This window comes from Streptomyces sp. CNQ085, assembly GCF_022614595.1.
GTDB lineage: Bacteria > Actinomycetota > Actinomycetes > Streptomycetales > Streptomycetaceae > Streptomyces.
Window position 1 is genome coordinate 5,728 of record NZ_JAJFAU010000011.1, and the last position, 50,494, is coordinate 56,221.

At 73.1% G+C, this 50,494-nt stretch carries 44 protein-coding genes and 2 tRNA genes; 34 read left to right on the plus strand and 12 right to left on the minus strand.

Annotation, left to right across the window (positions count from 1 at the left end):
- Nucleotides 1–94: 94 nt before the first annotated feature.
- Both LJ221_RS03935 and LJ221_RS03940 read right to left on the minus strand, forming a co-directional pair.
- On the minus strand, nucleotides 95–2,167 hold the full coding sequence (locus LJ221_RS03935) for a hypothetical protein (protein ID WP_241713734.1): 2,073 nt from the start codon (nucleotides 2,165–2,167) through the stop codon (nucleotides 95–97).
- A 703-nt stretch (nucleotides 2,168–2,870) separates the two neighbouring features.
- Entirely contained in the window at nucleotides 2,871–3,110 is a 240-nt protein-coding gene (locus LJ221_RS03940) for a hypothetical protein (RefSeq protein ID WP_241713808.1), read from the minus strand.
- Between the two features lie 548 nt (nucleotides 3,111–3,658).
- Between LJ221_RS03940 and LJ221_RS03945 the strand changes: the two genes are divergently transcribed.
- The 6 genes from LJ221_RS03945 to LJ221_RS03970 all read left to right on the plus strand — a co-directional run bounded on the left by LJ221_RS03945 (nucleotide 3,659) and on the right by LJ221_RS03970 (nucleotide 9,159).
- Nucleotides 3,659–3,916 (plus strand): hypothetical protein, encoded by a 258-nt coding sequence (locus tag LJ221_RS03945; RefSeq protein ID WP_241713735.1) that lies wholly within the window; start codon nucleotides 3,659–3,661, stop codon nucleotides 3,914–3,916.
- 111 nt (nucleotides 3,917–4,027) lie between these two features.
- The gene (gene proB, locus LJ221_RS03950) at nucleotides 4,028–5,179 is read left to right on the plus strand and encodes a glutamate 5-kinase (protein WP_241713736.1); all 1,152 of its coding nucleotides are present in this window, start codon (nucleotides 4,028–4,030) and stop codon (nucleotides 5,177–5,179) included.
- 293 nt (nucleotides 5,180–5,472) lie between these two features.
- A complete protein-coding gene (locus LJ221_RS03955; protein ID WP_308314714.1) occupies nucleotides 5,473–5,805 on the plus strand; it encodes a hypothetical protein in 333 nt (110 codons plus the stop codon).
- Nucleotides 5,806–5,900: 95 nt separating this feature from the next.
- Entirely contained in the window at nucleotides 5,901–7,178 is a 1,278-nt protein-coding gene (locus LJ221_RS03960; protein ID WP_241713738.1) for a glutamate-5-semialdehyde dehydrogenase, read from the plus strand.
- 109 nt (nucleotides 7,179–7,287) lie between these two features.
- A complete protein-coding gene (locus LJ221_RS03965; protein ID WP_241713739.1) occupies nucleotides 7,288–7,980 on the plus strand; it encodes a hypothetical protein in 693 nt (230 codons plus the stop codon).
- A 99-nt stretch (nucleotides 7,981–8,079) separates the two neighbouring features.
- On the plus strand, nucleotides 8,080–9,159 hold the full coding sequence (locus LJ221_RS03970; RefSeq protein ID WP_241713740.1) for a hypothetical protein: 1,080 nt from the start codon (nucleotides 8,080–8,082) through the stop codon (nucleotides 9,157–9,159).
- On the opposite strand, the gene LJ221_RS03975 is transcribed toward LJ221_RS03970, so the two are convergent.
- Nucleotides 9,137–10,243: a M48 family metallopeptidase gene (locus tag LJ221_RS03975; protein ID WP_241713742.1), complete on the minus strand. Its 1,107-nt coding sequence runs from the start codon at nucleotides 10,241–10,243 to the stop codon at nucleotides 9,137–9,139. The genes LJ221_RS03970 and LJ221_RS03975 overlap by 23 nt on opposite strands.
- Nucleotides 10,244–10,383: 140 nt before the next feature.
- Here LJ221_RS03975 and LJ221_RS03980 point away from each other — a divergent pair, with 140 nt between their 5' ends.
- The 7 genes from LJ221_RS03980 to LJ221_RS04010 all read left to right on the plus strand — a co-directional run bounded on the left by LJ221_RS03980 (nucleotide 10,384) and on the right by LJ221_RS04010 (nucleotide 15,117).
- Nucleotides 10,384–10,548, plus strand: coding sequence for a hypothetical protein (locus tag LJ221_RS03980; protein ID WP_241713743.1), 165 nt, complete (start codon nucleotides 10,384–10,386; stop codon nucleotides 10,546–10,548).
- Nucleotides 10,549–10,603: 55 nt separating this feature from the next.
- Complete coding sequence (nadD, locus tag LJ221_RS03985; RefSeq protein ID WP_241713744.1) at nucleotides 10,604–11,233, plus strand: nicotinate-nucleotide adenylyltransferase; 630 nt, start codon at nucleotides 10,604–10,606, stop codon at nucleotides 11,231–11,233.
- A 13-nt stretch (nucleotides 11,234–11,246) separates the two neighbouring features.
- The gene (locus LJ221_RS03990) at nucleotides 11,247–13,214 is read left to right on the plus strand and encodes an LCP family protein (RefSeq protein WP_247719617.1); all 1,968 of its coding nucleotides are present in this window, start codon (nucleotides 11,247–11,249) and stop codon (nucleotides 13,212–13,214) included.
- Between the two features lie 118 nt (nucleotides 13,215–13,332).
- Nucleotides 13,333–13,752: a ribosome silencing factor gene (rsfS, locus tag LJ221_RS03995; protein ID WP_241713745.1), complete on the plus strand. Its 420-nt coding sequence runs from the start codon at nucleotides 13,333–13,335 to the stop codon at nucleotides 13,750–13,752.
- Between the two features lie 8 nt (nucleotides 13,753–13,760).
- Nucleotides 13,761–14,402: a histidine phosphatase family protein gene (locus LJ221_RS04000; RefSeq protein ID WP_241713746.1), complete on the plus strand. Its 642-nt coding sequence runs from the start codon at nucleotides 13,761–13,763 to the stop codon at nucleotides 14,400–14,402.
- 126 nt (nucleotides 14,403–14,528) lie between these two features.
- A tRNA-Ala gene (locus LJ221_RS04005) sits at nucleotides 14,529–14,601 on the plus strand.
- Nucleotides 14,602–14,883: 282 nt separating this feature from the next.
- The gene (locus tag LJ221_RS04010) at nucleotides 14,884–15,117 is read left to right on the plus strand and encodes a hypothetical protein (RefSeq protein WP_241713747.1); all 234 of its coding nucleotides are present in this window, start codon (nucleotides 14,884–14,886) and stop codon (nucleotides 15,115–15,117) included.
- Here the strand turns inward: LJ221_RS04010 and LJ221_RS04015 are convergent.
- The gene (locus LJ221_RS04015) at nucleotides 15,096–16,532 is read right to left on the minus strand and encodes a glycosyltransferase 87 family protein (RefSeq protein WP_308314713.1); all 1,437 of its coding nucleotides are present in this window, start codon (nucleotides 16,530–16,532) and stop codon (nucleotides 15,096–15,098) included. The two genes, LJ221_RS04010 and LJ221_RS04015, sit on opposite strands and share 22 nt — an antisense overlap.
- Nucleotides 16,533–16,784: 252 nt before the next feature.
- Here LJ221_RS04015 and LJ221_RS04020 point away from each other — a divergent pair.
- Together LJ221_RS04020 and leuS are read left to right on the plus strand one after the other, a co-directional pair.
- A tRNA-Ala gene (locus LJ221_RS04020) sits at nucleotides 16,785–16,857 on the plus strand.
- 271 nt (nucleotides 16,858–17,128) lie between these two features.
- A complete protein-coding gene (leuS, locus tag LJ221_RS04025) occupies nucleotides 17,129–20,017 on the plus strand; it encodes a leucine--tRNA ligase (RefSeq protein ID WP_241713748.1) in 2,889 nt (962 codons plus the stop codon).
- Nucleotides 20,018–20,045: 28 nt separating this feature from the next.
- On the opposite strand, the gene LJ221_RS04030 is transcribed toward leuS, so the two are convergent.
- A complete protein-coding gene (locus tag LJ221_RS04030) occupies nucleotides 20,046–21,254 on the minus strand; it encodes a (Fe-S)-binding protein (RefSeq protein WP_241713749.1) in 1,209 nt (402 codons plus the stop codon).
- A gap of 45 nt (nucleotides 21,255–21,299) precedes the next feature.
- Nucleotides 21,300–22,724, minus strand: a complete 1,425-nt coding sequence (locus LJ221_RS04035) for an FAD-binding oxidoreductase (protein WP_241713751.1) — start codon at nucleotides 22,722–22,724, stop codon at nucleotides 21,300–21,302.
- Nucleotides 22,725–22,972: 248 nt separating this feature from the next.
- Between LJ221_RS04035 and LJ221_RS04040 the strand changes: the two genes are divergently transcribed.
- The 5 genes from LJ221_RS04040 to LJ221_RS04060 all read left to right on the plus strand — a co-directional run bounded on the left by LJ221_RS04040 (nucleotide 22,973) and on the right by LJ221_RS04060 (nucleotide 29,289).
- On the plus strand, nucleotides 22,973–23,722 hold the full coding sequence (locus LJ221_RS04040; protein ID WP_241713753.1) for a hypothetical protein: 750 nt from the start codon (nucleotides 22,973–22,975) through the stop codon (nucleotides 23,720–23,722).
- A gap of 159 nt (nucleotides 23,723–23,881) precedes the next feature.
- Nucleotides 23,882–24,760, plus strand: coding sequence for a DegV family protein (locus LJ221_RS04045; RefSeq protein ID WP_241713755.1), 879 nt, complete (start codon nucleotides 23,882–23,884; stop codon nucleotides 24,758–24,760).
- A 466-nt stretch (nucleotides 24,761–25,226) separates the two neighbouring features.
- Nucleotides 25,227–26,063: a ComEA family DNA-binding protein gene (locus LJ221_RS04050; protein WP_241713757.1), complete on the plus strand. Its 837-nt coding sequence runs from the start codon at nucleotides 25,227–25,229 to the stop codon at nucleotides 26,061–26,063.
- A 338-nt stretch (nucleotides 26,064–26,401) separates the two neighbouring features.
- Complete coding sequence (locus LJ221_RS04055; RefSeq protein WP_302851946.1) at nucleotides 26,402–28,642, plus strand: ComEC/Rec2 family competence protein; 2,241 nt, start codon at nucleotides 26,402–26,404, stop codon at nucleotides 28,640–28,642.
- Between the two features lie 116 nt (nucleotides 28,643–28,758).
- On the plus strand, nucleotides 28,759–29,289 hold the full coding sequence (locus LJ221_RS04060) for a DinB family protein (RefSeq protein WP_241713761.1): 531 nt from the start codon (nucleotides 28,759–28,761) through the stop codon (nucleotides 29,287–29,289).
- 49 nt (nucleotides 29,290–29,338) lie between these two features.
- Here the strand turns inward: LJ221_RS04060 and LJ221_RS04065 are convergent, their stop codons facing one another.
- Nucleotides 29,339–29,584, minus strand: a complete 246-nt coding sequence (locus tag LJ221_RS04065) for a hypothetical protein (RefSeq protein WP_241713763.1) — start codon at nucleotides 29,582–29,584, stop codon at nucleotides 29,339–29,341.
- 121 nt (nucleotides 29,585–29,705) lie between these two features.
- Here LJ221_RS04065 and holA point away from each other — a divergent pair, with 121 nt between their 5' ends.
- Nucleotides 29,706–30,698 (plus strand): DNA polymerase III subunit delta, encoded by a 993-nt coding sequence (gene holA, locus LJ221_RS04070; RefSeq protein ID WP_241713765.1) that lies wholly within the window; start codon nucleotides 29,706–29,708, stop codon nucleotides 30,696–30,698.
- A gap of 235 nt (nucleotides 30,699–30,933) precedes the next feature.
- On the opposite strand, the gene rpsT is transcribed toward holA, so the two are convergent.
- Nucleotides 30,934–31,200, minus strand: a complete 267-nt coding sequence (rpsT, locus tag LJ221_RS04075; RefSeq protein ID WP_241713767.1) for a 30S ribosomal protein S20 — start codon at nucleotides 31,198–31,200, stop codon at nucleotides 30,934–30,936.
- A gap of 224 nt (nucleotides 31,201–31,424) precedes the next feature.
- Here rpsT and lepA point away from each other — a divergent pair, with 224 nt between their 5' ends.
- Nucleotides 31,425–33,302 (plus strand): translation elongation factor 4, encoded by a 1,878-nt coding sequence (gene lepA, locus LJ221_RS04080; RefSeq protein WP_241713769.1) that lies wholly within the window; start codon nucleotides 31,425–31,427, stop codon nucleotides 33,300–33,302.
- Between the two features lie 384 nt (nucleotides 33,303–33,686).
- Nucleotides 33,687–35,576: a long-chain fatty acid--CoA ligase gene (locus LJ221_RS04085; RefSeq protein ID WP_241713771.1), complete on the plus strand. Its 1,890-nt coding sequence runs from the start codon at nucleotides 33,687–33,689 to the stop codon at nucleotides 35,574–35,576.
- Nucleotides 35,577–35,657: 81 nt separating this feature from the next.
- On the opposite strand, the gene LJ221_RS04090 is transcribed toward LJ221_RS04085, so the two are convergent.
- The 4 genes from LJ221_RS04090 to LJ221_RS04105 form a co-directional block, all read right to left on the minus strand.
- Entirely contained in the window at nucleotides 35,658–36,491 is an 834-nt protein-coding gene (locus LJ221_RS04090) for an SAM-dependent methyltransferase (protein WP_241713773.1), read from the minus strand.
- Between the two features lie 334 nt (nucleotides 36,492–36,825).
- On the minus strand, nucleotides 36,826–38,058 hold the full coding sequence (hemW, locus tag LJ221_RS04095; RefSeq protein ID WP_241713775.1) for a radical SAM family heme chaperone HemW: 1,233 nt from the start codon (nucleotides 38,056–38,058) through the stop codon (nucleotides 36,826–36,828).
- Nucleotides 38,059–38,107: 49 nt separating this feature from the next.
- Nucleotides 38,108–38,977: a DUF3097 domain-containing protein gene (locus LJ221_RS04100; protein ID WP_241713777.1), complete on the minus strand. Its 870-nt coding sequence runs from the start codon at nucleotides 38,975–38,977 to the stop codon at nucleotides 38,108–38,110.
- 74 nt (nucleotides 38,978–39,051) lie between these two features.
- Nucleotides 39,052–39,717 carry an MBL fold metallo-hydrolase gene (locus LJ221_RS04105; protein WP_241713806.1) on the minus strand — a complete coding sequence of 222 codons (666 nt, stop codon included), beginning with the start codon at nucleotides 39,715–39,717 and terminating at the stop codon, nucleotides 39,052–39,054.
- A gap of 239 nt (nucleotides 39,718–39,956) precedes the next feature.
- Here LJ221_RS04105 and hrcA point away from each other — a divergent pair, with 239 nt between their 5' ends.
- The 11 genes from hrcA to era all read left to right on the plus strand — a co-directional run bounded on the left by hrcA (nucleotide 39,957) and on the right by era (nucleotide 50,134).
- Entirely contained in the window at nucleotides 39,957–40,973 is a 1,017-nt protein-coding gene (hrcA, locus tag LJ221_RS04110; RefSeq protein WP_241713779.1) for a heat-inducible transcriptional repressor HrcA, read from the plus strand.
- Nucleotides 40,974–42,101: a molecular chaperone DnaJ gene (dnaJ, locus tag LJ221_RS04115; RefSeq protein ID WP_241713781.1), complete on the plus strand. Its 1,128-nt coding sequence runs from the start codon at nucleotides 40,974–40,976 to the stop codon at nucleotides 42,099–42,101. It begins immediately after the preceding gene.
- A gap of 112 nt (nucleotides 42,102–42,213) precedes the next feature.
- On the plus strand, nucleotides 42,214–42,963 hold the full coding sequence (locus LJ221_RS04120; RefSeq protein WP_241713783.1) for a 16S rRNA (uracil(1498)-N(3))-methyltransferase: 750 nt from the start codon (nucleotides 42,214–42,216) through the stop codon (nucleotides 42,961–42,963).
- A 77-nt stretch (nucleotides 42,964–43,040) separates the two neighbouring features.
- Nucleotides 43,041–43,415 (plus strand): histidine triad nucleotide-binding protein, encoded by a 375-nt coding sequence (locus LJ221_RS04125; RefSeq protein WP_241713785.1) that lies wholly within the window; start codon nucleotides 43,041–43,043, stop codon nucleotides 43,413–43,415.
- 5 nt (nucleotides 43,416–43,420) lie between these two features.
- Complete coding sequence (locus LJ221_RS04130; RefSeq protein ID WP_241713787.1) at nucleotides 43,421–44,326, plus strand: ribonuclease Z; 906 nt, start codon at nucleotides 43,421–43,423, stop codon at nucleotides 44,324–44,326.
- A 134-nt stretch (nucleotides 44,327–44,460) separates the two neighbouring features.
- Complete coding sequence (locus LJ221_RS04135; protein ID WP_241713789.1) at nucleotides 44,461–45,531, plus strand: PfkB family carbohydrate kinase; 1,071 nt, start codon at nucleotides 44,461–44,463, stop codon at nucleotides 45,529–45,531.
- Between the two features lie 195 nt (nucleotides 45,532–45,726).
- Nucleotides 45,727–46,755: a PhoH family protein gene (locus LJ221_RS04140; RefSeq protein ID WP_241713791.1), complete on the plus strand. Its 1,029-nt coding sequence runs from the start codon at nucleotides 45,727–45,729 to the stop codon at nucleotides 46,753–46,755.
- Nucleotides 46,756–46,776: 21 nt separating this feature from the next.
- The gene (gene ybeY / locus LJ221_RS04145) at nucleotides 46,777–47,274 is read left to right on the plus strand and encodes an rRNA maturation RNase YbeY (protein ID WP_241713793.1); all 498 of its coding nucleotides are present in this window, start codon (nucleotides 46,777–46,779) and stop codon (nucleotides 47,272–47,274) included.
- Complete coding sequence (locus LJ221_RS04150) at nucleotides 47,271–48,638, plus strand: hemolysin family protein (RefSeq protein ID WP_241713795.1); 1,368 nt, start codon at nucleotides 47,271–47,273, stop codon at nucleotides 48,636–48,638. Before ybeY ends, LJ221_RS04150 begins: the two co-directional genes overlap by 4 nt.
- Before the next feature lie 95 nt (nucleotides 48,639–48,733).
- A complete protein-coding gene (locus LJ221_RS04155) occupies nucleotides 48,734–49,099 on the plus strand; it encodes a cytidine deaminase (protein WP_241713797.1) in 366 nt (121 codons plus the stop codon).
- Between the two features lie 63 nt (nucleotides 49,100–49,162).
- Nucleotides 49,163–50,134, plus strand: coding sequence for a GTPase Era (gene era, locus LJ221_RS04160; protein ID WP_241713799.1), 972 nt, complete (start codon nucleotides 49,163–49,165; stop codon nucleotides 50,132–50,134).
- Nucleotides 50,135–50,494: the final 360 nt, after the last annotated feature.

Consider the following 50,494-nt stretch of genomic DNA (forward strand, 5'->3'; position numbering starts at 1 on the left):
CCCCCCCCCCCCCCCCCCCCCCCCCCCCCCCCCCCCCCCCCCCCCCCCCCCCCCCCCCCCCCCCCCCCGCTTCGCGGCTCGCGAGCCGGGTGTCTCAGGTGGTCAGGGAGTTCTCCGAGCCACTGGGGCCGCTCTCCTGCCCGTTCTCCGCCGCGTCGGCCGCTTCCGCCGCCTCGGCGGCCACCCGCGGCGCCGGGGCGTCGTCGGTGCGCAGGGCCATCAGCTCGCGGCGCCTGTCCGCCTTGGCGCACAGCGCCGCGACCGCCCGGTCGAAGCGGACGATCGACGGCGGGTCGGCCGGCCCCAGCAGATGCGTCTTCAGCTCGGAACGTGCCCGCGCCATGGTGTCCCTGGACGGGTCCCGGACGGAGTCCAGCAGGGCGGGCACACCGGCGGCGTCGGGCGTGAGGACCGTGGCCGCCCGCACGGTCGGCAGACCGGCCCTGAACTCCTCCTCCGCCAGACCGCTGGTGTTGGCGACCGCGTACGGCTTCTCACCGGCCAGCCAGTCCGAGACCACGCTGGAGACGTCGCTGATCAGCAGGTCGGAGCGGTTGAAGCAGGCGTACAGGGCGGGCCGCGGCCCGGTGACGACCAGGTGCTCCCACTCGGGGAAGGACGCCCAGTAGGCCTCCTCCCAGGCGGCTGTCGCGGCCGTCACCGCCGCCTCCCGGTCCCCCTCGGGGGTGGACTGGAGCAGCATCCGCTCCATCTCGTCCGCGCTCGGCCGGAACGCCGTGCTGGTCAGCTCGTCCAGCTCGGAGGTGCGGCGGGCCAGCTCGGCAGCGGCCTCCGGGCCGGGGCGCGGGCCGGAGCGCCGGGCGTTGGCCTCGGCGATCATGTGCTGGATGCGCACGTCGGCGCGGGCCGCGCGCGGGTCCACCGAACCGGTCATCGGGTGGGGCTTGTACAGCAGCCGCACCTTCGGGTCCGCCAGCAGGGCGCGGACGATGTTCTCGCCGGCCAGGATGACCGAGGTGTTGCCGGGGTCGTCGGTCCAGCCCTCCCAGGTGGGCGCGTACAGCACCGTGACGGGACCGTTCGCGGCCGGGGGCCCGGCGTACGGGCGGATCGGCGCGAGCTGCGGGCGGCCGACCTCCACCACGTCGCGGTCGTCGACGCCGATGTCGGCGAGCCGGTAGCGGTCCCGGGCGGCCCGGCCCGCGACCCACACCTCGTCGTAGGCCTTGGCGTAGGGGTTGCAGCTGGAGAGCTTGTCGCTCTCGCCGTGGTTGATGAAGGCGTGCTTGATCGAGGGGATGCGCAGTACCTGCGAGGTCTTACCGGAGTTCGCCGGGTGCAGCATCATCTTGAGCGAGGAGTGCTCCAGCCGCATGAGGTGGGCGACCTTGGGGATGCACACGACGGGCACGTCGGTCGCGTCGATCTTCTGGACCATGAACCGCTCGCGCAGCACGATCAGCGGCCTGGCCTCCAGTGCGGAGAGCGTGCCCAGCCACATGTTCGCCTGGTAGGCGGAGGCCGCGCCGCCGGAGAAGTACATCGCCACCGTCGGCCGGTACTCGGCCAGCCAGCGGTCCAGCCACTCCAGCGCCTGCCGCTCGTTCGCGGGCTGCGCGCCCGGCCGCAGCCAGGCGGCGAGCCGCAGTATGCCGCCCAGGTGGAATGCCAGGGTGACGCCCACTCCCAGCAGGCCCCACAGGGCGTCGGTGGTCACGGCCGAGGCCATCAGACCGGCCGTGGCGGGCAGGGCGAAGTACAGCAGCCGGCGGCTGGGCTGGCGGGCCAGCAGCCGCGGCGGCGCGGAGGACAGCCGCAGGGCGGAGGCGTCGATGTTGCGGGTGACGATGGGGAGGGTGCGCCGGCGCCTGATCAGCAGCGCGATCGCCTGGCAGCAGAAGTGCAGGAAGTACCCGGCCAGCAGGGCCAGGGCGAGGGGCTGCTCCTCCAGCGGGTCGATGCCCGGCAGCCGGACCAGGCCGACGACGATCAGCGCGTCGCGCAGCAGCTGACGGGTGGTGACGTCGAAGCGCAGCCTGCCCAGCGCGGCGACCAGCCAGGGCTGCCGGTGCACCAGGTACAGGTCGAGCAGGAGGCCGGCCGAGGATCCCGAGACGAACAGGGCGGTGTCGGCCAGCAGGGCGCCCAGTGCCTGTGCCAGGAAGGCCGCGCCCAGCAGGACGGAGAGGGCCAGAGCGTGTTTCACCGAGAAGCTCGGTGGAGCGGGCCGGGGGGAACCCCTTTCGGCCCGTCTCTTGCTGTGGAAGAGCCTCAGGACTGGGAACGAGGCGGACATCAGGCAGGTCACGCTCCAGGAAGGGACGTCATACGTGTCGTCTCGCCTACCGCCCGCCCCTGCCTTCCGGAGGCTTTCCGGCGCCCTTCCCCAACGGCGATCGGCATGCGGCGGAGTGTTCGACGACCACTCGATGATGCGTTTGCGGCGCTCATCCTACGGTCACCGCGGCGCTGTCCTCGCGCGGTGCCCTCGCGCAACGCCGGGCGGGGCGGTGAACGGAAGTCCCCTTCTGTTCACCGCCCCGCCCGGTGGCGTACGCGTCCGCGTCGCCATCGGCCCCGGCGTCCGGGGCGTCCTGCCGGGAGTCGCCGCCGAGGTCGGCGGTGGGGGGGGGGTCTCGCGGAGGAGGTCCTCCATGAAGGTGATCCCCTGCTCCTCGTCGGCCTCGCTCTCCTGGTTCTCCCGGTCCTGTTCACGCTTGCGCTGCTCCAGTTCCTCGGCGGTCATCAGGGCTGTCGAGCCCCGGGTTTTGTGGAGAGTCGGTTAGCTGGTTTTCTGCGGCGATGCTGGGGATTCGACCGTCAGGTGGTGAGTGGCTTCGTGTTCGGTGGGGGTGACGTGCCCGAGCTCGCCGTGGAGGCGTCGCCGGTTGAACCTGAGTTGCTCAGGTTCAACCAGTCGTCGCAACACCGGCTTGTTGGATCGACTGTAGCTGCTCGTTGAGGGCTTCGGCCGGGGTCTTCCAGCCGAGGGTCTTGCGTGGTCGGCCGTTCAGGGTGGCGCCGGTTCGACGACGTCTCCAGACGGCCATGTCCAAGGCGTCCAGGGCGAGGCCGGTGAGCTGGCCGGGGCCTACACCACCGGGCTGCACTACGACGCGGCCGACGCAGAACACTGGTGTCTCTTCCATAGTCGGCGGGTTCGCCAAGGATGAAATCGGGAAAGTTTGGGACACTTTTTGGGCAAATGACGCAGGCAGAATGTGCCTCAGTGGTTCCATCGGCTTCGGGACTGGAGTGGCAGGAGAGGCCTGTATCGTGAAGACAATTACACCTGACGGGAAAGTCGAGTACGGTCACACCGTCTCCAAGGGAATGGAATCCCCGTCCCTGGGGACAGGTATCCAGCTCGGGGCGATGGGCAGCAACGCTGATGGCATAGCGCAGCTTAAAGGTGACGGGTGGGGCGGGACGGTCTCTGCCGGGTACGGAGCCGCTGCTTCGGTGACCCATGAAAGGGCTATAGGTACGGCTAACACCCGGGGAGAGAGTGTGGGTGTAACTACGGTCAGCGTGGGGGAGGTGTCGGTGCTGAGTTCGGTATCACTACGAGCGTCAACACTGAGGTTGGGAAGTGGTTCACTCTCGACGAATGGTGATACCTGATTCGTCCACGGTACAGCGAGGCGGGAGTCTGTGTGCTTGAGGCTCCCGCTTCCTTTTTCGGTGGTGTTTCTTGATGATGGCGAATTTCCTTCCCCTTTCCATGGGGCAAACCCCTTCGTCCGGTGTGGACGTGTCTGCGGTGGTATTTTTTGCACTTTTCTCGATTTACGGATGGGTCACCTTTCTGAACCACGGAGATGCCGCCCGTCGGGTATTTGGATTTTTTTCCGGGTTCACGTTTACCGGGCCTGCGGCGCCGGGGACCTTTCGATTCATTGGTGCAGGTGTCGCCTTCATCGGGACGGTTGGCCTGATTGCGGAAATCGCTTAGGCCTTCCGAGGGTAAGAGGTCGCCCCTGACCAGCGGGCGGGCGGGCCGAGCGGGGGCTCGCGTAGATTGCACAGCGACCGGACGAGGGATCACACGCAGGGGACGGCGCAGGTGGCAGCGGCAGAGCAGGGCCTTCGGCGGGACGTACGGGACGCCCGCAGGATCGTGGTGAAGATCGGGTCGTCCTCGCTGACCACGGCCGCCGGCGGGCTGGACGCCGACCGGGTGGACGCGCTGGTGGACGTGGTGGCCAGGTGTCTCGGCGCCCCGGAGGACGAGGACAGCAAGGAGGTCGTGCTGGTCTCCTCCGGCGCCATCGCCGCCGGACTGGCACCGCTGGGCCTGGACAAGCGCCCCCGCGACCTCGCCCGCCAGCAGGCCGCCGCCAGCGTCGGCCAGGGTCTGCTGGTGGCCCGCTACACCGCCTCCTTCGCCCGCTACGGCCGGCGCGTGGGCCAGGTGCTGCTGACCTCGGACGACACCAGCCGCCGCGCGCACTACCGCAACGCCTACCGCACCCTGGACCAGCTCCTGGCCATGGGCACGGTGCCGGTCGTCAACGAGAACGACACCGTCGCCACCGACGAGATCCGCTTCGGCGACAACGACCGGCTGGCCGCGCTGGTCGCCCATCTCGTCCGCGCCGAGCTGCTGGTCCTGCTCTCCGACGTCGACGGCCTCTACGACGGCAATCCGGCCTCCCCCGGCACCTCCCTCATCGAGGAGGTGCGCGGCCCGCACGACCTGGACGGGGTGGAGATCGGCAGCGCCGGGAAGGCCGGGGTCGGCACCGGAGGCATGGTCACCAAGGTCGAGGCGGCCCGGATCGCCGCCGGGGCCGGCGTCCCCGTGGTGCTCACCTCCGCCACCCGCGCCGCCGACGCCCTCGCCGGCCGGTCCGTGGGCACCTACTTCCACCGCACCGGCCGCCGCTCCGCCGGCCGGCTGCTGTGGCTGGCCCACGCCTCCGCCCCGCGCGGCGCGCTGGTGCTGGACGACGGCGCGGTGCGGGCCGTCGTCGAGCGGCGCACCTCGCTGCTGCCGGCCGGGCTGGCCGGGGTGGAGGGCGAGTTCTCCGCCGGCGACCCGGTCGAGCTGCGGGACACCGCCGGGCGGGCCGTCGCCCGCGGGCTGGTCAACTTCGACGCGCGCGAGATCCCCCGGCTGATCGGCCGCTCCACCCGCGACCTGGCCCGCGAACTCGGCCCCGCGTACGAGAGGGAGGTCGTCCACCGCGACGATCTGGTCCTGCTGCACCCCTGACGGCACCCCTGACGGCGCAGCCGGGTCAGCCTTTCCACGGAAAGCTTCCCGAAAACCGCCACACGGGGACTCGAGTGCTGGTCCACTTCTGTGGGAGGACCGCGCTCGCGCGGTCGCACAGGCGCAGCCACACGAGATCGGCACCACACGGGAGGCCGCCGGTGAGACGACTGACCAGCGTCGACTTGGGGGACCCCCAGCGAGGCGACGGGGCGGGGAGCCCCCCGCCCCCTCCGGCGGGGCCGGACGCCCGCCGCGGCGGGGAGGAGGGCCGCGCCGGAGGCGCCTCCCGGCTGTGGCACGTCACCCTCAGCGTCTCCGGGGCCGAGGCGCCGCTGCGGGATGTCAGACGGGCGCTGGAGCGGCTCGCCCACGATCACCCCTTCCTGCTGGCCGGGCGGTACGCCAACGACCACGCCGAGATCCGCTACTGGGAGGAGGCCCGCGACCTCCACGACGCCGCGGCCGTGGCGCTGCGGCTGTGGGGCGAGCACCGGGCGTCGTCGAAGCTGCCGCCCTGGGAGATCGTCGGGCTGGAGGTCATCGGCCGCGAGACGTACCGCCGGCGGGTGGCGGAGGGCTACGGCCCGCACCCCGCCATCCCGGCCGGCGTCCACCCGTTCTGACCCCGGGCCGCCGGGAGGCGGCGGGCCGGGCACACCACCCGTCTCGCACCGCGGACCCGGGGATGGACGCCGCCCGCCCTGGCTACGCTGGGAGCATGAGCAGCGCATCGCAGACCTCGCCCGTGACCGACACCGCCCGACGCGCCAAGGAGGCGGCCGCCGCGCTCGCCCCGCTGCCGCGCACCGCGCGCGACGGCGCGCTGCTCGCGATCGCCGACGCCCTGGTGGCCCGCACCGGCGAGATCGTCGAGGCCAACGCCGCCGACGTGGACAGGGCCCGCGCCGCCGGGACGGCCGAGTCCGTCGTCGACCGGCTCACCCTCACCCCCGAGCGGATCGCCGCCATCGCCTCCGACGTGCGCGACGTGGTGGCCCTGCCCGACCCGGTGGGCGAGGTGGTGCGCGGCTCCACGCTCCCGGGCGGCCTGGAGCTGCGCCAGGTGCGGGTGCCGCTCGGCGTGGTCGGCATCGTCTACGAGGCCAGGCCCAACGTCACCGTGGACGCCGCCGTGCTCTGTCTGAAGGCCGGCAACGCGGTGCTGCTGCGCGGCTCCTCCTCCGCGTACTCCTCCAACACCGCCCTGGTCGCCGTGCTCCGCGACGCCGTGGTCTCCGCGGGGCTCCCGGCCGACGCCGTCCAGCTCGTGCCCGGCGAGAGCCGCGACAGTGTCAGGGAGCTGATGCGCGCCCGCGGCCTGGTGGACGTGCTGATCCCGCGCGGCGGCGCCTCCCTGATCAGGACGGTCGTGGAGGAGTCCACCGTCCCGGTCATCGAGACCGGTACCGGCAACTGCCACGTCTACGTCGACGAGCACGCCGACCTCGACATGGCCGTGGAGATCCTGGTCAACTCCAAGGCGCAGCGTCCCAGCGTCTGCAACGCCGCCGAGACCGTGCTGGTGCACTCCGGTATCGCCGACGCCTTCCTGCCACGCGCCCTGGCCGCGCTGGAGAAGGCCGGGGTGACCGTCCACGGCGACGGGGCCTGGGCCAAGGCGGGCGAGGCGGGCGGCGTGGACGTGGTGCCCGCCACGGAGGAGGACTGGGCCACCGAGTACCTCTCGTACGACATCGCCGCCGCCGTGGTGCCCTCCCTGGACGCCGCGGTGGAGCACATCCGCCGCTGGAGCTCCGGCCACACCGAGGCGATCGTCACCTCCGACACCTCGGCGGCCCGCCGTTTCGTGTCGCTGGTGGACTCCACCGCGGTCATGGTCAACGCCTCCACCCGCTTCACCGACGGCGGCCAGTTCGGTTTCGGCGCCGAGATCGGCATCTCGACGCAGAAGCTGCACGCCCGCGGGCCCATGGGCCTGCCGGAGCTGACCTCGACGAAGTACGTGGTCACGGGCGACGGGCACGTGCGCGACTGATCCGGCGGCTCTCCCGCGGGGCTCCGAGGGCGGCGCCCCGCCCCGCGTGAAACCAGACGAATCGCCGTTCTCCCTGCCCAAAGTCCTCCGGCCGGTCTACGCTGGTCCCGTGCCGGAGGATGTGGGGGGCCAGCCGCACCACGGTGGCGAGGAGCCCGACGACCGCGACCGCGCGGCGGCGGACGACGTGTTCGCCTCCGTGGTGCTCGACGAGTCCTTCGTACGCGCCGCCCTGATTCACGAGCCCACCGCCGCCGAGCGCGCTCCGGCCGCCGCCCAGTCCCCCTCCGAGACCGAGGCGGCGCTCGCGCATGACGACCAGTACGGCTACGGAATCCGGCCGGACGGCCCCGAGGGTGTGGAAGAGGGCCGCGACGCCGGGGTGGACGAGGATGACGACCATCACGGCCGGTACCGCTACGGTCGGCTGGAGTTCGCCGACCGCCTCGACCACCTGGAGTACGTGGAGGACGCCGAGTATCCGGAGGACGCCGGATACGCCGCCTACACCGAGGAGAACGACGGCCGGGCCGGACCCCACGGGTACCCCCCGCGTCCCTACCGCGGCCATGTCCGCTGGCAGCGGCCGGTCGCCTGGGTGCTCGCTGTGGTGATGAGCGTCGGCATCGTCGCGATGGCCTTCGCCGCCGTCCACCGGGGCGCCTCCGGCCAGCGGCAGCAGCCCCCGCCGGAGCCGCCGCCCGCGACCAGCGGGGTCGACGCCCCGCCGGCCGGCCGGTCCGGCGCGCTCCCCTCCCTGTCCGGCCACTACAGCACGTCCTGGCTCGGCGGCCGGCCGTAGCGGGCGCCGGGTAGGCCGCCCGGCGGACACTGTCCGACTTTTCCCCGAATCGGCCTCGTGGGCGGGTTCGGCGTCTTTCGCCGGGCCTACTCTGGGGATATGGCCGGGTCTGGAGACCCACCGCCCCGGGGTTCCTCCGGAGGCGGTGACGACGAGTACCGCTCCACCGTCTTCGACGAGTCGTTCGTCCGGGCTGCCCGCCTCCAGGAGTTCTCCGCGCGGGAGCGGATCGCCGACCGAGAGCACCCCGTCCGGCCTCTTCAGTCCCGCCCGCCGCGCGGCACGCCGTGGCGGGGCATGGTCCTGGCGGTGCTGATCGTGCTCGCCTTCGGCGCCGTGGTCTACGCCGGGGTGAGCGGCCCGCGGCAGCCCGTGGAGCAGCCGGGCCCGCGGGTGATGAGCAGCACGGTCGTCCCGCTCTCGCCGGGCGGGGGCAGCCGGGTGCCCGGCGGGCGGCCGTCACGCCTGTTCGAACGCAGCCCGGCCGCGGAGTTCCGCACCGGGGCCGCCGGAGTGACGCTGCCTCCGGCCCGCTCCACCGCCCACTTCGCCGACAGCCAGGTGCTCGCCGCGCTGTCCGTCGCCAAGGAGTACGTGGTCGAGAGCTCCCTCAACCCCGAGGTGCTGAGCGGCGGGACCGCGCGGCCGGTGCGGATACTGGTCGATCCGGGCCAGCACGCGCAGTTCGACCGCAGCATCGAGCGGCCCGCGGCCGACGGCCACCACGCGGCGACCGGCTGGCTGGTGCGCTTCGACCCCGGGCGCACGGAGTTCGCCGGCGAGGGGGTGCGCGTCCGCGGCACGATGCAGGTCCGCGAGGCGGAGGCCGACGCGCTGGAGATCGTCACCGACCACGTCTTCGTCTACGCCGTCCGCCCCGCCCGGGCCGGCGGCGACCGGGCGGACGGGGCGGACGCCTCGCTGTTCACCGTCCGGCGCGAACTGCGGCTGCGCTTCGACCGCGAGGATCTGCGCGACCACCATCTGACGGTGGAGCGCAGCGAGGTGCGGGCCGGGCCGATGTCCTGCGCGGCCCGTGCCCACGACGCCCTGCGCCCGCTGACGGCCGGGCAGGAAGCAGGTGCCGACCACCCGGCCGGCACCGACCCCTACCTGCGCGACGGAGGCGACAGCCCGGTGTGCGGGATGCTGGACCCTAGCTCCCTGCCGAGCCCGTAGCGCCTTCCGCGCCGCCGCTCCCGCCGTCGCCCCTGGCGCTCGCACCGCCGCCCGCTCCGCGCCCGGCGAAGCGGTCGCGCAGCTTCCCGCCCAGGTCCCCGGCGCCGTCGCCCAGGTCCCGCAGCAGGCCCATGAGCGGGTCCTTGCTGGTGCGCACGGTGTCGGAGTAGTGACTCGCGGACTGCCGGAACGACTCGTACACCGAGGTGTCCTTGTCGTCCTCACGCCGGTCGTAGTGGCCCTCCATGATCCGCTGGTAATCGCGGCTCGCGGCCCACTCGCGCAGCTCCGCGGCGCGCACGGTGGTGAAGGGGTGACTGCGCGGCAGCACGTTGAGGATCTTCAGCACCGAGTCGCGCAGATCGCCGGAGGACTCGTACTCGTCGGCCTGCTTCAGGAAGGCGTCGACGTTCATCTCGTGCAGGTGGTCGCCGCCCGCGATCTTCATCAGACCGCGCATCGACGCCCGGAGGTCCTGGCCGACCAGCAGTCCGGCCCGGTCCGCCGACAGCTCCGACTTGCGGAACCACTCGCGCAGCGCCGCCACGAGCGCCATGATCGCCACATTGCCCAGCGGGATCCACGCCACCTTGACGGCCAGACCGGTCAGGAACAGCAGGATCGTCCGGTACACCGCGTGCCCGGACAGGGCGTGGCCGACCTCGTGGCCGATCACCGCCCGCATCTCCTCCTCGTCCAGCAGCTCCACCAGCCCGGTGGTCACCACGATGACCGGCTCGTCCAGGCCGACGCACATGGCGTTGGGCCTCGGGTCCTGCGTGACGTACATCGGCGGGACCTTCTCCAGGTCCAGGATGTAGCAGGCGTCGCGCAGCATGGCGTACAGGTGGGTGAACTGCGCGTCGTCCACCCGGACCGAGTCCGACAGGAACAGCAGGCGCAGGCTGCGCTCGGGCAGCAGCCCGCTCAGCGCCTTGAAGACCGTGTCGAAACCGCTCAGCCTGCGCAGCGCCACCAGCGCGGACCGGTCCGCGGGGTGCTCGTACGCCCGCGAGGAGATCCCCGGGAAGCGCCGCCTGTCGCGGCAGGGAAGGTCTTCGGTGGTGCCGTCGCCGTCTGTCATCGTCCGCCCCCTGCGGGTCTGGTCGGGCCCATCCCCCGTGTCGGAGCCCACCCTAGGTGGTGGGTGCCACACGCCACAGCATCCCGCCCCGCTTACGATGTGGCTCAAGTTTCCGCCCCTACCCGATAGGTCTGCCGACGATGACCCTCCCCGACACGGTGCACACCCTGAACCTCCTGGCCTCCAGTGCCGAGAACGGCGAGCACGGCGGCACGTCCGTCAACCCGTTCGCCGCCGGTCTGGGCGCTCTGGGAGTGCTGCTCCTGCTGCTGTGGATCACCACCCGCTTCAACCGGGACCGCTGAGGCACCGGGCCCGGACGGCGGCGCGATCGGCGCCGGACGGCTAAGGTCGGCACGCATGGGAGAGCACATAGTGTCCGGCGCCGGCAAACGGCGGCTGGGCGTGATGGGCGGGACGTTCGACCCCATCCACCACGGACACCTGGTCGCGGCCAGCGAGGTGGCGGCCAGGTTCCACCTGGACGAGGTGGTCTTCGTGCCGACCGGGCAGCCGTGGCAGAAGAGCCACAGGGCGGTGTCGCCGGCCGAGGACCGCTATCTGATGACGGTCATCGCCACGGCTTCCAACCCGCAGTTCTCGGTCAGCCGCACCGACATCGACCGCGGCGGCCGGACGTACACCATCGACACCCTGCGGGACCTCAGGGCACTGCACACCGACGCCGACCTGTTCTTCATCACCGGCGCCGACGCGCTCGCCCAGATCCTGACCTGGCGCGACGTGGACGAGCTGTTCTCGCTCGCCCACTTCATCGGGGTCACCCGCCCCGGGCACGCCCTCGCCGACCCGGGCCTGCCGGCCGGCGGGGTGTCCCTGATCGAGGTCCCGGCGCTGGCCATCTCCTCGACGGACTGCCGCGCGCGTGTGGCGCAGGGGGACCCCGTCTGGTATCTGGTGCCGGACGGTGTGGTGCGCTACATCAACAAACGCCGGCTGTACCGGGACGGCCGGGCGCCGAAGGGCTAGAGGGGCGGCAGTCTTGAACGACCGACAGGACCCGCACGGGCCGGGGGACCCGTCACAGGAGAGCGGTCACGTCTACGGTTACGACGAGTACGGCCGGCCGGTCTACGGGGGGCAGGGCCCCGGCGCGCCGTACGGGGACGCCCCGTACGACCCCTCGTACGGTTCCGCGTACGGACAGGGCTCCCGAACCGGGCAGCAGCCCGCCTACGACCCCTACGGCGCCGGAGCTTACGGCACGGAGCCCTATGGCGTGGGGTCCTACGACTCGGGCACGCACACCCCCGGCTCCTACGACTCCGGCTCCGGCTCCGGCTCCTACGACTTTGACTCCCACGCCGCGGACCCCCACGCCGGGGACCCCCACGCCGGGGGGACCCGGACCGGATACGCGCCGGAGGCGTACGCCCAGGAGCCGTACGCCCAGAGCCCCTACACTTCCGAGCCGCACGCCGTCGGATACGACGGGTACGGCGGATACGACGGGTACGGCGGGTACGGCGGACAGGACGACCGGTACGGCGACCCGGACGCCTCCGCCGCCGGGCGGCAGGAGCCGGCGGCGCAGACGTGGATCCCGCAGCAGGCCCAGCAGACCTGGTACGGGGAACGCTCCGCCGGGCCCGGTGACGCGCCGGAAGCCGGGTCCGGCGAGGGCGGGCGCACCGGTGACGGCGCCTCTCCCGACCTCGAAGCCAGTGCCGACGCCGACGCCGACGAGTACCGCACCGAGGAGTTCTCCTTCGTCGAGGAGCAGGACGAGGAGTCCGAGGACGTCATCGACTGGCTGAAGTTCTCCGAGAGCCGCACCGAGCGGCGCGAGGAGGCCAAGCGCCGGGGTCGCAACCGCACGGTGGCACTGGTCGCCGCGCTCGCCGTGGTGCTGGCCGGCGGCGTCGGCTGGCTCTGGTGGGCGGGCATGCTGCCCGGCACCTCCGGGGACGGCGGGACCGGCGAGGCGGCGTCGGCCGCACAGAAACGCAAGGTGATCGTCGTCCACCTGCGCGAGATCGACGACGGGGAGACGTCCACCGCGCTGCTGGTCAACAACGAGACGGCGGGCAGGGGCACCACCGTCCTGCTGCCCAACTCCCTGGTCGTCTCCTCCGGCGGCACGGGCGGGGGAACGACGCTGGGCAGGTCCCTCGAGGCCGAGGGTGCGGCGGCCACCCGCGACGCGCTGGGCCTGCTGCTGGGCACCGACATCAGGGGCACCTGGCGGCTGGACACCCCCTACCTGGAGAACTGGGTCGATCTGGTCGGCGGCATCTCCCTGGACGCCGACGCCACCGTGTCCGGCGGGGAGAAGGACGACGAACCGCTGGTGAGGCGGGGCGAGGGGCGCGACCTGGACGGCAGTGCCGCCGTCGCCTACGCCACGCACCGGGCCGAGGGTGAGCCGCAGACGAAACAGCTCGCCCGGTTCGGGCAGGTCCTGCGGGCCACGCTGGAGAAGATGTCCGACGACCCGAGGACCGCCACCGGCACGGTCCGTGCGCTGACGCAGATCCTCGACCCCTCACTGACCGACGGACAGCTCGGAGCCAGCCTCGCCTCGCTGGCCGGATACGCCAGGAAGGACGCCCACGGCACCGAATTGCTGCCCGTGGAGGCGGACGGCACGCTCAGCGACGCCACCAGCGAGGGCCTGGTGAAGGACGTGCTGGGCGGCACGGTGAAGAACACCGATCCGAACGCCGCGCCGCGTGTGAGCCTGAAGAACGCCACCGGCGACGAGAAGGCGGTGAACAACGCCAGGGTGGCGCTGGTCAACGGCGGCTACACCGTGGTCGGCGGCGGCAGCGCGCAGTCCGCGCAGGCCACCACCCGGGTGACCTACTCCGACGCCGGGGACAGGGCCGGGGCCGAGGAGGTCGCCAGGACGCTCGGCCTGCCGGAGAAGGCCGTGGTCGAGGGCAAGGGCGCGGCGAACGCCGACATCACTGTGGTGCTGGGCCAGGACTACGAGTCCGGAGGGTCGTGAGGCGGCGGGGTCCGGCGGGGTCCGGCGGGGTGAGGCTCCGCCGGGCCCGACGGAGCCGGTCCGCGGCGGGGCGTGAGACCCTGGAAGGGTTGTGGACCACCGACCGAAAGCGCTGCCTGTGACCGCCACGGACCGCTCCATCGAGCTGATCAACGCAGCAGCCCAGGCTGCAGCCGACAAGCTCGCCCACGATGTCGTCGCGTACGACGTCAGCGATGTGCTCTCCATCACCGACGCCTTCCTGCTGGCCTCCGCGCCCAACGACCGCCAGGTCAAGTCGATCGTCGACGAGGTCGAGGAACGGCTCCAGAAGGAGAAGGGCGTCAAGCCGGTGCGCCGCGAGGGCGAGCGCGACGGCCGCTGGGTCCTGCTGGACTTCGTCGACATCGTGGTGCACGTCCAGCACAGCGAGGAGCGGGTCTTCTACGCGCTGGAGCGCCTGTGGAAGGACTGCCCGGAGATCGACCTGCCCGAGGACGCCAAGGCCACCCGGGGCAAGGGTGAGGCCGCCGCACGCGAGGGCGGTGAGCTGAACTGAACGGACGCGTGGCGGGACGCGGCCGCCGCATCGTGCTGTGGCGGCACGGGCAGACCGCGTGGAACCTCGAACGGCGCTTCCAGGGCACCACGGACATCGAGCTGACCGCGGCCGGCCTTGAGCAGGCCCGCCGCGCCGCGCGGCTGCTCGCGGCGCTCAAACCGGACGCGATCATCGCCTCCGACCTGAGGAGGGCCGTGGACACCGCCGCCGAGCTGGCCGCGGTCACCGGCCTGGAGGTCACTCGCTACGAGAGCCTGCGCGAGACGTACGCGGGCGTGTGGCAGGGGCTGACGCACGAGGAGATCGTCGAGCGCCACGGCGAGGAGTACGCCGCCTGGAAGCGCGGCGAGCCCGTGCGGCGCGGCGGCGGCGAGCTGGAGACCGAGGTGGCCGACCGCGCGGCGCCGGTGGTCGAGCGCAGTGCCGAGAAGCTGCCCGACGACGGAGTCCTGGTCGTGGTCAGCCACGGCGGCACGATCCGCACCACCATCGGCCGCCTGCTGGGTCTGGAACCGGGCTCCTGGGAGTCGCTGGGCGGACTGACCAACTGCTGCTGGTCCGTCCTGGGCGAGGGGGCGCGCGGCTGGCGGCTGCTGGAGCACAACGCCGGGACGCTTCCCCAGCCCGTCCTCGGCGACGACGTCTGACACGGCCCGTCCGGCGGGCCCGCCGCCTCAGGGCCCGCCGGAGGCGGATTTCGCATTCGGGCAGGTCACCGGTTAAGCTTCTTCCCGTTCACGGCACCGCGGTGAGAGCGGCGGGTCCGGAGCACTGGGGCTATAGCTCAGTTGGTAGAGCGCTTGCATGGCATGCAAGAGGTCAGGAGTTCGATTCTCCTTAGCTCCACATGGGTGAGACAGATCCCGCCCCCCCTCGGGGGCGGGATCTCCGTCTTTCCGGAGGGAGCGTCCGGCAGCGGTGCGCGCGAAGCGGAACCCCGGGACCTCAGCGCATCCGTTCTCGCCCTCCTGCCCGCGGGCGGGGCATGGCAGAATCGGAACGCCGGACGAACCGTTGAGCGTGGCGGGAGCCCGCCGGGACGTTCGGAGACATCGAGGACGGCAGAGACAGCGGAGGGGCCACCCACGTGCGCACGCCTGCGGTCACGGCTGGAGTTGACTGACGGACATGGGTGCACACAGCAGGAAGTGCGACTGGTGCGGCAGCGGGACCCCGATCGTCCGCGACATGGAGCCGGTCAACGCGGCGTACCAGTACTGGTGCGCCGAGTGCGCGAGGGCGCTGATCATCAAGGGCGATCCGATCGAGACCTACCGCGAGCTGGAGGGCGAGCCGATCTACGGCCGGCTCCTGGAGGAGCACTGCACCCTCAAGCGCTTCTACTCCTTCGTGGCGGCCTGAGCGCCGCCCGCCGGCGCGGAGAGCGGCGAGTCCGCCCGGACCGGTGCGAGTGAGGCCGCACGGGCCCTGGGCGCCGGGAGGGTTCCGAAGGAGCCGGGCGGACCGGGGTACGGCGCGGGCCGCCGCAGCGCGCGTACGGTCAGGACGGCGGCGAGGACGAGCAGCGCCGCGCCGGCTGCCGGATAGACCGCCGACAGGGCCGTCTGCACACCGCTCTGGCGCAGCTCGAAACGCTCCGCCGGGGAACCGTGCGGCACCCACCACAGGGCGTACGAGCAGAACAGCAGCGCCGTCACGGCCGTGCCCGTCCACCACGGCGCACTGCCGCGGCGCAGCGCCTCCGAGCCCAGCAGCAGCACGGCCGGCACGCACCACACCCAGTGGTGCGACCACGAGACGGGGCTGACCAGGAGCGCGGCACAGGCGACGCAGACGGCGGCCCAGGCGTGCGCGGAGGGCAGCCGGCGCGGGCCGGCGAGGGCCGCGGCCACCGCGACGGCGAGCCCCGCCAGGGCCGCCGCGACGGCGAGGAGCGCCCAGCCGGTACCGGGTTCGGCCGTGTGCAGCAACCGCGCCAGGACACCGCGCAGCGACTGGTTGGCGGTGTCCTCGACCCGGCCGACGCGCTCGGGCGAGAAGACCGCCTCGGTCCAGAAGTTCCGGGAGTCCCGAGGCAGCACCAGCACCGCCAGCACGACCGTTCCGGTGAACGCGCCCGAGGCGACGGCGGCCCGGCGCAGCCAGTGGTTCCACAGCCGTGCCGGGCCGCCGGCGAGCCGCCTCCGCCGCCAGGCCAGCGTCAGCCCGCACAGGGCCAGGAACACCGCGAACAGGGCAGGGGTCAGTTTGATCCCGGCGGCGACCCCGATGCCGACACCGGCCCATCGGTGCCCCGCGCGCCGGGACAGGTCCCACAGCACCAGCACCGCCAGCAGCAGGTTGATCTGGCCGTACCGCAGCGTCGTCCACACCGGTTCGCACCAGACGGTGACCGCCGACAGGGCCAGGGCGGCGGCCGGGCGCGGCAGGTTCAGCGGACGTCCGGTCAGCCGCAGCGACAGGTGGACCAGGGTGACCAGCAGGACGAGATTCGCCCCGGTCGCCATCAGCCGCATGGTGGGCACGTCGACGAGGGTCAGGGGTATGAACAGCAGCGCGGCGAACGGCGGGTAGGTCATGGGCAGTTCGGCGTGCGTGGCACGCATCGCGTAGAGGTCGCCGCCGGTGCGGGCCGTCCAGCCCTCGGCCCGGTAGACCATCAGGTCGATCATGGAGACGTTCGCCGCGCTCTGCGCCGCCAGGAAGGCGGTGAAGGAGACCAGGCAGCACACGGCCGCGAGCAGTGTGGACCGCTTCAGCAGGTACGCCCGAGCCACGGGGAACCGGCGGTCGGCGGTCAACTGCGGCGTACTCACGGGCGGCTCCGGGTCCTGGCTGTGACGGTCGTCGGGACGGGCGGGATCCTCCACGGGCCGGTCGGCCGGCCGTGTGCGTGGACGTGCGCGCGGGCGCGGCCGGTTGCCCGGACGCGGCGGGGAAGCGTGTACGGGCGTGGAGGTTACGACAGTACCCGGGCGGCCGTGACCTACCCGTTATGGGATTTGGCGAAGGGTGCTCCGTGGCGTGTACAGTAGGCACCGCCGCCGCGGGGACGCGGCGGACGACGAGGGGCTATAGCTCAGTTGGTAGAGCGCTTGCATGGCATGCAAGAGGTCAGGAGTTCAATTCTCCTTAGCTCCACAGCGATGAGAGAGCGGGTCGCCCGGATGGGCGGCCCGCTCCCGTCCGTCCGGGGTCCGGTTGGACGCCGGGGCCGCAGCGGCCTTGCGGTACCCTGACGACATGCGTGCCGTACGCCTTCTGCTTAGCGGGCCGCGCTGAACCAGCGCCGACCCTCCGGTTCCGGTGAGGTCGGAATCAGCGCGGCATCCCCTCCTGTGTGAGGGGTCTTTTCGTTTACGGGCCGTGAGCCCTCCGCGGGCAGACGACGACCGATGGAGCTTAGAGGACGATGAGCGAGACCACCGCCGCCGCGGAGACCGCGGCCCCCCATCGCTACACGGCCGCGCTGGCCGCGGAGATCGAGGCGCGCTGGCAGGACTTCTGGGACGAGCGCGGCGTGTACGAGGCCCCCAATCCCCGCGGGGACCTGGCCGGCGCCCCGGAGACCGTCGCCCGCCCCAAGCGCTTCATCATGGACATGTTCCCGTACCCCTCGGGCGCGGGCCTGCACGTCGGGCATCCGCTGGGCTACATCGCCACGGACGTCACCGCGCGCTATCTGCGCATGACCGGCCACAACGTGCTGCACACCCTGGGCTTCGACGCCTTCGGCCTGCCCGCCGAGCAGTACGCCGTGCAGACCGGCACCCACCCGCGGGTGTCCACCGAGGCCAACATCAAGAACATGAGGGCCCAGCTGCGGCGGCTGGGCCTGGGCCACGACCAGCGCCGGTCCTTCGCCACGATCGACCCGGACTACTACAAGTGGACCCAGTGGATCTTCCTGCAGATCTTCAACTCCTGGTACGACGAGGAGGCCGACCGGGCCCGGCCGATCTCCGAACTGGTCGGGCAGTTCGAGGCCGGCGACCGCCCCACCCCGGACGGCCGGGCCTGGAGCGAGCTGAGCGAGGCCGAGCGGGCCGACGTGCTGGGCGGGCACCGCCTGGCATACGCCTCCGACGCGCCGGTCAACTGGTGCCCCGGCCTGGGCACCGTCCTGGCCAACGAGGAGGTCACCGCCGAGGGCCGCTCCGAGCGCGGCAACTACCCCGTCTTCAAGACCAAGCTGCGCCAGTGGAACATGCGCATCACCGCCTACGCCGAGCGGCTGCTGCGCGACCTGGACGCGCTGGACTGGCCCGAGGCGATCAAGCTGCAGCAGCGCAACTGGATCGGCCGCAGCGAGGGCGCCCGCATCGAGTTCCCCGTCGATGCCTCCGGCGGCGATGGCCCCGGTGAGCGGATCACCGTCTTCACCACCCGTCAGGACACGCTGTTCGGGGCCACGTACATGGTGCTGGCGCCCGAGCACGAGCTGGTGGACCGGATCGTCCCCGACGCCTGGCCCGAGGGCACCCGGGAGGTGTGGACGGGCGGCCACTCCACGCCGGCCGATGCGGTCTCGGAGTACCGTAAGCGGGCGGCCGCCAAGTCGGACGTCGAGCGGCAGGCCGAGGCCAAGGAGAAGACCGGTGTCTTCACCGGCGCCTACGCCGTCAACCCGGCGGGCGGTGAGCGGATCCCCGTCTTCGTCGCCGACTACGTGCTGATGGGTTACGGCACCGGCGCGATCATGGCCGTCCCCGCGCACGACAGCCGCGACTTCGCCTTCGCCCGCGCCTTCGAGCTGCCGATGCGCTGCGTGGTCGAGCCGACCGACGGCCGCGGCACCGACCCGGCGACCTGGGACGACGCCTTCTCCTCCCACGACACCGCGATCATCAACTCCACCGGTGTGGAGGTGTCGCTGGACGGCCTGGGCGTGACCGAGGCCAAGGCCCGGACGACCGAGTGGCTGACCGAGCGCGGCATCGGCGAGGGCACCGTCAACTACCGCCTGCGCGACTGGCTGTTCAGCCGCCAGCGCTACTGGGGCGAGCCGTTCCCGATCGTCTACGACGAGGACGGCGTGGCGCACGCGCTGCCCGAGTCGATGCTGCCGCTGCGACTGCCCGAGGTCGAGGACTACTCCCCGCGCACCTTCGACCCCGACGACGCCGACACCGAGCCCGAGACCCCGCTGTCGCGCAACGAGGACTGGGTGAACGTCACCCTGGACCTGGGCGACGGACGCGGCCCGCGCAGGTTCCGCCGCGAGACCAACACCATGCCCAACTGGGCGGGCTCCTGCTGGTACGAACTGCGCTACCTGGACCCGCACAACGACGACAAGCTGGTCGACCCGGAGATCGAGCGCTACTGGATGGGCCCGCGCGAGGGGATGCCCGCCGGCGGCGTGGACCTGTACGTCGGCGGCGCCGAACACGCCGTGCTGCACCTGCTGTACGCCCGCTTCTGGTCCAAGGTGCTGTACGACCTGGGGCACATCTCCTCGGCCGAGCCGTTCCACAAGCTGTTCAACCAGGGCATGATCCAGGCCTACGTCTACCGCGACTCCCGCGGCATCGCGGTGCCCGCCGCCGAGGTGGCCGAGCGCGACGGCGCCCACTGGTACGACGGCGAGAAGGTCGACCGGGCGCTGGGCAAGATGGGCAAGTCCCTGAGGAACGCCGTCACCCCGGACGAGATCTGCGCCGAGTACGGCGCGGACACCCTGCGGCTGTACGAGATGGCGATGGGCCCGCTGGACGTCTCCCGCCCGTGGGACACCCGTGCGGTCGTCGGCCAGTACCGGCTGCTGCAGCGGCTGTGGCGCAACGTCGTCGACGAGGCGACAGGCGAGGTCTCGGTCGTCGACGCCGAGCCGGACGAGGAGACCCTGCGCGCGCTGCACAAGGCGGTCGACGGCGTGCGGCAGGACATGGAGGGCCTGCGCTTCAACACCGCCATCGCGAAGATCACCGAGCTGAACAACCACGTCACCCGGCTGCGCGAGGTGCCGCGTGAGGTGGCCGAGCACCTGGTGCTGCTGATCGCGCCGCTGGCCCCGCACATCGCCGAGGAGCTGTGGCGCGGACTGGGCCACGGCACCAGCGTCGTCCACGAGGACCTCCCCGTGGCCGATCCGCGGTACGTGGTGGACGAGACCGTGACCTGCGTCGTGCAGGTGCGGGGCAAGGTCAGGGCCCGGCTGGAGGTCGCCCCGGACATCTCCGAGGCCGATCTGGAGGCGCGGGCGCTGGCCGAGCCGGCGATCGTCGGCGCGCTGGGCGAAGCGGACGTCCGCAAGGTGATCGTGCGGGCGCCGAAGCTGGTGAACATCGTTCCGGCCTGACCGTCCGGGCACGTACGCCGCCGTGCGTTCAGCCCTCCGTCGCTCCGGGGGCCGGTTCCCCTCCGGCCCCCGGCTCCGAACGCGCCGCCATGGCGAGCAGTTCGGCCAGATGCACGGCCTTCGTGCGGGAACGCGTACGGCGCAGCCCCTGCCGCAGCTGGCGCAGACAGCCGGGATTGACCGCCACCACGTAGTCCACGTCCAGCTTCCGCAGGGCCTCCAGCTTCGGGTCCAGCACGGCCCGGCTGTCGACCGGCCGCAGCATCGCGTACGTGCCGGCGGCGCCGCAGCAGTCGCCCGCGCCGGGCAGCTCGACGTAGTCGGCCACCGCGGCGACGAGTTCGCGGGGCGGGCGGGTCACACCCAGACCGTTGCGCAGATGGCAGGAGTCCTGGAGGGCCACCCGTGCCCGGCGCCCGCCGACCGTGACCAGGCCCGAGGGCCGGTGGCCGGCGTCCTCCAGGTACTCGCTCAGCTCCCTGACGCGGTCGCGGCCCAGGTGGTGGGCGAGATGGGCGGCGCAGCCCCCGGAGGTGGTCACGACGGTGCCGGGCAGCCGCTCGCCGAGCGCGCGGGCCATCCCGGCGCCGCCGGCCGAGTCGCCGTTGTGGGCGTGCAGCGCGCCGCAACAGCCCTGCCCCGCGGGGACGGTGACCTCCGGCCGCAGCTCGCGCACGGCGCGTGAGACGGACGGGTACAGCCCGCGCTCGGCGCAGCCCAGCATCAGCGAGACCCGCCGCTCCCGCCCCGCGCGCACGAGGCCGCGGGCGGCACGGCGGTCGCGGGCGTGGCGCCGCACCAGCCCCTGCGTCCGCAGCAGCCACGGCCGGGACACAGCGGCCGTCAGCAGACGGACGATCAGGGGCCGGGCGCGCCCCTGCCACTGGTGGTCGCGCCACTGCTCCAGCAGCCGCCCGTACTCCACGCCCGCCGGGCAGACCGGCTCGCAGGCCCGGCATCCCAGGCAGAACGACGACTCCTCGGCCAGGGTGGGATCGTCCGGGGCGAGGTCGCCGGACTCCAGCGCCCGCATCAGGGTGATACGGCCGCGCGGGGAGGAGGGCTCCTGGCGGGTGAGGGCGTAGGTGGGGCAGGCGGGCAGGCAGAACCCACAGGAGATGCAGCGGTCGAGCAGCGCCTTGTCGAAGACGCCCAGGCCCTCGCCCCGTCCGGCGGCGGGACCGGGAGAGGGCGCTGGACCGGGGCGGCGAGCGGGAGGGGGTGCGCAGTCGGTCATCGGTGTTCCTCCGTGGACGCCCCGCCGTCGGGCGGGGAGGGAGTCTCAGGATCCGAGCTTTCCCGGGTTGAGGATGCCCGCCGGGTCGAAGGCCTTCTTGATGCGGCGCAGCAGTGCGACCTGCTCGTCCCCGATCCGGTCGGCCAGGTAGGGCAGCTTGGCGGCGCCCACGCCGTGCTCGCCGGTGATGGTGCCGTCCAGGGCGATGGCGGCCGCGAAGATCTCGGTGAACGCCCGGTGGGCGCGGTCGGCCCCCTCTCCGTCGTCGGGGTCGAGTACGCAGGTGGGGTGGAGGTTGCCGTCCCCGGCGTGTCCGAAGGTGGCGATCCGCAGGCCGTGGCGGTCGGCGATCCCGTCGATGCGGTCCACCATCTCGGCGAGCCTGTGGCGGGGCACGGTGGCGTCCTCCAGGATCGTCAGCGAACCCAGCCGGGAGAGCGCCGGCAGCGAGCAGCGGCGGGCGGCGAGCAGGGCGTCGGCACGGGCGACGTCCTCGGCGAGGGTGACCTCCAGGGCCCCGGAGCCCTCGCACACCTCCCCGATGCGTGTGAGGCTGCCCGCCACGGTGCGCCTCGACCCGTCGTCGCCGAAGAGCAGCAGCGCCCCGGCGTCCCGCCGCAGGCCGAGCCCGGCGAACTCCTCGACGGCCGAGACGCACTTGCGGTCCAGGAACTCCATCGTGGCCGGGACGATCCCGTCGGCGATGACGGCCGCGACCGCCCGGGAGGCGTCGGAGAGGGAGTCGAAGTAGGCGACCCCGGTGCCGGTCTCCTCGGGAGCGGGCAGCAGGGCCACGGTGGCCTCGGTGATCACCGCGAGAGTGCCCTCCGAGCCGGTCAGCAGCCGGGTGAGGTCGTAGCCGGCCACGTCCTTCCACAGCCGGCCGCCGGTGCGGACGACCTCCCCGGTGGGCAGGACGGCCTCCAGGCCGAGCACGTGGTTGCGGGTGACGCCGTACTTCAGGCCGCGCAGGCCGCCGGCGCAGGTCGCCACGTTGCCGCCGATGGTGGAGACGGTGCGGCTGCCGGGGTCGGGGGCGTACAGCAGGCCCTCGTGCGCCGCCGCGTCCGCCAGCGTGGCTGTGGTCACCCCGGGCTGGACGCGGGCCAGCAGTTCGGCGGGGCTGACCTCCAGGATCCGGTCCAGTCGGGTGAGCACCATGACGATGCCGCCGCGCAGGGGCACGGTGGCGGCGCACAGGTTGGAGCCCGCGCCGCGCGGTACGACCGGTACGCCCCGCTCGGTGGCGTACCGCAGGATCGCGGCGACCTCCGTGGTGCTGCCGGGCAGCACCACGGCCTGCGGCCGGGCGTGGAACAGGGGGGTGGCGTCACGGGCGTAGGCGGTCAGCGCTCCGTCGTCGGTCCTGACGTGGCGGCGTCCCACGATGGCGGCCAGGTCCCCGGCCAGGTCCCCGGGCGGCTCTCCGGGCAGGCCGCCGGCGGGGTCCGTCTCCGCGCGCGTGTGCATGGTCGCACCACCGTCCAGTCCGACTACGGGCGTGGACCGACGGTAGACCAGCCGGCGGACGGCGGCGAGAAGGCGGGCGGAGCGGGAGGACCGGACCGTTCCAGGAGGCGGCCGGTAGACCGGGGCGGATACGGGGCATTTCCGGCCCAACGGAACCCGGTGCCGGCCCCGCACGTTTATCCTGGGAGGACTACCGCCTCCTCCGGGCCCGGAGGAGGCGGCACACCGGCTGACGAGGGAGCGGAGCTGTGGGGTTCGTCATCGGTCTGCTGGCCCTCCTCTTCGTGCTCTTCGTCGTCCTCGGCGCGGTCGCCACGGTGAAGACCGTGCGCGCGGTCAGGCGAGGCGTGGAGCGGACGGAGCAGCAGGTGCGCCGCACCGTCGAGGAGACCACGCTCAAGGCCCGCAGCGCCCAGCCGGGCCCGGTGGGTGAACTGGCCAGGGTACGGCTGGAACTGCGCGGCTCTCTGGACAGCACGCGCCGGGCGCTGGAGACCGGAAGCCGGGACGACCCCTCGCTGGGCGAGGCGGCCGGTCTGCTCGACCGGCTCGACGAACACGCCCGCCGGCTCGACGGCGAGCTGCGGCTGCTGATGGAACGTGAGCCCGACCGCGGCCGGATCGCCGCCCGGCTCCCGGACGCGCGTGAACGCGCCGACCGCATCCGAGCCTCCGCCGACTCGCTGCGTTTCGCCGTGCAGGACCGGGCCCGGCACCACGACGAGGACGGGCTGAACGCGCTGAGTGAGCAGATCGAGATCGAGGCGGACGCACTGCGGCACTGGTCGGCTTCCGCCTCGGAGATCCCCGCTCCCGGAACCTCCGCCTCCCAGGCATCCGCCCCCGGGACTCCCACTTCTGGCGCCCAGGAACCGCGGACACCGGGCATCGAGGGCCCGAAGAGCGTCCCGCGCGGGCACACGGCGGAATCCGGCGCCGGTCTCACCAAGGACCCCGGACCGGAGTTCGGCAACGGCCGCCCGCAGAGCGCGTCATGAGCCCCGCCCGGCCCACCCGGCTCGTCCACCCCGCTCGCCCGTGCCGCACCGCTGCGGAAGGCCGCTGAACGGTCCGCCGGGCAGTGGGCCGCGATGTCCGGGACCGCGGCGCACCGCTCGCTTCGCCCCGGCGGGGAGGAGCCCGGTAATCTCCGCCCCATGTCCCGCCATGTCGCGATCGTCACCGATTCCACGGCCTACCTGCCACAGGCGGCACTGGAACACCACCGCATCACCTCGGTGCCGCTGACCGTGGTGCTGGGCGACCGGGCTCTGGAGGAGGGCACCGAGCTCTCCGCCCGCTCGCTGGCCGAGGCCCTTCGGAAACGGCGGTCCGTGACCACATCCCGCCCCGGTCCGCAGGTGTTCGCCGAGGCCTACCGCTCCATCGCGAGGGAGCCGGGGGTGGAGGGCATCGTCTCCCTCCACCTGTCGGCCGAGCTCTCCGGCACCTACGACGCGGCCATGGCCGCCGCGCGCGAGGCGCCCGTACCGGTGCGGGTGGCGGACACCGGCATGGTGGCGATGGCGCTGGGCTTCTGCGCCCTGGCCGCGGCCGAGGCCGCCGAGGCGGGCGGCACGCTGGACGAGACGGTCGCCGCGGCCCGGCAGCGGGCCGAGGGAACCTCCGCGTTCTTCTGCGTGGACACCCTGGAGTACCTGCGGCGCGGCGGACGCATCGGCGCGGCCCGGGCCCTGCTGGGCTCGGCCCTGGCGGTGAAACCGCTGCTGGAGCTGGAGGACGGCCGTATCGGCATGCTGGAGAAGGTCCGCACCGCCTCCCGCGCCGTCGCCCGCCTGGAGGAGATCGTGGCGGAGCGGGCGGGCGGCGCCGATGTGGACATCGCCGTCCACCACCTGTCGGCCGCGGACCGGGCCGAGAAGCTCGCGCAGCGGCTCCGCACCCGGCTGCCGGGGCTTGGGGAGCTGCACGTCAGCGAGGTGGGAGCGGTCATCGGCGCGCACACGGGACCTGGGCTGCTGGGCGTTGTGGTGTCACTCCGGCAGGTGACGGAGTTGTCCACAACCGGCCGGTAGTCCACGGAGAAAGGCCGTGCCCGGACGGGACGGGCGCTCCCACCTACCGTCGGGCGGCATGAGCACCCCACCACGCCCGCGGCCGCGCACTCCGGCCCCCCGCACCTCCACCGCCCCCCGTTCCCTCACCCGCCCGCCTCTGCGCCCCCTGGCGGCGGGCCCCGGCCGCCATCGGGGCCCCGGCGGGGGCACCCCGTACGCGGGGCGGCACGGGCGCCGGCGGACATCCCGGCGGACCGCCGAGGCGGCGCCCCTGAGGGCCCGCGCGGGAGCGCTGCTCGGGGAGATCCCACCGCCCCCCGCCTCGGAGCCGGAGCCGGTGCCGCACGATCCCGGCGCCGGCGGACCGCACGCCACGTTGTCGCGGACGGAGGCCGTCACGGCCGCACGCGACGCGGTCCGGCAGGCGCAAACCGCCCGTCTGGCGGCGGAGCGCTCGCGGGGGCGGACGGCGGAGCGGGCGCCGGTGCCGCCTCAGACCGCCCCCGGCCCCGCTTCCGCCCCCGGCCCGGGTGGTGCGCGCGCCCCCGGGGCCGAGCCGGACACCGCCCCCGAGGGCCCGACCCGGCGCGCACGGCTGGCGGAGGCCGTGCGGGACAGGCTGCCGCTGTGGGTACGTACGCGGTGCGGGGTGGAGCCGCGCACGCTGGCCGCGCTCGCCCTGACCCTGGCCGTGGCCCTGGGCTTCGCCGCGCACCACTTCTGGAACGGGCGTCCGCAGACGGTACAGGCGCCGCCGGTGGAGTCGGCCTCCCGCTCGCGTCCCGCGCCTTCCCCGGCCCCTCCCACGGCGCCCGTCCTCGCCCCGGCGCCCGCGGCGGCTCCGGGCACGGCTTCCGGCGCGGCTCCCGGGGGAGGGACGCTGCTGGTGGACGTGGCGGGCGAGGTCCGCAGGCCCGGGGTCCACCGGCTGCCGGCGGGCGCCAGGGTGGCCGACGCCCTGCGGGCCGCAGGTGGCATCCGGCCGGGCACCGACCTCCACGGACTCAACCGCGCCCGGCCGCTGGCCGACGGCGAGCAGATCGTCGTCGGGGAGCCCCCCACGGCGCCCGCCGCGGGTCCGCCTGTCCCCGGTGCGCCCGCCGCGGCCGGAGGCGGCCCGGCGGCGGGCGCACCGATCAGCCTCAACTCCGCCACGGCCGAGCAGCTCGACACGCTCCCCGGCATCGGGCCCGTGATGGCCCGGCGCATCATCGACCACCGCACCGGGCGCGGCGGCTTCTCCTCCGTCGAGGAACTCCGCGAGGTCAGCGGAATCGGGGAACGCCGCTTCGCCGAGCTGAAGCCACTGGTCGGGCCGTGACCGCGAGCGCGCCGACCGCTACGGGGGGCCGTACGGCGGCTCGTGCGGAAGCCGGTGCGGAGGCCCGGTCGGTGGTCCACGCCGCCACCGGTCACCGGCTGGGGGCGGCGGAGCCGCACCAGGATGGGCCGGCCGACCTGCGGCTGGTGCCGCCCGCGCTGGCCGCCTGGGGCGCGGCGGCCCTGGCTCTGGGTGCTCCGGGCGGTGCGGCCCTCGCGGGCGCGGCGCTGTGCCTCCTCGGTGCGGCGGTGTGCCTGGTCCTGGCACGGGGCCGCGGCGGGAGCCGTCACGGGGACCGCTGCGGCGGAATCCGGGGAGGCGGGCGTACGGCCGTCGCCATGACGCTGGTGTGCGCAGCCGCCGGCGGCGGGGTGGCCGCGGCCCACGCGGCCGACCTGCACCGCGGCCCCCTGCCGGCGGCGGCCCGGCAGTACGCGCACATCACCGCCGAGGTGGCCGTCACCGGTGATCCGCGCGTCGTCCGGCCTCGCGTACACGGCTCGGAGCAACTGGCGGGCACGGTGATGCTGCGCGCCGAGGCCCTGCGCGTCACCACCGCCGACGGCACGGTGACCGCCACCCGGTCGCCGGTGCTCGTCCTGGTGCGGGGGAGGGACTCGGCGGCCGGGCCGCCGGCGGAGTGGCTGGATCTGCTGCCCACCACCCGGCTGCGGCTCCGGGCGCGGCTCCTGCCACCTCGGGACGACGGGGCCGGGAACCGCGACATCGCCGCCGTCCTGAGGGCGAGCACCGGCGGGCCGCCCACGGTGACCGCGGGGCCGACGGCCCTCCAGCGCACCGCCGGAGAGCTGCGATCCGGGCTGCGGGAGGCCAGTGACGGGCTGCCCGGCGACGCGCGGGCGCTGTTGCCCGGTCTGGTCGTCGGGGACACCTCGCGCGTTCCTGCCGACCTCGACGCCGCCTTCCGGGCCGCCGACATGCTCCATCTGCTGGCGGTCAGCGGGGCGAACCTCGCGATCCTGCTGGTGCTGCTCATCGGACCACCGGGCAGAGCCGTACGCGCCGAACGCCGGGGCATGGCACCCAGGCTGGGGATGTCGCTGCGCGCCACCGCCGTTGCCGGAGCACTGCTCACCCTCGCCTTCGTGGTGGTCTGCCGCCCCGAGCCCAGCGTGCTGCGGGCAGCGGCCTGCGGGCTGATCACCATCGCCGCGATCGGTACCGGACGACGGCGGTCCCTGCTGCCGGCCCTGGCCGCCGCCGTACTGCTGCTCGTGCTCTGCGACCCGTGGCTGGCCCGCGACTTCGGCTTCGTCCTCTCGGTCCTGGCCACCGGCTCGCTGCTCACCGTCGCCCCTCGCTGGAGCGAGGCCCTGCGCCGCCGGGGTGTGCCGGGCAGGCTCGCCGAGGCGCTGGCGGCGGCGGCAGCCGCGCAGGCGGTGTGCGCGCCTGTGGTCGCGGTCCTCGCGGCCCACGTCAGCCTGGTGGCGATCCCGTGCAACATGCTGGCCGAGTTCCTGGTCGCGCCCGCCACCGTGCTCGGCTTCGCGGCCCTGCTCACGGCGCCTCTGGCGCCGCCGGCGGCCGAGTGGCTGGCCCGACTGGCGGGCTGGCCCACCGGGGCCGTCGCCGCCATCGCCCGGGCGGGGGCCTCCCTGCCCGGAGCCGAGATCGGCTGGCCCGGCAGCTGGACCGGCGCGCTGCTGCTGGCCGCGCTCACCGCGGCGGCGGTCCTGACCGCCCGTTATCTGGTACGGCACCGGTGGCTGTGCGCGGCCTGCGCCGTGCTGCTGACACTGGCGGTCCTGCGCCCCGCCCCGCTGGTCCGTCCGCTCACCGGCTGGCCGCCACCGGGATGGCGGCTGGCGGTCTGCGACGTGGGTCAGGGGGACGCGCTGGCACTGGCGGCCGGGGAGGGCGCGGCCGTGGTCGTCGACGCCGGTCCCGAGCCGGAGACGGTGGACCGCTGCCTGCGCACCCTCGGTGTCACCGCCATCCCCCTGCTGGTGCTCACCCACTTCCACGCCGACCATGTCGCCGGGCTGGCCGGGGTGCTACGGGGCCGTGCGGTCGGGGCGATCCAGACCACCACCCGGAGCGAGCCAGCCGGGCAGGCGGCGGCGGTACGGCGCGAGGCCATCCGCGCGGGAGTGCCGGTAGTCGGGGCGGGCCCGGGGGAGCGGCGCCGCATCGGCGACCTGTCCTGGGAAGTGCTCTGGCCCCGTCGGCCGCCGCCGCCCGGACCGCCCTCCGCCTCGGGCGAGGACGCCAACGACGCCAGTGTCACCCTCCTCGTCCGTACGGCGGGCCTGACCGTCCTCCTCCCTGGCGACCTCGAACCCCCGGCGCAGCGCGGCCTGCTGACGGCACACCCCGACCTGCCCGCGGTGGATGTCCTCAAGGTGGCCCACCACGGCTCCGCCCACCAGGAACCGGCCCTGCTGGAACGGCTGCGCCCCCGGGTGGCCCTCGTCTCCTGCGGAGAGGACAACCCCTACGGGCATCCGTCCCCGGGGCTTCTTTCCGGACTGCGTGCCCTGGGCTCCGCCGTTGTGCGCACCGACACCCACGGCTCCCTGGCCGTCACCGCGGACGGGACGGTGGTCGCGTCGGGCTGAAGGGCCGCCGGGGCGGCCGACGGCGCGGATCCCGGCCCAGCTTCGCGGCGAACGCGTCCGCCTCCCGCCCGGGTATTCCGTTTCCGGCCCGGGCCGTGGCGTGCCAGAGTCGGACGGTGGACACATCCCGACGCGACCTGCTGCGCCGCCAGTCCGACTTGACCTGGGCGCTGTTCGAGTACCACCTGGAACGCCTGGAGCCCGAGGACTTCTTCTGGGAGCCCGCTCCCGGGCAGTGCTGGACGGTGCGCCCGGACGCGGGAGGCAAGTGGGTGCCGGACTGGGCGGACACCGAGCCCGATCCCGTCCCGGTCCCCACGATCGCCTGGCTGAGCTGGCACATCGGCTGGTGGTGGGGCACGGCGTCCGACCACGCGCGGGGCCGGACGCCGCGCGGGCGCGGCGATGTCGTCTGGCCGGGCGGGGGGAAGGCCGCCGTCGAGTGGCTGCGTGGTCTGCGCACGCACTGGCTGGAAGTGCTGGAAGGCATCACCGAGGCAGGCATGGACGCCGCCGCCCCTTTCCCGTGGCCGGACGGGGCCGGGTACACGGTCGCCGACATGGCGGCGTGGGTGAACTCCGAGCTGATGAAGAACGCCGCCGAGATCGGCCAGCTCCGGACGCTGCGCGCCGCGTCCCCCGGCTGAGGCGGTCCGCCTCCGGGCCCGTTCGCCCCTACTCCCGCCCCCGCCGGCCTCAGTCCCTCTCCAGCCAGCCGTCGTACTCGGCGGCGAGGGCGTCCAGTCCGGCCGGGTCGTACGCGCCGCCCGGATCGTCGAGGACGATCAGCCACTGGGCGTCCTCCGCGTCGTCCTCGCCCGCCAGCGCCTCGCGGACCGGCCGCGGCTCCTCCGCCAGGCCGAGCCGTTCGGTGATCTCCTCGGCCACCTCCTGCGCGGCGTCACGGTCGGGGAGCACCAGGATGTGTCGTACGTGGTCCACCGCGCCATTGTGCGACAGCCGCCGGGGCGGCCGGCGGACAGGCCCGGACTGCCGCGGTGGCCCCCGGCGGTGGTCCCGGCGGGGCCGGGGCTGTCGGCGGCTCGTGGGATGCTGGTACGCGATGGCCGGTAAAACCAGGAAGTCCTCGACCGACGACCCCCTCGCCCCCGTCACGCTCGCGGTGGGCCAGGAGGATCTGCTGCTCGACCGCGCGGTGCGCCGGGTGACCGACGCGGCCAGGGCCGCCGACGCCGACACCGACGTGCGCGAACTCGCCCCCGCCGACCTGCGGCCCGGCACGCTGGCGGAGCTGACCAGCCCGTCCCTGTTCGCCGAGCGCAAGGTCGTGGTCGTCCGGGACGCGCAGGACCTCGCCGCCGACACGGTCAAGGACGTCAAGGCGTATCTGGGTTCACCGGCCGAGGAGATCACCCTGGTGCTGGTGCACGCGGGCGGCGCCAAGGGCAAGGGGCTGCTGGACGCCGCCCGCAAGGCGGGTGCGCGCGAGGTCGCCTGCCCGAAGATGACCAAGCCCGCCGACCGGCAGGCGTTCGTGCGCGGCGAGTTCCGCGCCGCCGGGCGCTCGGCGACACCGGAGGCATGCCAGGCCCTGGTGGAGATCCTCGGCAGCGATCTGCGTGAACTGGCCAGTGCCTGCTCCCAGCTCACCGCCGATGTCGAGGGCACCATCGACGAGGCGATCGTGGCCCGCTACTACAGCGGGCGCGCCGAGGCGTCCAGCTTCACCATCGCCGACCGGGCGGTGGAGGGCAGGCTGCCCGAGGCACTGGAGGCGCTGCGCTGGTCGCTGTCCACGGGTGTGGCCCCGGTGCTGGTCACCAGCGCCCTGGCCCAGGGGGTACGGGGCATCGGGAGGCTGATGTCGGCCCCGCGCGGGATGCGCCCCGGCGACCTGGCCCGTGAGCTGGGCATGCCGCCGTGGAAGATCGACCGGGTCCGCCAGCAGATGCGCGGCTGGTCGGCGGACGGTGTGTCGGCGGCGCTGCGTGCGGTGGCCGAGTCCGACGCGGCGGTCAAGGGCGGCGGGGACGATCCGGAGTACGCCCTGGAGAAGGCCGTCATCACCATCGCCCGTGCGGCCCGCTCCCGCTGAGGCGGGGTGCGAGAAGCGGCGCGCGGGAGTGCGTGCGGAACGCGTACTGCCCGCCGTGGGGGATCACGGCGGGCAGTACGCGTCAGGCTCTCGGCCCGGAACTTCTCGGTGCGCCGCACCCGCGTGGCGAACGCAGGCCGCGTGCGGCGCGGTGGGCCGGCACGGAGCGGTGAGAGGGTCCGCTGGAGTCCGTTCCGGCACCGGGGCGGGGCCGCCGGCAGACGGCCCGGGGACTTCAGCCCTTGAGAGCGGAGACCTTCTGGGCCAGCGCCGACTTCTTGTTGGCGGCCTGGTTCTTGTGGATCACGCCCTTGCCGGCGGCCTTGTCCAGCTTCTTGCCGGCCACGCGCGCGGCCTCGACGGCCTTCTCGGCGTCACCGGCGGCGATCGCCTCACGGGTGCGGCGGATCGCGGTCTTCAGCTCGGACTTGACCGCCTTGTTGCGCTGGCGGGCCTTCTCGTTGGTCTTGATCCGCTTGATCTGGGACTTGATGTTCGCCACGAAAGAGCCTTCTCGGGTGTGATGAGGTGTGATTCGGTGTCCCGTCGTCTTCCCGCGCGGTTCCGTCGCATCCGTCCTCGCGCCGAGCCCCGCGCGAGGGCGTTGAGACACAGTCGCTCAGGCTACCAGCAGGCCTGATCGGCTCCCAAACCGGACCGTAAGCGCCACTCATGGGACGATGGGGGAGACGTACCGATCCGAGCCATGACCCGACAGGACCCTGCGTGCCCGCGACCCCATCGAACGTGCCGGAGCCGAGCCGTACCGACCCGGCGCTGATCCGCAACTTCTGCATCATCGCGCACATCGACCACGGCAAGTCGACGCTCGCCGACCGGATGCTCCAGCTCACCGGTGTCGTCGAGCAGCGCCAGATGCGCGCCCAGTACCTCGACCGCATGGACATCGAGCGCGAGCGCGGTATCACGATCAAGTCCCAGGCGGTCCGCCTGCCGTGGGCCCCCACCGAGGGCGAGGACAAGGGGACGGCCCACATCCTCAACATGATCGACACCCCCGGGCACGTCGACTTCACCTACGAGGTGTCCCGCTCGCTGGCCGCGTGCGAGGGGTGCATCCTCCTGGTCGACGCCGCCCAGGGCATCGAGGCCCAGACGCTCGCCAACCTCTACCTGGCGATGGAGAACGACCTCACGATCATCCCCGTCCTCAACAAGATCGACCTTCCGGCCGCCCAGCCGGAGAAGTTCGCCGCCGAGCTGGCGCACCTCATCGGCTGCGACCCGTCGGAGGTGCTGAAGGTCTCCGCCAAGACCGGTGAGGGCGTCGAGGCGCTGCTGGACGAGGTCGTGCGGCAGGTCCCGGCCCCGGTCGGCGTCGCGGACGCCCCCGCCCGCGCGATGATCTTCGACTCGGTCTACGACGCCTACCGCGGCGTCGTGACGTATGTGAAGGTCGTCGACGGCAAGCTCTCCAGGCGTGAACGTATCCAGATGATGTCGACCGGCGCCGCCCACGAGTTGCTGGAGATCGGCACCAACAGCCCGGAGATGCTGCCCGCCGACGGCCTGTCCGTCGGCGAGGTGGGCTATCTGATCACTGGTGTGAAGGACGTGCGCCAGTCCAAGGTCGGCGACACCATCACCCAGTTCTCCAAGGGGGCCACCGAGCCGCTGGGCGGCTACAAGGATCCCAAGCCGATGGTGTTCTCCGGCCTGTATCCGCTGGACGGGTCGGACTACCCCGAGCTGCGCGACGCCCTGGACAAGCTCCAGCTCAACGACGCCGCGCTGGTCTACGAGCCGGAGACGTCCGCCGCTCTCGGCTTCGGCTTCCGTGTGGGCTTCCTCGGCCTGCTGCACCTGGAGGTCATCCGCGAGCGCTTGGAGCGCGAGTTCGGACTCGACCTGATCGCCACCGCGCCCAACGTGGTCTACCGCGTGGACATGGAGGACGGCACCGAGCACATCGTCACCAACCCCAGCGAGTACCCGACGGGCAAGGTCGCCCAGGTGCACGAGCCGGTCGTCCGTGCGACGGTGCTGACGCCGAACGACTTCGTCGGCGCCGTGATGGAGCTGTGCCAGTCGCGGCGCGGCAACCTGCTGGGCATGGACTACCTGTCCGAGGACCGCGTCGAGCTGCGCTACACCCTTCCGCTGGCGGAGATCGTCTTCGACTTCTTCGACGCGCTCAAGTCCAAGACCCGCGGTTACGCCTCGCTCGACTACGAGCCGACCGGCGAGCAGACCGCCGACCTGGTCAAGGTCGACATCCTGCTGCACGGCGACAAGGTGGACGCCTTCTCCGCGATCGTCCACAAGGACAAGGCGTACAGCTACGGGGTCAGGATGGCCTCCAAGCTGCGGGAGCTCATCCCCCGCCAGCAGTTCGAGGTGCCCATCCAGGCCGCCATCGGCTCGCGCGTCATCGCCCGCGAGACCGTCCGCGCCATCCGCAAGGACGTGCTCGCCAAGTGCTACGGCGGCGACATCTCCCGCAAGCGGAAGCTGCTGGAGAAGCAGAAGGAGGGCAAGAAGCGCATGAAGGTGGTGGGCCGGGTGGAGGTCCCGCAGGAGGCGTTCATCGCCGCGCTCTCCTCGGACTCCGACGGCGGAGGCGACGCCAAGGGCAAGAAGTAGGTCCTCCCGGGCCCGGCTTCCCGGACCCGGCACGCGGGCGGCAGCCGCAGGACGGAGCGTCCGCGAGGCGCCCGCGTGCCCGCACGGGCCCGCGGGCGCCCTCACACGTGTGGGCCCGTGCGCGGGCGCACGGCCGGCCGGGCGGGGTATGTGGTGTATGTATCGCACAGGTCACGGCTTCACGCAGGCGATGCGCAGGCCCTTTCAAGGCGGGGCCTTCCGCCTTAGGCTGATCGCCCGCTCGGTTGTTACTCGCGAGTCACTCAATGCGCACAAAGCAGTACGCACAGCACGAAAGCGTTCCACCCATTCCCACCCCAGCACTCGCGGTGGGCCGAGCCTTGGAGCCACCCCCCTGCACCGTCGCGGGCCCCGGAGGATGTTGTGAGCGACAACCAGTCCCTGATCCAGAACCGTCCGCCCTCGGTGGCCAACCTCTTCCTGGAGCGCATCGAGGCGACCCCGGACGGCGAGGCGTACCGCTATCCCGTGCCCCCCGCCTCGGGCCGGGGGCCGGACGAGTGGCGTTCCCACACCTGGGGCGAGGCCGCGCGGCGCGTCTTCGCGATCGCCGCGGGCCTGATGGACCTGGGTGTGAGGCCCGAGGAACGGGTCGCCATCGCCTCAGACACCAGGGCCGACTGGATCCTGTGCGACCTGGGTGTGCTGTGCGCCGGAGCGGCCACCACGACCGTCTACCCCAGCACCAACGCCGAGGAGACCGCCTACATCCTCGCCGACTCCGAGAGCCGCGTGCTGATCGCCGAGGACGCCGGGCAGCTCGCCAAGGCCCGTGAGTGCCGCACGGAGCTGCCGGACCTCGCCCATGTCGTCGTCATCGAGGCGGAGGGCGCCGTGGCCGCCGAGGGCGACCCGGAGGGCTGGGTGCTGTCGCTGGACGAGCTGCGCAGGCGAGGCGAGGCGTACCTGGAGAAGCACCCCGAGGCGGTCAGGGAGACCGTCGGCGCCCTGCGCCCCGACCAGCTCGCCACCCTGATCTACACCTCCGGCACCACCGGCCGGCCCAAGGGCGTGCGGTTGCCGCACGACGCCTGGTCCTACATGGCCAAGGCCATCGCCGCGACGGAGCTGGTCCGCGCCGCCGACGTACAGTACCTGTGGCTGCCGCTGGCACACGTGTTCGGCAAGGTGCTCACCGCGGCCCAGATCGAGGTCGGCCACGTCACCGCCGTGGACGGCCGGGTCGACAAGATCATCGAGAACCTTCCGGTCGTGCGTCCCACCTACATGGCCGCCGTCCCCCGGATCTTCGAGAAGGTCTACAACGGGGTCGCGGCCAAGGCGCGGGCGGGCGGCGGCGCCAAGTACAAGATCTTCAAGTGGGCGGCCGGGGTCGCGCGCGAGTACGCCAAGGTCACTCAGGACAACTTCCGCCGCACCGGCACGGCCTCCGCCCCCGCCGGCCTGAGGGCGAAGCACGCGGTGGCCGACAAGCTCGTCTACGCCAAGCTCCGCGAGGCCTTCGGCGGAAGGCTGCGCGCCTGCGTCTCGGGCTCCGCCGCCCTGGCCCCGGAGATCGGCTACTTCTTCGCCGGCGCCGGCGTCCACATCCTGGAGGGCTACGGCCTCACCGAGTCCAGCGCCGCCAGCTTCGTCAACCCCGGCGAGGCGTACCGCACCGGCACGGTCGGCAAGCCGCTGCCCGGCACCGAGGTGCGCATCGCCGAGGACGGCGAGATCCTGCTGCGCGGCCCCGGCATCATGCAGGGCTACCACAGGCTGCCGGAGAAGACCGCCGAGGTCCTGGAGGAGGACGGCTGGTTCCACACCGGCGACATCGGTGAGCTGTCGGAGGACGGCTACCTGCGGATCACCGACCGCAAGAAGGACCTGATCAAGACCTCGGGCGGCAAGTACATCGCCCCGGCCGAGGTCGAGGGGCAGTTCAAGGCGGTCTGCCCCTACGTCTCCAACATCCTGGTGCACGGCGCCGACCGCAACTACTGCACCGCGCTCATCGCGCTCGACGAGCCCACCATCATGGGCTGGGCCGAGGAGCACGGGATGGGTGGCAGGAGCTACGCGGAGGTCGTCGGCTCCGAAGAGGTGCACAAGCTCGTCGACGGCTATGTCCAGCGCCTCAACGAAGGCCTCCAGCGCTGGCAGACGATCAAGAAGTTCCGGATCCTGCCGCGTGACCTGGACATCGAGCACGGGGAACTCACCCCGAGCCTGAAGCTGAAGCGGCCCGCGGTGGAGAAGAAGTTCGGCCACCTGATCGAGGAGATGTACGAGGGCGCCCGCGAGGGGTGAGGTCCGGGGCCCGGAACGGGACGGAAGGGCCGGGGACGTCGTACCGCGGGCGCCCCCGCCCTCCGGGCCCCGGGCGGGCCGTCAGGGCTTGCGTCCCACACCGCAGAAGGCGTCGACCTCCTCCTCGCCCTCCCCGGGCCCGCCCTCCCGCGCGGGGTCGGGCCGCCAGCGGTTGCACGACACCACCCCGGGCTCCACCAGTTCCAGGCCGTCGAAGAAGGCGGCGATCCGCTCGGGGGTGCGCAGGACGAGCGGTGCGTTGCCGGAGGAGTTCCACACCTCCACGATCCTGTCCGACCGCTCGCCGTGGATGACGTTGGTGCCGTCGTACAGCACCAGGTGGCTGCCCGGCGGCAGGGCCTCCACCAGCCGGCGCACGATGCCGTACGCCTCGTCGTCGTCGGTGACGAACTCCATGATGCCCATCAGCAGCAGGGCGACGGGCCGGGCGAGGTCCAGTGTCGTCGCGGCGCCCCGGAGGATCGCGTCGGGGTCGCGCAGATCGGCGTGGATGTACTCGGTAACGCCCTCGGGTGAGCTGGTGAGCAGGGCTCGGGCGTGGGCCAGCACCAAGGGGTCGTTGTCGACGTAGACGACGCGCGACTCGGGGGCCAGCCGCTGCGCGATCTCGTGGGTGTTGTCCACGGTGGGCAGCCCGGTGCCGACATCCAGGAACTGGCGGACGCCGGCCTCGGCGACCAGGTACCGCACGGTCCGGCCGAGGAGGGCCCGGGAGGCGCGGGCCAGCCGGGGCACGTCGGGGAGGATCGCCGTGATCTGGTCTCCGACCGCGCGGTCGACCTCGTAGTTGTCCTTCCCTCCCAGCCAGTAGTTCCAGATCCGCGCCACGTGCGACACCGTGGTGTCGATCACGGGCGGCGCCTGCGGTTCGGGTGCGGGCGGGTGGTCGCTCACGGAAGGGGCCCTCCTGTCACGGATCACAGCGGTGGTCATCGCACAACGTAACCCAACTGACCGCGAGAGGACGGGGGTTGGCACCGGAGCGGCACGGTGGCAGTAGCCCCGCGGGGGTCCGACGCGCTCCGCGCGGCACCGCTCCGCGCGGTGGGGTGAGGATGCCGCCAGTACCGCGTCGGCCAGGGTTCACCCCGCTCGCCGCCCTGGCCGAAAGCCCGGGCAGGACGACTGCACGCGGCTTCCGGCCGCCCGGCGATCGCACACACCTGGGGGTCCCCCGGCCGGAGGCCGGGGGAGCCTCGCCACCGGGCAAACCCTGACTGACACGGTCCTAGTCCACCAGATCGCGGACCACCGCGTCGGCCAGCAGGCGGCCACGCAGGGTCAGAGCCGCGCGCCCGCGCTCGTACGCCTCCGGGCGCAGCAGCCCGTCCGCCAGCGCCCGCTCGGCGGCGCGCGCCCCGGCCGGGGCCAGGACGCCCAGCGGTACGCCGTCCACCAGCCGCAGCTCCAGCAGGACGCGCTCCACGCGCCGGTCCCCGTCGTCCAGCACCTCGCGGCCCACGCCCGGTGAACGGCCCTCGGCAAGCGCCTGGGCGTACGCGCCGGGGTGCTTGGCGTTCCACCAGCGCACTCCGCCGACGTGGCTGTGCGCCCCCGGACCGGCCCCCCACCAGTCGGCGCCCGTCCAGTACAGCTCGTTGTGGCGGCAGCGGGCGGCCTCCGCCGACGCCCAGTTGGACACCTCGTACCAGTCGAGACCGGCCGCCGACAGCATCTCCTCGGCGATCAGGTAGCGGTCGGCGTGCACGTCGTCGTCCGTCATCGGCACCTCGCCGCGCCGGATGCGGGAGGCAAGCCGCGTGCCGTCCTCCACGATCAGCGCGTACGCCGAGACGTGGTCGGGGCCGGCGCCGAGGGCGGCCTCCAGCGAGGCCCGCCAGTCGTCGTCGCTCTCGCCCGGGGTGCCGTAGATCAGGTCCAGGTTGACGTGCTCGAAGCCCGCCGCGCGGGCCTCGGCCACGCATGCCTCGGGACGGCCGGGGGTGTGGGTGCGGTCCAGCACGGACAGCACATGGCGCCGGGCACTCTGCATGCCGAAGGAGATCCGGTTGAAGCCCGCCTCGCGCAGCTCGGCCAGGTAGGCCGGGTCGACGGACTCCGGATTGGCCTCCGTGGTGATCTCGGCGCCTTCCGCCAGCCCGAATTCCTCCCGGACCACGGCCAGCGTCCGCCCCAGGTCGGCGGCGGGCAGCAGGGTGGGGGTGCCGCCGCCGACGAAGACCGTTTCCACCGGCCGGGGGTCGTCGCCGAGGACCTTGCGCGCCAGCCGCACCTCCTCGGCCAGCGTCCCCGCGTAGTTGTCCCGCGAGGCGAGCGCGCCGCCGGAGCCGCGCAGCTCGCTCGCGGTGTAGGTGTTGAAGTCGCAGTAGCCGCAGCGCGTCGCGCAGTAGGGCACGTGCAGGTAGAAGCCGAGGGGGCGCCGCGCCGCGCCGGCCAGGGCGTGCGCGGGCAGGGAACCGTCGGCGGGGACGGGCTCGCCGTCGGGCGGTGCGGAAGGCATGGGGACCATTGTCCCGCACCCGGCCCGGACCGGTCCCCGCCCCGAAGGCTCAGGGACCGACCGGTCCGCCCGCCGGCCCGCCCACCGTGACGTGGTCGATCAGCCGCTCGACCGGGCCGAGCAGCCCCGGCTCCAGATCCGTGTAGTCGCGTACGCTCCCCAGGATCCGCTTCCACGCCGCGCCGGTGTTCTCCGGCCAGCCCAGCGCCCGGCACACCCCCGTCTTCCAGTCCCGGCCGCGCGGCACCCGGGGCCAGGCGCCGATACCCAGCGCGGACGGCTTCACCGCCTCCCAGACGTCGATGTACGGGTGGCCGACGACCAGCACGTTCTCACCGGTGACCTCGGCGGCGATCCGGGACTCCTTGGAACCGGGCACCAGATGGTCCACCAGCACCCCCAGCCGGGCTTCGGGAGTGGGGCCGAAGGCCTCCACGACCGCCGTCAGGTCGTCCACGCCCTCCAGGTACTCCACGACCACGCCCTCGACCCGCAGGTCGTCGCCCCAGACCTTCTCCACCAGCTCCGCGTCGTGGCGCCCCTCGACGTAGATGCGCCCCGCCCGCGCCACCCGCGCGCGGGCGCCCGGCACCGCCACCGACCCCGAGGCCGTGCGCCGGGGCGCCACCGGAGCGGGCGGGGCCACCGCCCGCGGCCGGACGAGGGTGACGGCCCTGCCCTCCAGCAGGAAGCCGCGCGGCTCCATCGGGAAGACCCGGCACTTGCCGAAGCGGTCCTCCAGCGTGACGGTGAAACCCTGCGCCGTCCTCTCACAGCGCACCACCGCCCCGCAGAAGCCGGTCGTGACCTCCTCCACCACCAGATCCGGCTCGACGGGCACCTCGGGCGCGGGCCCGTGGTTGCCGGAGGTCCGCTTCCACGGAGGGGTCAGGTCGGGGCCGTACCGTCTGCTGCGCATGCGGTCATTGTGTTACGTGATCCCCACCGTGAAACCTGAGACGGGTCCCTCCGCGGAACCCGCCGCGGCGTCCGTCACACCGTGCCGAAGCGTTCCGCCAGCGCGTCGCGCTGGGCGCGGACGAAGGCGGCGTCCACCACCGCCCCGTGGCCCGGTACGTACCGCGCGTCCTCGCCGCCCAGGGCGAGCAGCCGGTCCAGCGCGGCCGGCCAGTGGACGGGGTGGGAGTCCGGGCCCGCCTGCGGCTCGCCGGACTCCTCCACCAGGTCACCGCAGAAGACCACGTCCGGCCCGCCCGGCAGGCCGGGGACCACGACGGCCAGGTCGTGGGCGGTGTGCGCCGGGCCGACATTGGCCAGGAGCGCCTCCCGGCCGCCCAGCCGGACGGTCAGCTCGCCGGCCACCCGGTGGTGCGGGTGGACGAGTACGTCGACAGCCTCGGCCGCCTCCCGCGGGTCCGCGCCGTGCCGCACGGCGTCCTGGCGCAACTCGTCCTTCGAGTGGACCAGCAGGTCCTCGATCCCCACCGCCCCGTAGACCTCCACCCCGGCGAAGGCCGAGGCGCCCAGGACGTGGTCGAAGTGCGGATGGGTCAGCGCCACGTGGGTCACCGGCAGCCCGAAGCGATCGTGCAGGTACCGCCGGACGCGCGCGCCGTCACCCAGCGTCGCGCCCGTGTCGACCACCAGTATCCCGGTCCCGCCCGCGACGGCCCCGACCGTCTCGTCCCAGCCGGGCATGCGGCGGCGTACGACTCCGGGTGACAGCTCTTCCCAATCGGTCTCCACACCGCGACGCTAGTGCCATCACGCGGGCGGTGCCCGCCGGGATGTGGTGCGGATCGCCCTTCCGGTCGGCGCCCGCCCTTGCCCTGGCCGTGGTCACCGGCCGTACACTGGCACAGGGTGACTGGCACTCACCGGTTGAGAGTGCCAGGGGTGAGGAACGGACGAGACGGCCGGACGGGAGGTGCGCCCAGATGCCCAGTGAACGCAGACTCGAAGTCCTGCGCGCCATCGTCCAGGACTACGTGGGCACGCAGGAGCCGGTGGGTTCCAAGGCGCTGACCGAGCGGCACAACCTCCAGGTCTCCCCGGCCACCGTGCGCAACGACATGGCGGCCCTGGAGGACGAGGGGTACATCGCCCAGCCCCACACCAGCGCCGGCCGAGTGCCCACCGACAAGGGCTACCGTCTGTTCGTCGACAGGCTGGCGGGCGTCAAGCCGCTGTCCAAGCCGGAGCGCCGGGCGATCCAGAACTTCCTGGAGGACGCCGTCGACCTCGACGACGTCGTCAGCCGCACCGTGCGGCTGCTGGCCCAGCTCACCAGGCAGGTCGCCGTCGTCCAGTACCCCTCGCTGACCCGCTCGACCGTCCGCCACGTCGAACTGCTGCTCCTGGCCCCCGCGCGTCTGATGCTCGTACTGATCACGGACACCGGGCGGGTCGAGCAGCGGTTGGTGGACTGCCCGGCGCCCGTCTCCGAGTCGTCCCTGGCCGATCTGCGCGCCCGGCTCAACAGCCGGGTCGTCGGCGAGCGCTTCTCCGAGGTGCCCGGGCTGGTGCAGGACCTGCCGGAGTCCTTCGACTCCGAGGACCGCGGCACGGTCTCGACGGTGCTCGCCACCCTCCTGGAGACACTGGTGGAGGAGACCGAGGAGCGGCTGATGATCGGCGGCACCGCCAATCTCACCCGCTTCGTGCACGACTTCCCGCTGACCATCCGGCCGGTGCTGGAAGCTCTGGAGGAGCAGGTCGTCCTGCTCAAGCTGCTGGGCGAGGCGAAGGACCCGGGCATGACGGTGCGAATCGGCCATGAGAACGTTCACGAGGGACTGACCTCCACGTCGGTCGTCTCGGTCGGTTACGGTTCGGGAGACGAGGCGGTCGCCAAGCTCGGTGTGGTCGGGCCGACCCGCATGGACTACCCCGGAACGATGGGAGCGGTACGCGCAGTGGCACGTTACGTCGGACAGATTCTCGCGGAGTCGTAAGTGGCAACCGACTACTACGCGGTCCTGGGCGTGCAGCGCGATGCCTCACAGGACGAGATCAAGAAGGCCTTCCGCAGGCTCGCGCGCGAACTGCACCCTGACGTCAACCCGGATCCGAAGACGCAGGAGCGGTTCAAGGAGATCAACACCGCCTACGAGGTGCTCTCCGACCCGCAGAAGAAGCAGATGTACGACCTCGGCGGCGATCCCGCCGGCGGCGCGGGCCGGGGCGGCGGGTTCGGCGGGGGCTTCAACAACTTCTCCGACATCATGGACGCCTTCTTCGGCTCCGCCTCCCAGCGCGGGCCGAGGTCCCGCACCCGGCGCGGCCAGGACGCCATGATCCGGCTCGACATCGAGCTGGACGAGGCGGCCTTCGGCACCACCAAGGACATCCAGGTGGACACGGCGGTCGTCTGCACCACGTGCAGCGGTGAGGGGGCGGCCCCGGGCACCTCCGCGCAGACGTGCGACATGTGCCGCGGACGCGGAGAGGTCTCGCAGGTCACCCGGTCCTTCCTGGGCCAGGTCATGACCTCGCGCCCCTGCCCCCAGTGCCAGGGCTTCGGCACGGTCGTGCCCACCCCCTGCCCGGAGTGCGCGGGCGACGGCCGGGTGCGCTCGCGGCGCAACCTGACGGTGAAGATCCCGGCCGGCGTCGACGACGGCACCCGCATCCAGCTCGCCGGCGAGGGCGAGGTCGGCCCGGGCGGCGGTCCGGCGGGCGACCTGTACGTCGAGATCCACGAGGCGCCGCACCCGGTCTTCCAGCGGCGCGGCGACGATCTGCACTGTACGGTCACCATCCCCATGACGGCGGCGGCGCTGGGTACCAAGGTCCCGCTGAAGACGCTGGACGGCATGGACGAGGTCGACATCCGGCCCGGCACCCAGTCCGGCCAGTCCGTCCCGCTCCACCAGCGCGGTGTGACGCACCTGCGCGGCGGCGGCCGCGGCGACCTGGTCGTCCACGTGGAGGTCCAGACGCCGAACAAGCTGGACCCGGAGCAGGAGGAGCTGCTGCGCCGTCTGGCCAAGCTGCGCGGCGAGGAGCGGCCCACGGGCCAGTTCCAGCCGGGGCAGCAGGGGCTGTTCTCGCGGCTGAAGGACGCGTTCAACGGGCGTTGAGGCGGTCGTGGGGCAGGACGGCCGGCCTCCGGTGGGCATGGCAGGATGCCGCCATGCCCACCGAGCTGATCACCCCGGCCGCCCGGCCGGAGCGCCCCGCCCGGCGGTCCGCGTGACCGCCCCCGTCTTCCTGGCCGAGAGCGCCCTCCTGGCCGGTGCCGTCCCCGGCGCCGTGCTGGTGCTGGAGGGACCCGAGGGCAGGCACGCCGTCGCGGTACGGCGGCTGCGCGCGGGCGAGGGGGTCGTCCTCACCGACGGGGCGGGCACCGGGGCCTTCGGCACCGTCACGGCCGTCGGGGGGAAGGACCGCCTGGAGGTCGCCGTCACCGAGGTGCGCACCGAGCCGGAGCCGTACCCGCGGATCACCGTCGTCCAGGCCCTGCCCAAGGGCGACCGCGGCGAGCTGGCCGTGGAGACGATGACGGAGACGGGCGTGGACGCGATCGTGCCCTGGTCCGCGTCGCGCTGCGTCACGCGGTGGCGGGGCGAGCGCGGGCAGAAGGCGCTGCGCAAGTGGCGTTCCACCGCGCGCGAGGCCGGCAAGCAGTCGCGCAGGCTGCGCTTCCCGGAGGTCGCCGACCCGGCCGGCACCCGGCAACTGCTCCCGCTGCTGTCGTCCGCCGCCTTCGCCGCGGTCCTCCACGAGGAGGGCTCGCTCCCGCTGGCGACCGCCGGGCTGCCGGCCGGGGGCGAGCTGGTACTCGTCGTCGGTCCGGAGGGCGGGGTCGCCCCCGAGGAGCTGGAGGCGTTCGAGCGGGCCGGCGCGCGCCCGTACCGGCTGGGCCCGAGCGTGCTGCGCACCTCCACGGCGGGTACGGCGGCGGCGGCGCTGCTGCTGGGACGTACCGGCCGCTGGTCCTGATCACCCGTGTCGCGGCCGGGGTACGATCGGCGCTGCGTGACCACCGATCGACCCACCTCACAGCGGGAGGCGCCACCGTGGCGGAGGAACCGCAGGCGGACTGCCTGTTCTGCAAGATCGTGGCGGGGGACGTCCCGGCGACGATCGTCCAGGAGACCGACACCACGCTCGCCTTCCGGGACATCAACCCGCAGGCGCCCACCCATGTGCTGGTGATCCCCAAGGAGCACCACTCCGACGCCGCCGCGCTGGCCGCCGCCGCCCCGCAGCTGGCCGCCGACGTGCTGCGCGCGGCGGGCGAGGTCGCCGCGCAGGAGAACATCGCCCCGCCCGGGGGCGCCACCGTCGGCTACCGGATCGTGTTCAACACCGGTGCGGGCGCCGGGCAGACCGTCTGGCACGCGCACGCCCACGTCCTGGGCGGACGCGGCCTGAACTGGCCCCCCGGATAAGTCCGTTGTCCGTACGTGAACTGGTCGTGCTGGGCACGGCCAGCCAGGTGCCCACCCGTCGGCGCAACCACAACGGCTACGTTCTGCGCTGGGATGGTGAGGCGCTGCTGTTCGACCCCGGCGAGGGCACCCAGCGCCAGATGCTCCGCGCGGGCGTGGCCGCCCACGACCTCACCCGGCTGTGCGTCACCCACTTCCACGGCGACCACAGCCTGGGCCTGGCCGGGGTCATCCAGCGCATCAACCTCGACCGGGTCCCGCACCCGGTCACGGCGCACTACCCGGCGAGCGGGCAGCGTTTCTTCGACCGCCTGCGGTACGCCACCGCCTACCGCGAGACGGCCGAACTGCGCGAGGAGCCGGTCGGCGCCGACGGCACGGTGGCCGCCACCGCCGCGTACACGCTCCAGGCGCGGCGCCTGTCCCATCCGGTGGAGTCCTACGGCTACCGCCTGGTCGAGCCCGACGGACGCCGGATGCTGCCCGAGCGGCTCGCCGCCCGCGGCATCTCGGGCCCGGACGTCGGCCGCATCCGGCGCGAGGGGGAACTGCGCGGGGTCTCCCTGGACGAGGTGAGCGAGACCCGCCCCGGCCAGCGCTTCGCCTTCGTGATGGACACCCGGCTGTGCGACGGCGTGCACGCGCTGGCCGAGGGCTGCGACATGCTGGTCATCGAGGCGACCTTCCTCGACGACGAGGAGGCCCTGGCGCGGGAGTACGGCCATCTCACCGCGGGCCAGGCGGCCTCCGTCGCGGCGCGGGCGGGGGTGCGGCACCTGGTGCTCACGCACTTCTCGCAGCGCTACGACGACCCGGCCCGGTTCGCCGTCCAGGCCAGGGAGGCGGGGTTCGCCGGGGAGCTGACCGTGGCCGAGGACCTGATGCGGGTGCCGCTGCCCCGGCGGCGCTGACCGCCGCCGCCCGTACTCTCCCCGCGCCGCACCGGCCCGTCCCGACCCGTGCCGGGAGGCCCCCTCCTTACCGTGCTGGTGAGCCGTTCGCAAACCGCCGCCGGCTTTCCGCGCCGATCGTGCACACTGGCCGCATGCTCGACCCGCTCGCCTCACTCCGCACCCCCGACGACCCGCTCTGCGATGTCTATCTGACCGGGACGGTCTTCCTGGACATCATCTTCACCGGTCTGGACTCGGCACCGGTGCGCGGCACCGAGTCCTGGGCGCGGGGCATGGGGTCGAGTCCCGGCGGCGTCGCCAACATGGCCACCGCCCTGGCCCGGCTCGGCCTGCACACCTCACTCGCCGCCGCTTTCGGCGACGACATGTACGGCGAGTACTGCTGGGAGGCGCTGGAGAAGGGCGAGGGCATCGACCTGTCACGGTCACGCACCGCGCCCGGCTGGCACTCGCCGGTCACCGTCTCGATGGCCTACGAGGGCGAGCGGACGATGGTCTCCCACGGGCACGAGGCCCCCCGGCCCGAGGAGCCCGTCCCCGGCGACCCGCCCGCCGCCCGCGCCTGTGTCGCCTCCCTCCGGCCCGGCAGGCGCCAGGAGTGGATCGCCCGGGCGGCCCGGTCCGGCAGCCGGGTCTTCGCCGACATCGGCTGGGACGAGACCGGCCGCTGGGACCCGGACGACCTCGCCGACCTGGAGCACTGCGAGGCGTTCCTGCCCAACGCCGGGGAGGCGATGGGCTACACCCGCACCGACTGCCCCCGCGCCGCCGCCCGCCGCCTCGCCGAGAAGGTGCCGCTGGCCGTGGTGACCATGGGGTCCGAGGGCGCCGTCGCGGTGGACGGCGCCACGGGTGAGACGGCCGAGGTGCCCGCCATCTCGGTGGAGGCGCTGGACCCCACCGGAGCCGGGGACGTGTTCGTGGCCGGTTTCGTCGCCGGCACCCTGGCCGACTGGCCGCTGGCCGACAGGCTGGCCTTCGCCGGGCTGACCGCCGCCCTGTCGGTGCAGGAGTTCGGCGGCTCGCTGTCCGCGCCGGGATGGGTCGAGATCGCCGCCTGGTGGCAGCGTGTGCGCGACTTCGACGAGCAGGATCCGGCCGCCCTGAGCCGTTACGGCTTCCTGGACGCCCTGCTGCCCGGCTGCGCCCGGCCGTGGCCGCTGCGCCGCGCGGTACCGACCATCGGCTTCCGCCGGCCGTGACCCGCCCCGGGCCGGCGGAAGCCCGCCCCGGGTCTCCCGTGGCGCCGGGGCGCCGGACCGGGCCGCGGTCCGGGCATACAAATCGCTACTGACCTGTCAGCGTCACGTCGTACCCTGGAAGTCCAGGCGCGCGGCGGAGACAGACCGGCGGCACAGCAGCGACAGAGAGGGACGCGCAGGCCACAGAGCCGGCCCATGACTCAGACACAGACGGACCAGGCACGGTCCACCCAAGCGAGTGCCCGTTTCACCGTCCCGGCCAAGCACCCGATGGTGACGGTGCTGGGTTCCGGCGACTCCCTCCTCCGTGTGATCGAGAAAGCCTTCCCGTCGACGGACATCCACGTTCGCGGGAACGAGATCACCGCGACCGGCGAGGCGGCGGAGGTCGAACTCGTCCAGCGGTTGTTCGACGAGATGATGCTGGTGCTGCGCACCGGCCAGCCGCTGACCGAGGACGCGGTGGAACGATCGGTCGCCATGCTCCGCGACGCGGAGGACGGCGGCGCCGAGACACCGGCCGAGGTGCTGACGCAGAACATCCTGTCCAACCGCGGCCGTACGATCCGCCCCAAGACGCTCAACCAGAAGCGCTACGTGGACGCGATCGACAAGCACACCGTCGTCTTCGGCATCGGCCCGGCGGGCACCGGCAAGACCTACCTCGCCATGGCCAAGGCGGTGCAGGCCCTGCAGTCCAAGCAGGTCACCCGCATCATCCTGACCCGGCCCGCCGTCGAGGCGGGGGAGCGGCTGGGCTTCCTGCCCGGCACGCTCTACGAGAAGATCGACCCGTACCTGCGGCCGCTGTACGACGCGCTGCACGATATGCTCGACCCCGACTCCATCCCGCGCCTGATGGCCGCCGGGACGATCGAGGTCGCGCCGCTGGCGTACATGCGCGGCCGTACGCTCAACGACGCCTTCATCATCCTGGACGAGGCTCAGAACACCAATCCCGAGCAGATGAAGATGTTCCTCACCCGGCTCGGCTTCGACTCCAAGATCGTGATCACCGGCGATGTCACCCAGGTCGACCTGCCCGGCGGCACCAGAAGCGGCCTGCGCCAGGTACAGGGGATCCTCGAGGGCGTGGAGGACGTCCACTTCTCGCGGCTCACCAGCACCGACGTCGTGCGGCACAAGCTGGTCGGCCGTATCGTCGACGCCTACCAGCGCTACGACGACAGCCACGGAACCACCGACGGCAGTGACCGAAAGTAACGGAAAGCAACCGCCATCCACATGTCGATCGACGTCAACAACGAGTCCGGCCGCGAGATCGACGAGCGGGCGATCCTCGGTATCGCCCGCTACGCCCTCGCCCGGATGCGCATCCACCCGCTGTCGGAGCTGTCGGTGATCGCCGTCGACACCGACGCCATGGAGCAGCTCCACAAGCAGTGGATGGACCTCCCCGGCCCGACCGACGTGATGTCCTTCCCCATGGACGAGCTGCGCCCGCCTTCCAAGGACGAGGACGAGCCCCCGCAGGGCCTTCTCGGCGACATCGTGCTCTGCCCCGACGTCGCCGAGAAGCAGGGCGCCGACGCCCCGACGAAGCACTCCATGGACGAGGAGCTGCAGATGCTCACCGTCCACGGGATGCTCCACCTGCTCGGCTACGACCATGAGACGCCCGGTGAGCGGACCGAGATGTTCGGCCTCCAGGCGGCGATCGTCGACGGCTGGCGCGCCGAGCGCGGCCTGGAAGGGCCCTCCCCGGCCCCGACGACGGCATGAGCGCCCCGCTGATCGCCGCGGCGGTCCTGCTGGTCGGTCTCGCCTGGCTGGCCGCCTGTGCCGAGGCCGGCCTGGCCAGCACCACCAGCTACCGCGCGGAGGAGGCCGTACGCTCCGGGCGGCGCGGCGGGGGCAAGCTGGCCGCCGTCGCGGCCGACCCCACCCGGTACCTCAACCTCGCCCTGCTGCTGCGGGTGACCGCCGAGATGTCGGCCGGAGTCCTGGTCACCTACGGCTTCCTGCACACCTTCGAGGTCACCTGGCAGGCGCTGTCGGCGGCCGGCGGCGTGATGGTGCTCGTCTCCTACGTCGCCGTCGGCGTCTCGCCGCGCACCATCGGCCGCCAGCACCCGCTGAACACCGCCACGGCCGCCGCGTACGTGCTGCTGCCGCTGGCACGTGTGCTCGGTCCGCTGCCGCAGCTGCTGATCCTCCTGGGCAACGCCCTGACCCCGGGCAAGGGCTTCCGCAAGGGCCCGTTCGCCACCGAGGCCGAACTGCGGGCCATGGTCGACCTGGCCGGGCGGGAGGCGCTGATCGAGGACGAGGAGCGCCGTATGGTGCACTCCGTCTTCGAGCTGGGCGACACCCTGGTGCGCGAGGTGATGGTGCCGCGCACCGAGCTGGTCTCCATCGAGCGGTTCAAGACCATCCGCCAGGCGCTCACCCTGGCCCTGCGCTCGGGCTTCTCCCGCATCCCGGTGACCGGCGAGAACGAGGACGACGTCATCGGCATCGTCTACCTCAAGGACCTCTCCCGCAAGGTCCACATCAACCGCGACACCGAGAACGACCTGATCTCCACGGCCATGCGTCCGGCGGCCTTCGTCCCCGACACCAAGAACGCCGGCGACCTGCTGCGCGAGATGCAGAAGGACCGCACCCACGTCGCCGTCGTGATCGACGAGTACGGCGGCACCGCCGGGATCGTCACCATCGAGGACATCCTGGAGGAGATCGTCGGCGAGATCACCGACGAGTACGACCGGGAGCTGCCGCCCGTCGAGGACCTGGGCGACGGCCGCCACCGGGTCACCGCCCGCCTGGACCTGGGCGACCTGGGTGAGCTGTACGGCCTGGACCTGGAGGACGAGGACGTGGAGACGGTCGGCGGACTGCTGGCCAAGCTCCTGGGCCGCGTCCCCATCGCGGGTGCCACGGCGACGGTGGAGGTGTCCGAGGGGCGCGGGGAGCACCGCGGCGGCCACCACGCGGACCGCCAGGGCGATCCGGCGCCGCGCGGCCTGCGGCTGACCGCCGAGTCCCCGGCGGGCCGCCGCAACCGCATCGTCACGGTCCTGGTCGAGCCGGTCCGCGTCCCCGCGCCGGAGCCGGAGGACGAGGCGGCCGGGACCGGTGGCTGACGGCCGGAGCCCGCGGGAGGAGGCGGCCGGAGGGAGGCGAGGGCGCAATCCACGCGTTCCCGGCCTGGGCCGCCCCTCGGCGCGGGTGAGCACATATGCTCACCCGCATGAGCGAAGCCGCCGATCTGGATCCCGAAGACCGCAAGATCGTCACCCTCGCGCGCAGCGCGCGGGCCCGCAACGCCGTGCCCGAGGGTGCGGCCGTACGCGACGAGACCGGGCGCACGTACGTGGCCGGAACCGTCGCCCTGAAGTCGCTCCGGCTGAGCGCGCTGCGGACGGCCGTCGCGATGGCGGTGGCCTCCGGGGCCAAGTCCCTGGAGGCCGCGGCCGTGGTCTCCGAGGCGCCCGCCGTGCCCTCCGCGGACCTCGCCGCCGTCCACGACCTGGGCGGTCCGGCCACCCCGGTGCTGCTGGCCGGCCCCGACGGCGCGGTCCGCTCCACCGTCACCGCGGGCTGAAACCGCCGGGCGGGGGGGGAGAGCGCGCCGGCCGGTACGGAGGCGCCCTGCGGATCGGGGAGAATGGCCACCATGAGCGACCGTTCCCCCTCCCCCCGATCCGAGCAGCAGGCGGAACCCGCGCCGCACCGCGCGGGCTTCGCCTGCTTCGTCGGCCGCCCCAACGCGGGCAAGTCGACCCTCACCAACGCCCTGGTGGGAACGAAGGTCGCGATCACCTCCAACCGCCCGCAGACCACCCGCCACACCGTGCGCGGCATCGTCCACCGCCCCGACGCGCAGCTCGTCCTGGTGGACACCCCCGGTCTGCACAAGCCGCGCACCCTGCTCGGCGAGCGTCTCAACGACGTGGTGCGCACCACCTGGGCCGAGGTCGACGTGATCGGCTTCTGCCTGCCGGCCGACCAGAGGATCGGCCCCGGCGACCGCTTCATCGCGGGAGAGCTGGCGGCCCTGAAGCGCACCCCGAAGGTCGCGATCGTCACCAAGACCGACCTGGTGGACTCCAAAGCGCTGGCCGAGCAGCTCGTGGCCGTCGACCGGCTCGGCAAGGAGCTGGGCATCGAGTGGGCCGAGATCGTTCCGGTCTCCGCCACCGCGGGCGACCAGGTGGGCCTGCTGGCCGACCTGCTCGTGCCCCTCCTGCCCGAGGGCCCGCAGCTCTACCCGGACGGCGACCTCACCGACGAGCCCGAGCAGGTCATGGTCGCCGAGCTGATCCGCGAGGCGGCGCTGGAGGGGGTGCGCGACGAGCTGCCGCACTCCATCGCCGTGGTGGTGGAGGAGATGACGCCGCGCGAGGGACGCCCGGCGGACCGGCCGCTGCTGGACGTCCACGCCAACGTCTTCATCGAGCGCCCCAGCCAGAAGGGCATCGTCATCGGCCCCAAGGGCAGCCGGCTCAAGGAGGTCGGTACCAAGTCCCGCAAGCAGATCGAGGCGCTGCTGGGCACTCCCGTCTACCTCGACCTGCACGTCAAGGTCGCCAAGGACTGGCAGCGCGACCCCAAGCAGCTGCGCAGGCTCGGTTTCTAGGGCGCCGCTTCCGGGGCACGGCTTTCACGAGCGGGCCCCGGTCCCCGGTCCCTGTGCTCATTCATGTGAGTTCTCGCATACTGATACGCGCCGCCACGCACCGTCCGCCTCGGTTACGCTGACTCGCATCATGCGTTTTGGGCTGCTTCTCCTTAGCTGCCGCGGTGAGGGCCTGTAGTCATACGGCCGACCCCCTCCCCGCGGAGTTCGGTGATGCCGTCGTCGGTCCCTTCGGGAAAGCGTTCGAAGAGCGTATTCGAAGCCCATCGCCCTCCACAGGAGCCCAGTCCACATGAGCAGTGATTCCTCCCGCGTAGGCCGCCCCACGCCCGTCACCGCGGCCACGGTGGCACAGAAGCC

Bases quoted from the DNA above. Each gene is read 5' to 3' on its own strand.
- LJ221_RS03940 (WP_241713808.1), bottom strand. From the start codon at position 3,110: ATGGAAGAGACACCAGTGTTCTGCGTCGGCCGCGTCGTAGTGCAGCCC.
- LJ221_RS03945 (WP_241713735.1), top strand. From the start codon at position 3,659: ATGATGGCGAATTTCCTTCCCCTTTCCATGGGGCAAACCCCTTCGTCC.
- LJ221_RS03960 (WP_241713738.1), top strand. From the start codon at position 5,901: ATGAGCAGCGCATCGCAGACCTCGCCCGTGACCGACACCGCCCGACGC.
- LJ221_RS03970 (WP_241713740.1), top strand. From the start codon at position 8,080: ATGGCCGGGTCTGGAGACCCACCGCCCCGGGGTTCCTCCGGAGGCGGT.
- LJ221_RS03975 (WP_241713742.1), bottom strand. From the start codon at position 10,243: ATGACAGACGGCGACGGCACCACCGAAGACCTTCCCTGCCGCGACAGG.
- LJ221_RS03980 (WP_241713743.1), top strand. From the start codon at position 10,384: ATGACCCTCCCCGACACGGTGCACACCCTGAACCTCCTGGCCTCCAGT.
- nadD (WP_241713744.1), top strand. From the start codon at position 10,604: ATGGGAGAGCACATAGTGTCCGGCGCCGGCAAACGGCGGCTGGGCGTG.
- LJ221_RS04010 (WP_241713747.1), top strand. From the start codon at position 14,884: ATGGGTGCACACAGCAGGAAGTGCGACTGGTGCGGCAGCGGGACCCCG.
- leuS (WP_241713748.1), top strand. From the start codon at position 17,129: ATGAGCGAGACCACCGCCGCCGCGGAGACCGCGGCCCCCCATCGCTAC.
- LJ221_RS04030 (WP_241713749.1), bottom strand. From the start codon at position 21,254: ATGACCGACTGCGCACCCCCTCCCGCTCGCCGCCCCGGTCCAGCGCCC.
- LJ221_RS04035 (WP_241713751.1), bottom strand. From the start codon at position 22,724: ATGCACACGCGCGCGGAGACGGACCCCGCCGGCGGCCTGCCCGGAGAG.
- LJ221_RS04045 (WP_241713755.1), top strand. From the start codon at position 23,882: ATGTCCCGCCATGTCGCGATCGTCACCGATTCCACGGCCTACCTGCCA.
- LJ221_RS04055 (WP_302851946.1), top strand. From the start codon at position 26,402: ATGACGCTGGTGTGCGCAGCCGCCGGCGGCGGGGTGGCCGCGGCCCAC.
- holA (WP_241713765.1), top strand. From the start codon at position 29,706: ATGGCCGGTAAAACCAGGAAGTCCTCGACCGACGACCCCCTCGCCCCC.
- hemW (WP_241713775.1), bottom strand. From the start codon at position 38,058: ATGCCTTCCGCACCGCCCGACGGCGAGCCCGTCCCCGCCGACGGTTCC.
- LJ221_RS04100 (WP_241713777.1), bottom strand. From the start codon at position 38,977: ATGCGCAGCAGACGGTACGGCCCCGACCTGACCCCTCCGTGGAAGCGG.
- LJ221_RS04105 (WP_241713806.1), bottom strand. From the start codon at position 39,717: ATGCCCGGCTGGGACGAGACGGTCGGGGCCGTCGCGGGCGGGACCGGG.
- hrcA (WP_241713779.1), top strand. From the start codon at position 39,957: ATGCCCAGTGAACGCAGACTCGAAGTCCTGCGCGCCATCGTCCAGGAC.
- LJ221_RS04135 (WP_241713789.1), top strand. From the start codon at position 44,461: ATGCTCGACCCGCTCGCCTCACTCCGCACCCCCGACGACCCGCTCTGC.
- LJ221_RS04140 (WP_241713791.1), top strand. From the start codon at position 45,727: ATGACTCAGACACAGACGGACCAGGCACGGTCCACCCAAGCGAGTGCC.
- ybeY (WP_241713793.1), top strand. From the start codon at position 46,777: ATGTCGATCGACGTCAACAACGAGTCCGGCCGCGAGATCGACGAGCGG.
- LJ221_RS04150 (WP_241713795.1), top strand. From the start codon at position 47,271: ATGAGCGCCCCGCTGATCGCCGCGGCGGTCCTGCTGGTCGGTCTCGCC.
- LJ221_RS04155 (WP_241713797.1), top strand. From the start codon at position 48,734: ATGCTCACCCGCATGAGCGAAGCCGCCGATCTGGATCCCGAAGACCGC.
- era (WP_241713799.1), top strand. From the start codon at position 49,163: ATGGCCACCATGAGCGACCGTTCCCCCTCCCCCCGATCCGAGCAGCAG.